50 protein-coding genes and 2 tRNA genes (1 of these 52 running past the window's edge) are annotated in these 57,671 nt (G+C 52.4%); 17 read left to right on the top strand and 35 right to left on the bottom strand.

The genetic code is table 11. The annotated features are described in order from the left end of the window. The 5 genes from ACP7IZ_RS11640 to ubiA form a co-directional block, all read right to left on the bottom strand. On the bottom strand, positions 1 to 1,057 hold the 5' portion of the coding sequence (locus tag ACP7IZ_RS11640) for an AsmA family protein (protein WP_426849332.1). Its footprint begins 1,097 nt before the window's first position; only the first 1,057 of its 2,154 coding nucleotides appear in the window; the start codon lies at positions 1,055 to 1,057; its stop codon lies off the left edge, out of view. Positions 1,058 to 1,089: 32 nt separating this feature from the next. After that, positions 1,090 to 2,076 (bottom strand): RluA family pseudouridine synthase, encoded by a 987-nt coding sequence (locus tag ACP7IZ_RS11635; RefSeq protein WP_426849331.1) that lies wholly within the window; start codon positions 2,074 to 2,076, stop codon positions 1,090 to 1,092. 16 nt (positions 2,077 to 2,092) lie between these two features. Next, entirely contained in the window at positions 2,093 to 3,454 is a 1,362-nt protein-coding gene (locus tag ACP7IZ_RS11630; RefSeq protein ID WP_426849330.1) for a replication-associated recombination protein A, read from the bottom strand. Between the two features lie 104 nt (positions 3,455 to 3,558). Then, positions 3,559 to 4,254: a LolA family protein gene (locus ACP7IZ_RS11625; RefSeq protein WP_063354287.1), complete on the bottom strand. Its 696-nt coding sequence runs from the start codon at positions 4,252 to 4,254 to the stop codon at positions 3,559 to 3,561. Positions 4,255 to 4,260: 6 nt separating this feature from the next. Beyond that, positions 4,261 to 5,178 carry a 4-hydroxybenzoate octaprenyltransferase gene (gene ubiA / locus ACP7IZ_RS11620; protein WP_426849328.1) on the bottom strand — a complete coding sequence of 306 codons (918 nt, stop codon included), beginning with the start codon at positions 5,176 to 5,178 and terminating at the stop codon, positions 4,261 to 4,263. A gap of 54 nt (positions 5,179 to 5,232) precedes the next feature. Between ubiA and ACP7IZ_RS11615 the strand changes: the two genes are divergently transcribed. Beyond that, complete coding sequence (locus ACP7IZ_RS11615) at positions 5,233 to 6,060, top strand: 16S rRNA (uracil(1498)-N(3))-methyltransferase (protein ID WP_426849327.1); 828 nt, start codon at positions 5,233 to 5,235, stop codon at positions 6,058 to 6,060. Between the two features lie 69 nt (positions 6,061 to 6,129). Continuing rightward, the gene (locus tag ACP7IZ_RS11610) at positions 6,130 to 7,539 is read left to right on the top strand and encodes a glutamate--cysteine ligase (protein WP_426849325.1); all 1,410 of its coding nucleotides are present in this window, start codon (positions 6,130 to 6,132) and stop codon (positions 7,537 to 7,539) included. A gap of 35 nt (positions 7,540 to 7,574) precedes the next feature. Here ACP7IZ_RS11610 and ACP7IZ_RS11605 read toward each other — a convergent pair whose 3' ends face one another. The 5 genes from ACP7IZ_RS11605 to ACP7IZ_RS11585 all read right to left on the bottom strand — a co-directional run bounded on the left by ACP7IZ_RS11605 (position 7,575) and on the right by ACP7IZ_RS11585 (position 13,140). Continuing rightward, complete coding sequence (locus tag ACP7IZ_RS11605; protein ID WP_426849323.1) at positions 7,575 to 8,966, bottom strand: MFS transporter; 1,392 nt, start codon at positions 8,964 to 8,966, stop codon at positions 7,575 to 7,577. A 92-nt stretch (positions 8,967 to 9,058) separates the two neighbouring features. After that, on the bottom strand, positions 9,059 to 10,477 hold the full coding sequence (gene der / locus ACP7IZ_RS11600) for a ribosome biogenesis GTPase Der (RefSeq protein WP_426849358.1): 1,419 nt from the start codon (positions 10,475 to 10,477) through the stop codon (positions 9,059 to 9,061). Positions 10,478 to 10,490: 13 nt separating this feature from the next. Beyond that, positions 10,491 to 11,888, bottom strand: coding sequence for a PQQ-binding-like beta-propeller repeat protein (locus tag ACP7IZ_RS11595; RefSeq protein WP_150177923.1), 1,398 nt, complete (start codon positions 11,886 to 11,888; stop codon positions 10,491 to 10,493). Positions 11,889 to 11,892: 4 nt separating this feature from the next. Continuing rightward, positions 11,893 to 12,588: a tetratricopeptide repeat protein gene (locus ACP7IZ_RS11590; protein ID WP_426849322.1), complete on the bottom strand. Its 696-nt coding sequence runs from the start codon at positions 12,586 to 12,588 to the stop codon at positions 11,893 to 11,895. Between the two features lie 156 nt (positions 12,589 to 12,744). Then, on the bottom strand, positions 12,745 to 13,140 hold the full coding sequence (locus tag ACP7IZ_RS11585) for a hypothetical protein (RefSeq protein ID WP_426849321.1): 396 nt from the start codon (positions 13,138 to 13,140) through the stop codon (positions 12,745 to 12,747). Between the two features lie 149 nt (positions 13,141 to 13,289). On the opposite strand from ACP7IZ_RS11585, the gene ACP7IZ_RS11580 reads away from it, so the two are divergent. From ACP7IZ_RS11580 to hisI, 5 genes are all read left to right on the top strand, one after another. Beyond that, a complete protein-coding gene (locus ACP7IZ_RS11580) occupies positions 13,290 to 14,195 on the top strand; it encodes a glycosyltransferase family 9 protein (RefSeq protein ID WP_426849356.1) in 906 nt (301 codons plus the stop codon). Then, positions 14,192 to 15,253, top strand: a complete 1,062-nt coding sequence (locus ACP7IZ_RS11575) for a glycosyltransferase (RefSeq protein WP_426849319.1) — start codon at positions 14,192 to 14,194, stop codon at positions 15,251 to 15,253. Before ACP7IZ_RS11580 ends, ACP7IZ_RS11575 begins: the two co-directional genes overlap by 4 nt. Further along, a complete protein-coding gene (asnB, locus tag ACP7IZ_RS11570; protein ID WP_426849317.1) occupies positions 15,254 to 17,014 on the top strand; it encodes an asparagine synthase (glutamine-hydrolyzing) in 1,761 nt (586 codons plus the stop codon). It abuts the gene before it with no gap. A gap of 82 nt (positions 17,015 to 17,096) precedes the next feature. After that, positions 17,097 to 17,972: a YgfZ/GcvT domain-containing protein gene (locus ACP7IZ_RS11565; RefSeq protein WP_426849315.1), complete on the top strand. Its 876-nt coding sequence runs from the start codon at positions 17,097 to 17,099 to the stop codon at positions 17,970 to 17,972. Then, positions 17,969 to 18,388: a phosphoribosyl-AMP cyclohydrolase gene (hisI, locus tag ACP7IZ_RS11560; RefSeq protein WP_426849313.1), complete on the top strand. Its 420-nt coding sequence runs from the start codon at positions 17,969 to 17,971 to the stop codon at positions 18,386 to 18,388. The genes ACP7IZ_RS11565 and hisI overlap by 4 nt, the downstream gene beginning before the upstream one ends. Before the next feature lie 6 nt (positions 18,389 to 18,394). Here hisI and lpxB read toward each other — a convergent pair whose 3' ends face one another. Beyond that, complete coding sequence (lpxB, locus tag ACP7IZ_RS11555) at positions 18,395 to 19,582, bottom strand: lipid-A-disaccharide synthase (RefSeq protein ID WP_426849311.1); 1,188 nt, start codon at positions 19,580 to 19,582, stop codon at positions 18,395 to 18,397. 184 nt (positions 19,583 to 19,766) lie between these two features. Here lpxB and ACP7IZ_RS11550 point away from each other — a divergent pair, with 184 nt between their 5' ends. Continuing rightward, positions 19,767 to 21,224 (top strand): SulP family inorganic anion transporter, encoded by a 1,458-nt coding sequence (locus tag ACP7IZ_RS11550; RefSeq protein ID WP_426849309.1) that lies wholly within the window; start codon positions 19,767 to 19,769, stop codon positions 21,222 to 21,224. A 64-nt stretch (positions 21,225 to 21,288) separates the two neighbouring features. On the opposite strand, the gene ACP7IZ_RS11545 is transcribed toward ACP7IZ_RS11550, so the two are convergent. Continuing rightward, entirely contained in the window at positions 21,289 to 21,909 is a 621-nt protein-coding gene (locus ACP7IZ_RS11545; protein ID WP_426849307.1) for a sulfite oxidase heme-binding subunit YedZ, read from the bottom strand. 224 nt (positions 21,910 to 22,133) lie between these two features. Here ACP7IZ_RS11545 and ACP7IZ_RS11540 point away from each other — a divergent pair, with 224 nt between their 5' ends. Further along, a complete protein-coding gene (locus ACP7IZ_RS11540) occupies positions 22,134 to 23,009 on the top strand; it encodes an NAD(P)-dependent oxidoreductase (RefSeq protein WP_426849305.1) in 876 nt (291 codons plus the stop codon). Here ACP7IZ_RS11540 and ACP7IZ_RS11535 read toward each other — a convergent pair. Further along, on the bottom strand, positions 22,958 to 23,812 hold the full coding sequence (locus tag ACP7IZ_RS11535) for a squalene/phytoene synthase family protein (protein ID WP_426849304.1): 855 nt from the start codon (positions 23,810 to 23,812) through the stop codon (positions 22,958 to 22,960). The genes ACP7IZ_RS11540 and ACP7IZ_RS11535 overlap by 52 nt on opposite strands. Positions 23,813 to 24,006: 194 nt before the next feature. Between ACP7IZ_RS11535 and ACP7IZ_RS11530 the strand changes: the two genes are divergently transcribed. The 3 genes from ACP7IZ_RS11530 to ACP7IZ_RS11520 all read left to right on the top strand — a co-directional run bounded on the left by ACP7IZ_RS11530 (position 24,007) and on the right by ACP7IZ_RS11520 (position 28,206). Continuing rightward, positions 24,007 to 24,615 (top strand): superoxide dismutase, encoded by a 609-nt coding sequence (locus ACP7IZ_RS11530; protein ID WP_035350597.1) that lies wholly within the window; start codon positions 24,007 to 24,009, stop codon positions 24,613 to 24,615. A 254-nt stretch (positions 24,616 to 24,869) separates the two neighbouring features. Further along, a complete protein-coding gene (gene clpB, locus ACP7IZ_RS11525) occupies positions 24,870 to 27,485 on the top strand; it encodes an ATP-dependent chaperone ClpB (RefSeq protein ID WP_426849303.1) in 2,616 nt (871 codons plus the stop codon). Positions 27,486 to 27,573: 88 nt separating this feature from the next. Continuing rightward, positions 27,574 to 28,206, top strand: coding sequence for an NUDIX hydrolase (locus ACP7IZ_RS11520; RefSeq protein WP_426849301.1), 633 nt, complete (start codon positions 27,574 to 27,576; stop codon positions 28,204 to 28,206). 56 nt (positions 28,207 to 28,262) lie between these two features. On the opposite strand, the gene hflX is transcribed toward ACP7IZ_RS11520, so the two are convergent. From hflX to ACP7IZ_RS11475, 9 genes are all read right to left on the bottom strand, one after another. Further along, entirely contained in the window at positions 28,263 to 29,609 is a 1,347-nt protein-coding gene (gene hflX / locus ACP7IZ_RS11515; RefSeq protein WP_426849300.1) for a GTPase HflX, read from the bottom strand. Beyond that, a complete protein-coding gene (gene hfq, locus ACP7IZ_RS11510) occupies positions 29,563 to 29,847 on the bottom strand; it encodes an RNA chaperone Hfq (RefSeq protein ID WP_003624011.1) in 285 nt (94 codons plus the stop codon). Before hfq ends, hflX begins: the two co-directional genes overlap by 47 nt. Positions 29,848 to 29,924: 77 nt before the next feature. Continuing rightward, positions 29,925 to 31,316, bottom strand: coding sequence for a sigma-54-dependent transcriptional regulator (locus ACP7IZ_RS11505; protein WP_087636059.1), 1,392 nt, complete (start codon positions 31,314 to 31,316; stop codon positions 29,925 to 29,927). Beyond that, the gene (locus ACP7IZ_RS11500; RefSeq protein ID WP_426849297.1) at positions 31,306 to 33,570 is read right to left on the bottom strand and encodes an ATP-binding protein; all 2,265 of its coding nucleotides are present in this window, start codon (positions 33,568 to 33,570) and stop codon (positions 31,306 to 31,308) included. Before ACP7IZ_RS11500 ends, ACP7IZ_RS11505 begins: the two co-directional genes overlap by 11 nt. 9 nt (positions 33,571 to 33,579) lie before the next feature. Next, positions 33,580 to 35,022, bottom strand: a complete 1,443-nt coding sequence (gene ntrC / locus ACP7IZ_RS11495) for a nitrogen regulation protein NR(I) (RefSeq protein WP_006116463.1) — start codon at positions 35,020 to 35,022, stop codon at positions 33,580 to 33,582. Between the two features lie 56 nt (positions 35,023 to 35,078). Continuing rightward, positions 35,079 to 36,188 carry a two-component system sensor histidine kinase NtrB gene (locus tag ACP7IZ_RS11490; protein WP_426849295.1) on the bottom strand — a complete coding sequence of 370 codons (1,110 nt, stop codon included), beginning with the start codon at positions 36,186 to 36,188 and terminating at the stop codon, positions 35,079 to 35,081. Continuing rightward, the gene (gene dusB / locus ACP7IZ_RS11485) at positions 36,185 to 37,255 is read right to left on the bottom strand and encodes a tRNA dihydrouridine synthase DusB (RefSeq protein ID WP_006116461.1); all 1,071 of its coding nucleotides are present in this window, start codon (positions 37,253 to 37,255) and stop codon (positions 36,185 to 36,187) included. Before dusB ends, ACP7IZ_RS11490 begins: the two co-directional genes overlap by 4 nt. Positions 37,256 to 37,339: 84 nt before the next feature. Continuing rightward, positions 37,340 to 38,494 (bottom strand): 2-C-methyl-D-erythritol 2,4-cyclodiphosphate synthase, encoded by a 1,155-nt coding sequence (ispF, locus tag ACP7IZ_RS11480; protein ID WP_426849354.1) that lies wholly within the window; start codon positions 38,492 to 38,494, stop codon positions 37,340 to 37,342. Positions 38,495 to 38,555: 61 nt separating this feature from the next. Continuing rightward, on the bottom strand, positions 38,556 to 39,530 hold the full coding sequence (locus ACP7IZ_RS11475; protein WP_426849293.1) for a glycosyltransferase family 2 protein: 975 nt from the start codon (positions 39,528 to 39,530) through the stop codon (positions 38,556 to 38,558). Positions 39,531 to 39,783: 253 nt separating this feature from the next. Here ACP7IZ_RS11475 and ACP7IZ_RS11470 point away from each other — a divergent pair, with 253 nt between their 5' ends. Beyond that, a complete protein-coding gene (locus ACP7IZ_RS11470; protein WP_426849292.1) occupies positions 39,784 to 41,610 on the top strand; it encodes a glycosyltransferase family 2 protein in 1,827 nt (608 codons plus the stop codon). A gap of 74 nt (positions 41,611 to 41,684) precedes the next feature. On the opposite strand, the gene ACP7IZ_RS11465 is transcribed toward ACP7IZ_RS11470, so the two are convergent. From ACP7IZ_RS11465 to ACP7IZ_RS11425, 9 genes are all read right to left on the bottom strand, one after another. Continuing rightward, complete coding sequence (locus ACP7IZ_RS11465; RefSeq protein WP_426849290.1) at positions 41,685 to 43,859, bottom strand: hypothetical protein; 2,175 nt, start codon at positions 43,857 to 43,859, stop codon at positions 41,685 to 41,687. Between the two features lie 154 nt (positions 43,860 to 44,013). Continuing rightward, positions 44,014 to 45,165 carry a UDP-galactopyranose mutase gene (gene glf, locus ACP7IZ_RS11460; RefSeq protein WP_426849288.1) on the bottom strand — a complete coding sequence of 384 codons (1,152 nt, stop codon included), beginning with the start codon at positions 45,163 to 45,165 and terminating at the stop codon, positions 44,014 to 44,016. A 227-nt stretch (positions 45,166 to 45,392) separates the two neighbouring features. Next, entirely contained in the window at positions 45,393 to 46,139 is a 747-nt protein-coding gene (locus tag ACP7IZ_RS11455) for a DUF4422 domain-containing protein (protein WP_426849287.1), read from the bottom strand. Positions 46,140 to 46,327: 188 nt separating this feature from the next. Then, positions 46,328 to 48,076, bottom strand: a complete 1,749-nt coding sequence (locus tag ACP7IZ_RS11450; protein WP_426849352.1) for a glycosyltransferase family 2 protein — start codon at positions 48,074 to 48,076, stop codon at positions 46,328 to 46,330. An 87-nt stretch (positions 48,077 to 48,163) separates the two neighbouring features. Next, positions 48,164 to 48,240 (bottom strand) — tRNA-Arg (locus ACP7IZ_RS11445). Positions 48,241 to 48,276: 36 nt separating this feature from the next. After that, complete coding sequence (locus tag ACP7IZ_RS11440; RefSeq protein ID WP_035350573.1) at positions 48,277 to 48,582, bottom strand: ETC complex I subunit; 306 nt, start codon at positions 48,580 to 48,582, stop codon at positions 48,277 to 48,279. A 23-nt stretch (positions 48,583 to 48,605) separates the two neighbouring features. Then, positions 48,606 to 48,682 (bottom strand) — tRNA-Pro (locus tag ACP7IZ_RS11435). 58 nt (positions 48,683 to 48,740) lie between these two features. After that, positions 48,741 to 49,226, bottom strand: coding sequence for a xanthine phosphoribosyltransferase (gpt, locus tag ACP7IZ_RS11430; protein ID WP_426849285.1), 486 nt, complete (start codon positions 49,224 to 49,226; stop codon positions 48,741 to 48,743). A 59-nt stretch (positions 49,227 to 49,285) separates the two neighbouring features. Then, a complete protein-coding gene (locus ACP7IZ_RS11425) occupies positions 49,286 to 50,671 on the bottom strand; it encodes a glycosyltransferase family 4 protein (RefSeq protein WP_426849284.1) in 1,386 nt (461 codons plus the stop codon). Between the two features lie 83 nt (positions 50,672 to 50,754). On the opposite strand from ACP7IZ_RS11425, the gene upp reads away from it, so the two are divergent. Then, entirely contained in the window at positions 50,755 to 51,423 is a 669-nt protein-coding gene (gene upp / locus ACP7IZ_RS11420) for a uracil phosphoribosyltransferase (RefSeq protein WP_426849283.1), read from the top strand. Between the two features lie 39 nt (positions 51,424 to 51,462). Then, complete coding sequence (locus tag ACP7IZ_RS11415) at positions 51,463 to 51,714, top strand: hypothetical protein (RefSeq protein WP_426849281.1); 252 nt, start codon at positions 51,463 to 51,465, stop codon at positions 51,712 to 51,714. A 91-nt stretch (positions 51,715 to 51,805) separates the two neighbouring features. On the opposite strand, the gene ACP7IZ_RS11410 is transcribed toward ACP7IZ_RS11415, so the two are convergent. Both ACP7IZ_RS11410 and ACP7IZ_RS11405 read right to left on the bottom strand, forming a co-directional pair. After that, positions 51,806 to 52,051, bottom strand: coding sequence for a hypothetical protein (locus ACP7IZ_RS11410; protein WP_426849280.1), 246 nt, complete (start codon positions 52,049 to 52,051; stop codon positions 51,806 to 51,808). A 137-nt stretch (positions 52,052 to 52,188) separates the two neighbouring features. Next, entirely contained in the window at positions 52,189 to 53,529 is a 1,341-nt protein-coding gene (locus ACP7IZ_RS11405; protein WP_426849279.1) for a UDP-glucose dehydrogenase family protein, read from the bottom strand. A 278-nt stretch (positions 53,530 to 53,807) separates the two neighbouring features. Here ACP7IZ_RS11405 and ACP7IZ_RS11400 point away from each other — a divergent pair, with 278 nt between their 5' ends. Next, complete coding sequence (locus ACP7IZ_RS11400) at positions 53,808 to 54,146, top strand: P-II family nitrogen regulator (protein WP_003625731.1); 339 nt, start codon at positions 53,808 to 53,810, stop codon at positions 54,144 to 54,146. A gap of 84 nt (positions 54,147 to 54,230) precedes the next feature. Here ACP7IZ_RS11400 and cysE read toward each other — a convergent pair whose 3' ends face one another. Beyond that, complete coding sequence (gene cysE, locus ACP7IZ_RS11395) at positions 54,231 to 55,100, bottom strand: serine O-acetyltransferase (RefSeq protein ID WP_003625733.1); 870 nt, start codon at positions 55,098 to 55,100, stop codon at positions 54,231 to 54,233. A gap of 2 nt (positions 55,101 to 55,102) precedes the next feature. Beyond that, positions 55,103 to 56,353: a UbiH/UbiF/VisC/COQ6 family ubiquinone biosynthesis hydroxylase gene (locus ACP7IZ_RS11390; protein WP_426849277.1), complete on the bottom strand. Its 1,251-nt coding sequence runs from the start codon at positions 56,351 to 56,353 to the stop codon at positions 55,103 to 55,105. Positions 56,354 to 56,722: 369 nt separating this feature from the next. Between ACP7IZ_RS11390 and ACP7IZ_RS11385 the strand changes: the two genes are divergently transcribed. Then, positions 56,723 to 57,286 (top strand): DedA family protein, encoded by a 564-nt coding sequence (locus ACP7IZ_RS11385; protein WP_426849276.1) that lies wholly within the window; start codon positions 56,723 to 56,725, stop codon positions 57,284 to 57,286. The last annotated feature ends 385 nt before the right edge of the window (positions 57,287 to 57,671 follow it).

The raw sequence follows: 57,671 nt of genomic DNA, 5'->3' as shown, positions 1-57,671 counted from the left end.
TTGTACCAACCGTGCCACGCAGGCTTAATACCTGCGCCCCAACCTGACCATCAATCTGAGCCGTCACCGGGTCTGTTGGCCGGGCTGTGTCTATCACCACACGTGTTAACGCAGCCTGTGGCAACCATGCGCCCACATCCACATTTTCTGCCCGCACATGCAGGCTTTGTGGCGCAGGCTGCGCCCCCTGCCCACCAACAGCCATATCTATAGATACGTTACGGCCATCTGGCAGATTTGCATGTGGGAAAAAGACATTCAGATCACGCAGTTGCGCAACAGAGCCACCAATCTGCAACGCATAGGCCTTTTGGCCCTGTGGATCTGTGATGGACCCATCTATATGGGCCAACCCAGCAGGATGACCATTAACGGTAAGGGAAATTCTGAGCTGCATTGGCAACTGGGCAGACATTGGCAACAAAGGCCCAGTTTGCCCGGTAAGCGCTAACTGACCAGCTCCTTTACGCAGCTTCACGTCAAAATCAGGCGCGTTACCTGAAAGCCCCTTAACCTTGCCTTCGGCAACCTGAAACGCACCGGAACGATGATGCACTGCATCAAGCCAAGCAACCTGCGCCTGCGTGAGTGAAAGATCTGAGACCGTTAGATTCCAGTGCATCTTACCGGAACTGGAAGAAGCCCCTCCGCCGCTGCTCTGGCGCTCCTCCGGTGTGAAGTGCCAGTCTGCCCGCCCATCCGCCAAACGCCGCAACTGCACTTGTGGGCTGATCAGGCTGACATCCTCAAACGCAATGCGGTGCGAAAACAGCGGCAACAATGCCAGCCGGGCACGGACTTGCCCGATATCCAGCATATTGACGCCATCTTCCGCCACGCTGGAAAGTTTGACGTCCTTTGCTTCCACCCATGGAAAAGGCAGAATCCACACATGCAACTGGCCGATTGTGAGGTGGCGGCCTGTGCTGCTTTCCACTGCATCGGCCAACCGTGTTTTAAGCCAGTCTGCATCCTGTGTGGCAGATACAATCGTGGCACCGCCCAGCGCCAGAACAGCGGCCCCCGCCAGCAGGCCGATTTTCCATTTCAGACGCATGTGCGTTTCTCCTGTTTCAACTTAAACCGTCCTTATGCTTGGCCACCACGGCGTGACGGTGGTGGTGTGGTGCCCGGCACAAACCCAAGGGTTCGGAAGGTTTCACGCATATGCGGCGGCAATTCGGCACTTACGGTTAAGCGCCCACCAGCCGGATGCGGCATATCCAGCATACGGGCATGCAGATGCAGCCTATCTGTAAAACCGGAAGGATGCGCAGCCGCCCCACCATATTTGGGATCACCCAAAATAGGCGTGCCTAAAGACTCGCAATGCACACGCAACTGATGCGTACGCCCGGTAAGCGGTGAAAGCTCCAGCCAAGAAAACTTGCGCGCAGCCGAATCCAGCACTTCGTAAACAGAACGTGCAAATTGCGCATCGGCATCCTTGCGGTCTGCCGCCACGGTTATGGAACCAGGGCCTGCACCCAAACGCGCCAATGGCTGGTCTATTTCACCCGAAAGTGGATCAGGCCGCCCAACCACAACAGCCCAGTAGATTTTTTTCACATCCCGGCCACGGAAGGATGCGGCCAGCTTGGCAGCCACACCGGGTGTGCGGGCTAACAGCAGCAAGCCGGAAGTATCTTTATCAATCCGGTGTACCAGCCGTGGGCGCGGGTCATCTTCTTCCCGCAGGCCATCCAGCATCATATCAATATGTTTGGTAATGCCGGGGCCACCCTGCACGGCAAGCCCTGCGGGTTTGTTGAGAACAATAACGTGCTTGTCCTGATACACCACCATCTTGCGGATTTCGCGCGCCAGTTTTTCATCCAGCGGGCGCGACACATCTCGCGCGGGTTTAGCGGCCATGGGTATGGGGGGCACACGCACCGTTTGCCCCGGTTCCAGCCGGGTAGAAGCTTCTACCCTTTTGCCCTCAACACGAATCTGGCCTGTGCGGCACAGTTTTTGAAGCGCCCCCTGCGTAAGATGCGGGTAATGGCGGCGAAAATAGCGATCCAGACGAATACCAGCTTCGTCTTCGCTTACGGTACGATTGACAACACTCATGCGCCGATATTCACGACTAACGCCGATCCCGCAAGCGGGACCATGTTTCTAGCCTGTGACGAACCTCCCGTTCATAGCCTCTGCCCGTTGGATTATAGAAGTTCTGCCGCCTCATACCGTCAGGGAAATAATTCTGGCCAGAAAAGCCTTCTTCCGCATCATGATCATACTGATAGCCCTTACCGTAGCCGATATCCTGCATCAGCTTTGTGGGGGCGTTTAGAATATGTGCAGGCGGCATCAGGCTGCCTGTGGCCTTGGCGGCACGGCGCGCGGCACCATAAGCCTTATAAACTGCATTGGATTTGGGGGCCGTGGCCAGATGCACCACAAGCTGTGCCAAAGCCAGCTCCCCCTCTGGTGAGCCTAGGCGCTCATATGTTTCCCAAGCAGCCACAGCCAATGGCAGGGCGTGTGGGTCTGCCATGCCGATATCTTCTGCTGCAAAGCGTGTCATGCGGCGGGCCAGATAACGTGGGTCTTCCCCCCCTTCCAGCATGCGGGCAAACCAGTAAAGGGCAGCATCCGGGTCTGATCCGCGCATGGATTTATGCAGCGCGGAAATAAGGTTGTAATGCTCTTCCCTATCCCGATCATACAAAATGGCGCGTTTTGCCAACAGGCGGGAAAGCGCCTGCGCATCCAGCGGCTTTTCTGTTTTCAGGCTTAAAAGCTGCTCCACCATGTTCAGCAGATAACGGCCATCACCGTCCGCCATGGCGCGGAGGGTTACGCGCCCATCTTCCGTAAGCGGCAAGGGCCGGCCTGTTTCTTCCTCCGCCCTTACCAGAAGGGCTTCACAAGCAGGGTCATCCAGCCGATTCAGCACCATGACCTGACAGCGCGAAAGCAAAGCCGAGTTGAGCGCGAAAGAAGGATTCTCGGTTGTAGCGCCTACCAACACAACGGTGCCGTCTTCCACAACAGGCAAAAAGCCATCCTGCTGTGCGCGATTGAAGCGATGAATTTCATCTACAAACAGCAGTGTGCCACCACCAGCTTCTGCTTGCCTGCGTGCGTTCTCGAACGCTTTCTTCAGATCCGCCACACCAGAAAAAACGGCGGAAAGCTGCACAAATTTCAGCCCCGCAGCTTGGGCCAACAGGCGCGCGATAGTAGTTTTACCCACACCCGGCCCACCCCACAGAATCAGACTGGCAAGAGAACCACGTTCGAGCATACGTGTTAGCGCACCATCTGGCCCCAACAGGTGAGCTTGCCCTACCACATCTTCCAGCCGCTGCGGGCGCAAACGGTCGGCCAATGGCTGTGTGGGCGCTGGCTTTTTACGTGCGTCCGCACTTCCTCCCTGCGATGGCTCAGGGGAAAGCCCAAAAAGATCATCACCCATTATCGGGGGTTCACGCTCTGCGGCCATGGCCTGCGTGCCTCACTTTAATCTGTCTCAATCTGTATGAATATATCGGCCTGCACGGCAGCTTTTTCCAGAAGAGAGGCGGAAAAAGCTGCTTTCAACACAGTTTAATCGTTCTCTGCGGGCAGTACGAAGGTGCTGGCTGGAATATCTGCGCCTGCATGCACATCAAACAAGGTTACGCGGGTTTCCCGCCCCTGCGCATCCAGCACACTCCATGATCGCAGAGCAACAGGTGTTTCATAAAAAACCAGCGTCAGGCTGCCATCACCTGGAGAAGACGTGCGCACAAGCGTTACCTGCACCAACCCGTTATCATGCTGAAAGCCCGTAACTGTTACATCATCTGTCAGGCTCACATGGGGGCGCAGCAAAAGGCCCAATGGTGTGCGCTCAATGGGAATAACCGTGGTTTGGTCCAGTTGGTTATCCCGGAACACAACCTTACCGCCATTTGCCACCAGAAGCAGTGGGGATGGTGGATCATACGCCAAACGCATCTGGCCAGGACGCTTCATCCATACGGTGCCGGTGGTGCGCTTTCCCTCTGCATCCAGTTGCTGAATGCGGGCCTGAAAGGTTTTGGATTGGTTGAGCGCCTGCTCAATCCTCTTCAGCCATGCTTTATCTGATGCAGAAAGCGCCACAGCAGCCGGTGCGGAAGAAGATGCCACGGGAATAGCCGTTTCACCGGTATCATCCTGTGCATAAGCCTGGCTGCCAGCCAGAACCAACCCCATAGCCGCTGGCAGAACAGCCCGGAAAATGGATTTCATGAACGTGGTTTCTTTCATATGAAACATGCCGGCTTATACAGCTATCAACCCAGCAACGAGCGCCAGCGCTACGGCCAAGCCAATTTCTCGATTAGCCCGAAACTGAGCCAAGCACAAAGCGGGGCTTGTGGGGTCTACCTTAAGGGCCTGTTGCCACAACAATATGGCAGGCACCACCAAAGCCACCCAAAACAACGGGCCAACCCCCGCCAAAACAGCCGCCACAGCCAACAAAACAAGCATCAGCCCGTAACAGGTGCCAATAAACCCACGTGCCCGCCCCACCATAAGGCGAGAGGTGGATTTTACACCAATACGGGCATCATCTTCCATATCCTGAAAGCCGTAGATGGTATCAAACCCCAGTTGCCAAACAATGGTTGCCGCATACAAAGCCGCCTGCGCCCAAGATAAATGCCCTGCGGCTGCCGCATACCCCATGGGTGCGCCAAACCCAAAGGTAAAGCCCATGACAAGCTGTGGCCACCACGTAAACCGCTTGGCCAATGGGTAAAGCGCTACCAACAGCAGGGATGAGACACCCAACACCCACGAAAGGCTGTTCAACTGCACCAGAACAGCCAAGCCTGCCAGCAAAAGCAGCACCAAAAACAGTGTCGCCTGCTTCATGCTCAACGCGCCAGATGCCAGTGGCCGCCCCGCTGTGCGCGCCACCTGCCGGTCTATGTCCCTATCCCACATATCGTTTACAACGCAGCCTGCGGCCCGCATAACAAGGCTGCCAATGCCAAACAGCACAATCAGCCGGATACGCTCGAAAGTAGCAACGCCCTGAGGCAGCAGAATGCCCCACATGCCCGGCAGCCATAAAAGCCACGTGCCTATGGGCCTATCCAGCCGTGCAAGCAAAGCATAGGCCTGCAATGCCGGTGGTAGATGGGCAATCCACCCTGTAATGCGGATATCTGTATGGCTGGAAGAAACTGACACGGCTGCTCACGTATCCTGTTCAGAAAGGCATATGGTGTTAAGGGCTGGTGTTCTATGCCACAAAGCGGGAATCACTTACACCTTTCAGCTCAGACAGACCCGGTAACCATGGTTGTAACAGATGCCACAGCGCACCTTCCGCGCCTTTACAATGCTCCAGAAACACTGGGAGACGCCCAAACGGGCCTAACTCTGCCCATTGCGCCAGATCAGGCCCGCTATCTGGGCACCGTGCTGCGCAAAAAAGCCGGAGACCATGTGCGCATCTTCAACGCAAAAAGTGGGGAATGGCTGGCACGCATTACGGAAATCCGGAAGGACAAAGGCTTTTTTGCGCTGGAACGCCAATTACGCTCCCCCACGCCACAACCTGCTTTGGTTCTGGCTTTTGCCCTATTAAAGCGTGATGCCACAGACTTGGCCTTGCGCATGGGCACGGAACTGGGTGTCACGCACTTTGTGCCCCTTATAACCGAACGCACCAATACTCACCGCATCAACCCAGACCGCCTGCACGCCATCGCCACCGAAGCCACGGAGCAATGTGAACGCTTTGATGTGCCACACATAGAGTCCCCACAGTCATTCACAGATTTTCTGGCAAGCTGGCCACAGGAACACCGCCTGTTTGCAGCGGTAGAACGTGGAGAGGACCGGGCAATACATACCCCCGCGCTGCTACCCGATGCACATGCGGGTGATGGTTTTTTGGTTGGCCCTGAAGGTGGCCTAAGTGATAGGGAATGTCAGATGATGCTGAAATATTCCTGCATCACCCCAATATCCCTAGGCCCGTTGGTGTTGCGGGCTGATACAGCCGTGGCTGCTGGGCTTGCTCTTATAGGCTGTGGCTTGCGTTCGGCTGCGGTTTTGTCACAATAACGCTTCCATATCTTCGCTTTGCTGGCGCAGAGTGCGATTTCTCTGTTTTTCAAGGATCTGTGATACCCCATGTCCAACCCCGGCGCATCAGATGAAACCCCTGCCCGCACCGTTGCACAGCTGGCCGAAGTGCTTGCGCAGGGATGCAAGCCGCGTGACGCATGGCGGATTGGCACGGAACACGAAAAATTCGGCTTTCTGCGTCCAGAAGCCGTAAAAGAAGGGCAGAAAGCTTATTCTGCCCCGCCTTATGCCCCCAATGGTATTGAAGCCCTGCTCAAAGGTCTGCAAAAGTTTGAGCCGGATGATTGGACATCTGTTCTCGACAACAACAACATCATCGGCCTGAAAGGGCGTGGTGAAGCCGCAGGCGCTGCTATCTCCCTTGAACCTGCTGGGCAGTTTGAACTTTCTGGCGCGCCTTTACGCACGTTGCACGAAACAGCAGAAGAACTGACAGCCCATTTTGATGCTGTGCGCCCTATTGCGCGTGAACTTGGGCTGGGGTTTGCCCCTTTGGGCTTCCACCCCACTGCCACACGGGCAGAACTACCGTGGATGCCAAAATCCCGCTACGCTATTATGCGTGAATACATGCCCAAAGTTGGCTCAATGGGTTTGGACATGATGCAGCGCACCTGCACCGTGCAGGTTAATCTGGATTTTGGGTCTGAGCAGGATATGGTGCGCAAAATGCGTGTTTCCATGGCGCTGCAACCTGTAGCTACAGCCCTGTTTGCCAATTCTCCTTTTGTAGAAGGCAAGCCCAACAACATTCTTTCCAACCGCGCGCAGGTCTGGACAGATACGGATAACGCCCGCTCCGGCATGCCGGCATGTGTGTTTGAAGATGACTTCAGTTTTGAACGCTATGTGGAATGGGTGCTGGATGTGCCCATGTATTTCATTATGCGTGATGGCAAGATGCGCAATGTGGCAGGCCGCTCCTTCCGCGCATGGATGAATGGTGAACGGCAGGATGGTCTGGAAGATGTCACCCCCACCATTGGGGATTTTGAAGACCACATTACAACAGCCTTCCCCGATGTACGGCTCAAGCAGTTTTTGGAAATGCGTGGGGCAGATGCTGGCTCACCTGAAATGATGCTGGCTCTTTCCACTTTGTGGACGGGCCTGCTGTATGATGATGCAGCCCTAGAATCCGCTTGGGAACTCGTTAAGTCTCACCCGTGGGAAGACTACGTGAAACTGCGGGATATTGTGCCACTTATGGGGCTGGATACGCCTTGGGGTGAAGGCACAGTGCGCGACCTGGCCGCACAAATGATTGCCATTGCCATGGACGGCCTACAGGGACGAGACATGACGGATGAAAGCGGGCAAACGGAATGGGTTTACCTGGCCCCCCTCACCTCTTTGGTGGCTGGTGCCCCCACACAAGCCGAGCGTTGGCTGGAGCGTTATTACGGCGCATGGATGGGTGATGTAAACCGCATCTTCCTAGAAGCTGAAGTTTGAACAGCCGCACATAATACGATCAATAAAAAGCAGCCTCAGGCTGCTTTTTTTGTATTCAGGAACAAACGGCTTGCACTTAACGTGGCGGCAAACAACGCCACACATCCGGCCATAAGCAGGCATTTTTGCGTGGCCCCATGCACAAACCACGTAAAAAAGGCCGCAACCCCCATAGCCCCCAAGGTCTGCCCCGCTTGGCGCGCAACCTGCACCATACCACTGGCTCCGCCTGCGCGGTTATGAGGTGCAGCCACCATCATGGCCCGATTATTGGGGGGCTGAAAAAAACCAAACCCCCAGCCTGCTACACCGGTACGCCATGCAATATCCCACACAGAAGGATGAGCAGGCAGCAGCCATAACAAAAAGAACCCCAATGCCGTTGTGCTAAGCCCGATGGAAGACAACACACCAGCAGAAACCTTATCCGCCACCCGCCGGATAAGCGGAGCTGCGCACATAATGCCTAACGGCCAAGGGGTAATCAGCAACCCCGTGGCAGCCGAACTGAGGCCAAGAGTGTTGTGCAACGTAAACGGCATGGAAACGATGTAGAAATTAGAGGCCACAAAACCACAGAACCCGGTGATAAAAGCCACTGCGAATTCTGGATTTTCAAGCAGATCAACCGGTAAAATTGGTTGCGGAGCTTCTGCCTCACGCCGCACCAGCAGCACTCCGGCGGCAAGCCCAGCCATAAGCAATGCACAGGAAATGGCTGTGTTTTGGGAATGCGCCAGCCCATCTCCCCCCATTACGGAGGCACCAAAAGCCAGCATACACAATATGCTGCCTGTAATATCCAACCTGCCAGAAGTGCGCGGTACTTTAGGCAGTGCATAAAAAGCCATACCCAAGGCCAAAGCCCCTAACGGCAAATTAATCCAGAACAGCCATGGCCAAGACCCAATAGTGAGAATAGCCGCAGCAGCCGTAGGGCCTAATGCCACACCAAGCGCTACCACAACGCCATTAAGGGCAATGCCGCGCCCTATTTCTGCGTGCGGGTAAATAAAACGCACCAGCGCGATATTCACACTCATAATGCAGGCGCCGCCAATGCCCTGCAACACGCGCGCACCCGCCAAAATAGGCAAGCTGGTGGCCGTGGCACAGAACAGGGATGACACCATGAAAATGATAATCCCAACCTGACAAAGCCGGGCAAACCCCACTCTGCTCCCCAACGCTGCCAACGGCAGAAGAGAAACCAGACTGGCCATCTGATAGGCGTTTACAACCCAGATGGATGAAGATGAGGACGCGTTTAAATCTCGCGCAATATCGGGCAGCGCAACATTGGCAATGGCGTAATCCAGCAATGCCAGAAAAACAGAAAGCGCCACAGCCAGCATGGCCATATTGCGAGCAGCTCCATGCAGCCCATCCACCACGGGTGCTGACTGAGAAGTGGGGAGCTGTGTCATGGAGCCTATGCTTTCATCCTAATATTGTCAGAACAGTATGATAGTGGCTGCCAATACTGCTCTGACGAGAAGGCGAGACGACACCTATCAGATCAGGAATCTGCGTAAGGGTTTTTGGTGCCGCGCGTTTGCAGGCGGATAGGCACACCCGGCAGGTCAAACGTTTCACGCAGGCCATTTACGAGATAGCGCTTATAATCATCCGGCAGTTGCTCAGCCCGCGTACCGAATATGACAAACGTTGGCGGACGAGATTTAACCTGCGTAATATACCGCAGCTTCAACCGACGCCCCTGCACCAATGGTGGCTGATGGCGTTCCAGCATTTCCTCAAACCAGCGGTTAAGGGCACCTGTTGGCACACGTGCGTTCCATACTGTCCATGCATCACGCACTGCGGGCAGCAGCTTGTGAATGGAAGCCCCGGTGAGTGCAGAAAAAGTAACAACTGGCACGCCCCGCATCTGCGCCAGAGAAATGCTCAGGCGGTCCAGAATAGCATTGCGCGTGGCGATCCGATCCTGCACGGCATCCCATTTATTCAGGGCCAATACGCAGGCACGGCCTTCGCGCTCAATTAAGCGGGCAATCTGCAAATCCTGCTCATGCACACCCAATGTGGCATCCAGCACCAGCACGGCAACTTCTGCCATTTTCAGCGCCTCGATAGCAGCTGAAACGGACATTTTTTCCAGAGATTCATCAATGCGCGCTTTTTTGCGCAAACCCGCCGTATCTACAATTTCAAACGTATCATCGCCATCTCGCAGCGTTACGGCAATGGAATCTCGGGTTAGCCCTGCTTCCGGGCCGGTAATCATACGCTCTTCACCCAAAAGGGCGTTCATGAGGGTAGATTTGCCTGCATTGGGCCGCCCTACAATGGCCACGCGCAGCGGGCCTGTGGGGCGCGGAGGTTCTTCCCCTTCTTCTACAGCAAAATCATCTTCTGCTTCGATCTCAGGTTCTGCCTCATGCTCCGGCTCTGCGGGCAGCCTATCGGCAATTTCCCACATCAAATCGGTCACACCTTCACCGTGTTCGGCAGAAAGCGCCAAAGGCTCACCCAAGCCCAGCGCATAGGCTTCCATTGCAGAAGCCGTGCCAAGCCGCCCTTCGGTTTTATTGGCAACCAACAACACAGGCCGGTTCTGGCGCCGTATCCACTGCGCAAAATGCTCATCTGCTGGCGTAATACCGGCGCGCGCATCTACACAAAACAGCACCAAATCTGCTTCACGCACAGCGCTTTCAGAAGAAAAGCGCATCCGCCCAAACAGGCTTTCGGGGGCAGCTTCTTCCAACCCGGCTGTATCAATCAACCGCACATAGCGCCCACGAATAAGGGCTACACCTTCCTTACGGTCTCGGGTTACGCCGGGCGTATCCGCCACAAGCGCCTGCCTACGTCCGACAAGACGGTTAAACAGCGTGGATTTACCAACATTTGGCCGACCTGCAATAACAACAACAGGCATATCCCCCGTAGGAAGCGGCGGAGGTGGGCGCATGGATTTGCGGCGATCAGCCATAAGAGCAAAGGTTCCCGTCGTTTGTCACGATCAGCATCTGGTTATCTACGATAATTGGCGGCACGAAAGAAACGGCATCCATGCTGTCTACTGATATAATTGCACCTGTTGCCGGGTTAATCCGCACCATACCATTTTCTGGCAAGGAGCTGAGACAAACCAGTTCGCCGCCCACCAGCATGGGGCCAAACCAGGTTACGATATCTTTGTGCACATCCACGCGCCGGAAGCGCCGCAGTTGCGTAATCCAGCGCACATGGCCGGAAAGACGGTCAATACATGCAATCTGCTGATCTAGCGAGACCACAAAAAGCCAATCCCCCACGCAAAGCAGGCTGTTCTGGCTGGCAACCGAGCGTTCCCACACACGGCGGCCTGTGCGGATATCAATAGCAGCCAACACCTGCGCCATACTAACGGCATACACAATGCTATCAACAATAACAGGCAAGCCACGCACGCAGGAAAGATCCAACGTACTGGCCTGACTGTTGACGTTGCCCATCATGTCACTCCAGACAACCTCACCACTTTCCACTCGGAAAGCAACAAGATCACCCCCACCAAATCCGGCCACCACAATGCCGTTATCTACAGCAGGAGCAGGCTGGCCAAACACGGTGGTTTCCACAGATGTAGCAGTATATGCCCACAACTGGCGGCCTGTGGCGGAATCCAGCGCAAAAAACCGCTCATCAATCGTGCCAAAGAAAACCCGCCCGCCAGCAACTGTTGGGGCAGAGCGCCCCGGTGCGCCGTTGGTGGTTTTCCACTTCACTTTGCCGGTTGCCGCATCCACCGCCATGGTTTGGGAAATGCCATCTACAATGTAAACAACACCGCCATCTACAGCCAAACCGCCGCCCATATTGGCAGAGTAAGACTTTTTGGGCCGTGGATTATACGTCCAAATATGGCGCATACCGGGCCAAGAAAAAGCCCGCACAACGCCTTGGGCATCCATAACAAACAGGCGACCATCCTGCACAACGGGTGGCGCAGGGATAAGCCCGCGGCCCAAAGTACCAAGTGCAGCCCATGCCATGAAATCTGGCTGAGAGATACCGGCCCCGATATCCTTGCTCCACCTTTTATGCAGGCCACCCCACGCATAATTGCTGCCGGTATGGGCTGAAACACGCCCACAAATAGGCCATTCTGAAACACTCATAGGGGCAGGTATTGTAATGGGCGTATGATCGTCCGGATCAACCATCAGCCCAGAGCCGGAAGATAGAATATCCGTACGGTGCCCAGCCAGAATGGGCTTTCTATCACTCTCAAACATGGTGCACCCAGCTAGTGCGGGGGCCAAAGCGGCTCCGCCTAACAGGGCACGGCGTGAAAGTCCGGAACGTCTGGTTGCGCTGGATTTCTTGTTGCTGCTCATTCTACTAGCCTGCTGTCGGATCAAGGGCCTGCATCATATCCTGCGCCCGGTTGCGTACGCCCTGAGGAACATCCTGCGCAGCCTGTAGCGCTGCAAATTTCTGCCGAGCCTCTGCCACATGCCCTTCGCGCACATCCAGAACAGCCAAGGCCTCCATGGCCAAACCATTCCACGCCTTACCTTTGCCAGTAAGCAGCGCAAGGCGAGAGCGCAGCGTAGCAGGCTCTCCCGAATCCAGCTGTTTTTGGCACCACAGCAAGGTTGCCAGATCACGCAGTGCAGAATCCGCATTAGGGTCCTTCTGCACGGCATCCCACGCGGCCAGCGCACCTTTTACATCACCCCGCGCAGCCTGCACGCCTCCTTCCTGCAAACGGGCCAGAACAGCCACACCTTTTGCATCGGAAGAGGCTAATTTCTGCAACGAAGCCAAACCCGCCTGCGCGGTAGTGGTAAGATCTACCGTGCCTGATGAAGGAGTTGAGGGCAGATGGTCTGTCTGCCGCAAGGCTGTAAGATACGTTCCTGTGGCTTCCAACGCCTGAGATTTCTGGCTGGAAACATGCCAAGACCACGCACCAATGCCTGCAAGCACGGCCACAACCAGCCCAAGGCCAGCACCGGCATAGCGCTTTGCTGCCATACGCAGGCGCTCGGCCTGCATTTCCTCATCAACTTCCTTGAAAAGATCCTCTGCCACGGTCTGGCCTGTTCCTGTCTGCTGGCGTTCTGCCTGACGGCTTTGTGTTACCGTCTATCTGCCTCAGCCGGGGGTATCATACAAGTCATACAGGCAATCAGCCTGATGGCGGCTCTTTTACTGCTGTACCAGAAAACAGCCGCCCTGCCGAAAACTTTAGTGCTCTGCCTTCTGTAATTTGCTGCCACCGGCCTTAAGAGCCGTGGTTAACTTGGTGAAATTACCAGCAATACGTTTTTGCACGGTGCTGCTGCCCTCATGAATATGGGCAATTTTTTCACGCGCTTCGTTGCTAATAGCTGTTTCTTCCTTAACGGCTGCCTTGGCTACACAGCTGTTATAGGTGCGTGCTGCTTTTTCGTAAGCACTTACCTTATCAACACTGGCGTTATATTTATCAACGGAAGACACTTCTACAGAAGGTGCAACAGGTTCTGCGCCACAGGCGCTGGCTGTCCACATTTTGTCTGCTGCCTGAGCAGGCAGGACAACTATGCCGCACAACTGAGCCGCTGTAAGCCCGGCGATAAGATAAAAACCTTTCCTAATCATTCCTGTATCCCCGATTCAGAGCAGAGATATTTTTTCTGCCCAGTTTATAACTCTATCATCAGCAAACGCTTCTTGCACAGGCAGCGCAAATGTCCACACCTGCGCGCACTGGGTTGGAAAAAAAACCGGAAGACAGTATAGGCGCGATAATGCGCATTCTTTTCATCACGGCCACACGTCTGGGCGATGCCGTGCTTTCTACAGGCCTGCTGGCATATCTGCACCAACGCTGGCCAGATGCGCGGTTCACCATAGCATGTGGGCCTGTTGCTGCCGGGCTGTTTAGTGCGTTTCCCGGACTCGAACGCACCATTGTAATGGAAAAGCGTCCCTATGATCTGCACTGGTTTGATCTGTGGAAAGCCTGCGCACCTTTAAAATGGGACATCACGGTGGATCTGCGCGGTTCTGCCGTTACTTTTCTTTTACGCTCTGGCCGACGGTTTATTATGCGCGGAGGCCGCCGTGCAGGCGCACGCATTACACATTTGGGAAGTGCCCTAAACCTTTCCCCCCCTCCGCTCCCTACTGTTTGGGTCAGCCCGGCTGATCGCGCAAAAGCACAGCACATTATTCCTGATACCTCGCCCATTATTGCCTTAGGCCCTACGGCAAACTGGACAGGAAAAATCTGGCCAACAGAGCGCTACCTGCCCTTGTGGCAACGCCTTTGCGCTGCATACCCACAGATTCGGCCTGCCATTTTCTATGGCCCGGGTGAGCAGGAAGCTGCGCTGGCGCGCCCTGTTCTGGAGGCTTTGCCCCATGCCATTGATGCTGGAGGCCATTTTTCCCTTACGGAAGTTGCTGCCATGCTGGCTCGCTGCCGCCTGTATATTGGCAATGATTCGGGCCTGATGCACCTGGCTGCCGCAGCGGGCACACCCACTTTGGGGCTTTTTGGACCATCTCGTGCATCGGAATACGCACCTTCTGGCAAAAGTGCGCGCTGGATTGCCGCCCCCGGCCCAGAGGGTGAAGCCCCCATAGCCGGGTTGGATGTTGCAGATGTGGCCACAGCAGCGCTCTCCCTTCTTAAGGAAACCGGCATATGATGAATGATACTGCCAACAGGCTGAACACGCAGCCCTTGAAAGTTGCGCATATTATGGCCGGTGCTCCCACAGGCGGGGCAGAGCTGTTTTTTGAGCGCCTATGTATTGCACAGGCTGCCGCCGGGCTTTCTGTTCTGCCTGTTATCCGCACCAATCCGGAACGTAGCCAACGTTTACGTGCAGGCAACCTTACGCCGGTGGAACTGCCTTTTGGCAACATGCTGGATATACGCACCCGCATGGGCCTGCGCTCTGCCCTTAAAGAGTTTTCCCCTCGCGTTGCCGTTGCCTGGATGAACCGTGCCGCACGTTTTGCCCCTCAAGGCAATTGGGTGCTGGCTGGGCGGTTGGGAGGATTTTATGATCTTTCCTATTATCGCCGTTGTTCTCATCTTATCGGCAATACGCATGGGCTGGTACGCTGGATGCGTGAGCAAGGCTGGCCCACCAACGCCGTGCATTACCTACCCAATTTTGCCACGGACCTTGCTGCCACACCGCCTGTATGGCCCACATTTTTGCCGCAGGGTACGCCCTTCCTATTGGCATTAGGGCGGCTACATAAGAACAAGGCTTTTGACGTTCTGATCCGTGCCATGAAGCATGTGCCTCACATTCCACTTGTTATTGCCGGAGAAGGGCCAGAGCGCGCAGCGCTGGAAGCACTTGCCCAGCAGGAAGGCGTGGCTGAACGCGTATTTATGCCCGGTTGGGCCAACCAACCCGGAGGCCTGTTACGCGCCTGCTCTGCCATGATCTGCCCTTCCCGGCACGAGCCATTGGGCAATGTTGTGATTGAAGGATTTTCAGCCTGCAAACCCGTTATTGCTGCTGCCTCTCAAGGGCCAAGCGAACTCATCCGTAATGGTGAAAACGGCCTACTGGCTCCGGTAGAAGATGCAAATGCTCTGGCAGCACAGATATGCACTGCGCTGGAAACACCAGACCTAGCAACCCGTATGGCGCAGGCCGGCCGCAGGGATTATGAAACAACCTATGCTGTCACACCCGTTTTGGATGCGTGGCATAAGTTCTTGTCCACGGTGGAGGCTGGGTAAATGTGTGGCATTGGGGGGCTGATTTATACGCCCGGCACGCAGCCATGTTCCGAATCGGTTCTGGAACGTATGGCGCAGGCCTTAGGCCATCGTGGCCCCAATGGGATACATATTGCCCGGTTGGGCCGTGCAGATATGGTGCATACACGCTTAGCCATTATTGATCTGGAAGGTGGAGACCAACCCTTAACCAGCGGTGATGGTACGCTTGTTGCCAATGGTGAAATCTATAACGACCCACAAATTCGCCAGCAGATCGGGCCAGAGCATTTTCAAACCGGGAGTGATTGCGAATCTCCCCTGCTTTTATGGGAGCGTAACGGATGCACCTATACGCGCGGGCTGCGTGGCATGTATGCCATTGGGCTGTACGATAAAGCCCAGCAGGAGCTTCTGCTCTCGCGCGATCCATTTGGTATCAAACCACTTTATTTTACCGAATTTTCAGGCGGCATTGCCTTTGCATCCGAGCCTGCTCCTTTAATCGCCTCTGGCCTTGCCCCGCGCGCCATTGCACCTGCTGTGCGAGATGAACTGCTGCAACTTCAGTTCACCACAGGGTGGGAAACAATCTTTCCCGGTATTCAGCGCGTTATGCCCGGAGAAACCCTGCGCATTAACCAAGGGCGCATTCTAGACAGGCAACGGCAATCACCCATTCCGGCCCACGCGCCTTTATTTACCTCTGAGGCCGAGGCCCTGAACCATCTTGATACAACCTTGATGGACAGCGTGTATGCGCATGAGCGTGCAGATGTGCCATTTGGGCTGTTTCTTTCTGGCGGAATAGATAGCGCCTGTCTGTTAACGGCCATGAGCCGCCTTCCCCGCACCATGCCTTTGCGCACATGGACAGCTATTTTTGATGCACCGGGGGCAGCAGATGAAGCGGATGCCGCCAGCGCATTGGCCAAGCACGCCCGCGCAGAGCATGAAACCTTGCGCATTACAGCAGATATGGTGTGGCAGCACCTACCTGCCATTGTAGCCTGCATGGATGATCCGGTTGCGGATTACGCCATTATTCCCACATGGTTTTTAGCTCAAAAAGCCGCACAGGACGTTACCGTTATCCTTTCGGGTGAAGGGGGGGATGAACTGTTCTGTGGCTATGGGCGTTATCGCTCTGCCAACCGCCCGTGGTGGAAAGGCAAGCGGCGCATGTGGCGGCGTGGTATTTTTGATAACATGAATATTCTGCGCCACCACCCGGCCCATTGGCGTGATGGCATAGCCGCTGCAGAAATGGCCGCCGCAGATGCCTCAACACCGCTTTCCCGCCTGCAAGCTGTGGATATTGCAGAATGGCTGCCAAATGATCTGCTTATCAAGCTGGACCGGTGCCTTATGGCGCATGGGTTAGAGGGCCGCACACCGTTGCTAGACCCCGTTGTGGCCCAAACGGCATGGCGCCTGCCCGATTCCATGCGCCTACGTGATGGCAAAGGGAAATGGCTTTTGCGCAAATGGTTACAACGACACAATTCTGCTGCACGCCCCTTTGCCCCCAAGCAAGGTTTTACTGTGCCGATTGGCACATGGATCCGGCAAAAAGGTACGCACCTCGGAGATCTGGTGGCGCGGCAGGAATGTATTGCAGAAATTGCCCGACCAGACCGTGTAAAAGCCCTATTTCGCGCAGCAGATAACCGCAGAACGGGAGCAGCCGCATGGACACTTTTGTTCTACGCTTTGTGGCATCGGACACATATTCGCAATCTTCCGCCAGAAGGCGATGTGTTTTCTGCTCTAAGTCAGTAAGGTTTGAACAGTTTCTGTTCCTTATCTCAAAAGCCCCTTCTCTTCCTTCGGGAAGCCTTTGTTCTTTTATGGGAGAATGTAAATGCCTTCCCCAACACATATAACCCGGCTTGAAAACCGCACTGTTCTCAAGCTTTCTGGTGCTGACCGCGTGCGTTTTCTGCAAGGTCTGGTTACGGCGGATATTGCTGCGCTGGAACCGGGTGATGCCACATGGAGCGCTTGCCTGACCCCTCAAGGCCGCTGGCAAGCAGACTTCTTTGCAGTTTCAGACCCTGATGATACCTGCCTGCTGTTAGATTGCGCCACAGAACAGGCCGAAAACCTGAAGACCACTCTCCAGCGCTTTCGCCTGCGTTCAGATGTTCAGCTAGAACTCACCGCCCTGCCCGTGCATGTGGCGTGGGGAAACCCACCGCCAGACAGTGTGTTGGAAAATGCCATTAGCTTTCGGGATCCTCGGTTAGAAGGCGCTGGATGGCGGCTCATTGATGCCGCGCCGGATACTCCCATAACTGCTACAGAACAGGACTATAATCTGCACCGCATCATATTGGGGCTGCCAGATGGTGTGCAGGATTGCGAAGTAGGCCGCACTTTGGCAGCCGAAGCCAATCTGGACCTTCTGGGCGGCGTATCGTGGAAAAAAGGCTGTTATATGGGGCAGGAAGTTACGGCCCGCATGCATTACCGCACTCTGGTAAAGCGCCGCCTAATGCCTGTTGCAGCCACATCCCCCCTGCCCGCACCCGGAACGCCCGTGCTGTGCAACGGTGTGGAGGTAGGCACATTGCGCTCATCCCAAGATCATGTTGGGCTGGCATTACTAAAAACAGAAGCCGCCAATAACCAACTCACCTGTGCCGAACATCCGCTTGTAGTCCGCCTACCTGCGTGGCTGGAAACAGCACTTAAACCTCAAACACCTTCTGATTCTAATCCTACGGAAAAACCATGACTTATATTGCCCCACCAGCAGCAGAACTGGATGCCATGCTGGATGTTGTAAAATTTGATACCTCTGGTCTGGTAGCCGCCATTGCCCAGCAGCACGACAGCGGCGAAGTGCTGATGATTGCATGGATGACGCGTGAAGCCCTGCGCGAAACATTGGAAAATGGGCGTGTCTGCTATTATTCCCGTAGCCGCCAGAAACTCTGGCGCAAGGGTGAAACATCTGGCCAAATCCAGCACCTTATTGAAGCCCGGCTGGATTGTGATGCAGATGCCGTGTTGCTGCTTGTGAACCAGATTGGCGTAGCATGCCACACCGGCCGCCGGAGCTGCTTTTACCGGGCGTTTACACCAGACGGCCTAAAAGAGCTGACAAAGCCGGAAATTGACCCCAACCAGCTTTATCACAAACACAATTAAACACGTTTAACCGAGCGTCTTAGCCGTATTTTTACGGTTAAGAACCTCCAAAACAGCTTCTGCTGCGGCATCGGCTGGCAGTTGGCCCTGTGGCCCTTCCAGCCCGTGCAGAAGCGTAGCAAAAGCCTGTTTCTGAGCGTGTGCCACATCTGTATTTTCAAACAGAATTTGCACTTCACGCGCCAACACATCTGCGCGGCACTGCTCCTGCAAAAGTTCGGGCACCACAGCACGGCCTGCTAACAAATTCACCATGGCTACAAATGGCACTTTAATAAGCCGACGGGCAAAAAAGGCTGTTATGGGGTTAACCCGATACGTCACAGCCATTGGCACACCGGCCAGAGCCAGTTCCAAGGTAGATGTGCCAGATTTGGTTAACGCGGCCCCGGCTGCGGCAAAGGCATCGTGCTTGTCATGAATATCCGTGACGATAATCGGCTTTACGGGCCAATCCTGCGTGGCCCGTTCCACTACATTTGCCACAACCGGAGAAACCGGCACTACAGGCACCACGTCTGGCATGGATGTTTTAAGCAGACGCAACATCTGGCCAAAAACTGGCAGCAAGCGCGGTGCTTCTGAACGGCGGCTACCGGGCATGAGCACCAGTATTTTGGCACTTTGTGGCAATCCATGCTGGATACGAAACTGCGCCGCATCTCCATCCTTTGCGCCGGATTGTAAAACCGGATGGCCTACAAAGCGGGTTTTCAGACCATGCTTGCTAAAAAACTTTTCCTCAAACGGTAAAAGGCACAACAACTCTTCCCATAGACCGGGAAATTCCTTCACCCTTTTTTGCCGCCATGCCCAAACCTGCGGTGCAACATAATGCACGCGCGCAATGCCTAAACCGCTTATTTTTTTAAGAAGCCTAAGGGCAAAGCCGGGGCTATCTATGGTAATCACTAAATCCGGTTTTTGGGCTGCAATATCCTGCGCAGCTTCATCCAGCCGAGCGGAAAGCTGACGCACGCGGGGCAAAACTTCCACCAGCCCCATAACCGCCAGATCCCGCATGGGAAACAAGCTTGCCAGCCCTTCCTCTTGCATACGCACGCCCCCTACGCCTGCAAAGCGCATCTTGGGCATACGGGCGCGCAAAGCATGCATAAGGCGTGCGCCCAATACATCGCCACTGGCCTCACCAGCCAGAATCCAGACAAGAGGAGAGGAAGAAGGAGAAACCATGCATCACGCATAAAACGCCGTAACACAGAGCACAATCATCTTATCTGTGCAGTGCGGTAGGATATCTCTAACAAGGCATGTATATCTTGCAAATAATGCCTCAAAAGTCTTTCCTGCCCCGAAACACTTTTGGTGCCCGATGAATGCGCCTCTCCACACTCAACCAAGGGACAACCAGTTTCTCGTGACAGTTAAAACCTATATTCATGAATGGACAGACCAGCCCGTCCGCAATGTTCTGGCCGGCATGGTTGGCACTTTTGCACTTATTCCAGAAGTTATTGCTTTTTCTTATGTGGCTGGGGTTGCGCCCTCTGTGGGGCTATTTGCCTCGTTCGTTATCAGTATTGCCATTGCCATTACGGGTGGCAGGCCGGGCATGATTTCCGGGGCTGCGGGGTCTGTTGCCCTTGTTGCAGCCGAGCTCGTGCATAGCCACGGCCTGCAATATCTGCTTTTGGCCACACTGCTGGCGGGCGCGTTCCAGATTATTTTCGGTTTGCTGCGTTTGCAAAGCATGATGCGCTTTGTCTCGCGCGAGGTGGAAACCGGATTTGTAAACGCGCTGGGTATTCTTATCTTTTCCGCGCAGGTGCCGCAGATGCTGCACGTTACGTGGCATACTTATGCACTTATCGCACTTGGGCTGGCTATTGTTTACCTTTTGCCGCGCATTACCACGGCTGTACCTTCCCCTTTAATCTGTATTCTTGTGCTAACAGGCATTACTTTTGCGGTACCTATGCCTGTGCATGTGGTGTCTGATCTGGGAGAACTCCCCTCCGGCCTGCCGCATCTCACTTTGCCAAATGTGCCTTTTTCGGCAGAAACTTTTAAAATTGTGCTGCCTTATGCGTTTGCCATGGCCATGGTGGGCCTTTTGGAATCCCTCATGACAGCCACTGTGGTGGATGAATTAACAGACACGCACAGCAACAAACGCATGGAATGCACCGGGCTTGGTTTTTCCAATATCATGGTGGGCCTATTCGGCGGCATGGCTGGTTGCGGTATGATTGGGCAAACAGTTGGTAACTTGCGGTATGGCGGGCGTGGCCGACTTTCCACCTTTACGGCTGGGGCATTTTTGCTGCTATTGCTGGTTGTGTTGCACCGCTTTGTAGCCCAAGTACCTGTTGCTGCACTGGTGGCCATTATGATTATGGTGTCTGTCAGCACATTTTCATGGTCTTCCCTACAAGATCTGGTAAAGCATCCGCGCCTTTCTTCTACCGTCATGCTGGCCACTGTTTTGGTGGTGGTGTTAACGCATGATCTGGCGGCAGGCGTAGCCTGCGGTGTGTTATTGAACGGGCTGTTCTTCTCTTTTCAGGTTATGAAACTTGTTCAGGTAAGCAGTACATTTTCAGAAAGCAACAACACGCGTACCTACTACGTGCATGGGCAAATGTTCTTTGCCTCAGCCAGCGTTCTTGCCGATGCTGTGGATTTTCAGGACACAGCTTCAACCATCGTAATTGATCTTGAAGATGCCCATATCTGGGATATCAGCGCAGCAGATGCCTTGGAAAAAATTGCATCTCGCCTAAAAACACGCGGGAAAACAGTTTCCATTATCCATGCTGATCAACGGGCAGAAAAACTTCTAGCCTCTTTGGGCCATGATACCTTGCTGGCCTAGGCCATTTATACAACAGAACAACCTTTAAAAAGGAGGCACGAATTTTTCATGCCTCCTTTTTATTTCAGGATTTTTTAAGCCCGGGTTTTGGCACAAGCCGTAAACCCAACACACATGCCGCTACAGCTGCATATATAAAAGGTTCAATATACCACTGCTTAAATGCAATGGCGTAATGGATACATGCCAAAACCATGGCGACATATACCAGACGATGCAAACGCGCCCATTTTTTACCCAACCGTATAATGGATTTGCGTGTAGATGTTGCTGCCAACACAATCAAAATAGAAAATGCAAGTAGCCCGAATGTCAGGAATGGCCGTGTTAAAAAGTCTTTCCATATCCGCTGGACATCAAACCCGCGTGCCCACCAGAAATAAAGCGTAACGTGCAAAGCTGCGTAACTGAAAGCCAACAGCCCAAGCGGACGGCGATAAACCATTAAATCAATTTTCAAAAACCGCTTGAGCGGCGAAATCATGAGAGAAACAAGCAAGAACCGAAACGCATAACGCCCGAATTCATGCAAACAGGTCTTAAATGGATTTGGCCCCAGATCCCCCGAAAAAGCACCAGCCAGATAAGAGACGGCTGGCAGCATGAACAGCACATACAGCAATACCTGCCGCGTAAGGGGAGAAAGGCGAAACCGCCGGCTTCGGTCTGGGGTGGGCGATGGCATGGGGTTTTCTGTTCTCCACTGTTTGAGGCACCGCAGCCACTTACGCTGAGTGCATGATTACCCTTACAAAATCAGCCTTATTGCGCAAGAATACTGTGCAATCGTAACAAATTACATCACGCCCAGACACGTAAACGCGAACAGTGTTTCCCAAACCTATCCAAGACATATCTTGCTATTCAGGTTTATAATTCTGCTCATACAAACAAAAAGGTTCATTCAGCATGACAACTCAGCAGACAATCGGTTTTATTGGGTTTGGCGCCATGGCCAGCCGTATGGCTGCTCATCTAGAAAAAGCCGGATATGCAACCCTTGCCTATACTCCCTCTGGCAAGGGAGGTGATGGCGTAACCCGTTTTCTACCCACTCCGGCAGAAGTGGCCAGCAAGGCAGATATTGTTCTGGCCTGCGTGCCGGATGATGAGGCCCTTGCCGCCAGCATGTACGGGCCACAAGGCGTTCTGGCAGACATAAAGGCAGATGGTTTACTGCTGAATACCAGTTCCGTTTCTCCAGAAGCCGCAGATGCCCTGCAAAAGGCCGGACAGGAAAAAAAGATCTGCGTTATAGATTGTCCGGTATCTGGCAGCACACCAGAAGCAGAATCTGCCAACCTGGTTATTCTGGCCGGTGGAGATGATGCCGCCATTGCGCGTGCTCAGCCCATTTTTGATAAAATTGGCCGCATTACCATTCATGCTGGGCCATCTGGCAGCGGTGCGCGCCTTAAACTGGTGATCAATGGCATTATGGGCGCCGGACTGGCCGCTGTGGCAGAAGGTATTGCCTACGGGCTGGCCGCTGGGCTGGATCGTTCCATGCTGTTTGATGCGCTGGATGAAATGGCTGTTATTTCTCCGCACCACAAGCGCAAGATCAAAATGGCTAAGGCAGGAGATTTCTCCCCCCAGTTCCCCGCTCGCCTGATGCAAAAAGACATGCGCCTGCTTATGGATGCAGCAGCCCGGCTGGCTGTTCCTGCACCTACGTTGGCAGCCGTTACGCAGCAACTTTCCCTTGCCCGCCGCGCGGCAGAAAATGCTGATTATTCGGTTCTGATTGGCGTGATGGAAAAAATTGTCGCCAACGACGCCTGAATACCAGCGCGGCATACAGCAAGCCTGTCCCCTATTCCGCGGGGCAGGCCTGCCTGCTCGCTCCCACGCGCCAGATCACGCTTTGCCAACACCGCAGGCAAAGCGGCTTTACGGCATTGCGGCTCCAAAGCCTCAAAATCACATTCTTGCAAAAATGTCTTTCCTGCCTGCCTTAGCTGTTCCTGCGTGCCGGGAAACAAAAAACGGCCACTCCCTGCAAGCAACGGCCAATGCCTTAACATGGAGCCAGCCCCGTAGGCCGCCCCTCCGGCTGCCAAGCGTTGTAGCGTACCAGAATCCTGCACACCCAGAAGTTCGCCTACCGCCTGTTGGAAAGCGCCAGCGCCATCGCGCATCATAAGCGCCCAGCGCTCTACATCTTGCGTGGTCTCCAGTTCCATTTCCCGCGCAGCAATCATTCTCAGGCACGTTTCACGTTGCACTTGTCCGGATTCCACAAGCATCATAAGTGCGGGGGCCAAAATATGTTCTGGCTTACGTTGCTGCTCCAGCACCTCTCGCCACCATTGCAGGCGAATATACCCAGCCATTGGCCCTGCCACAGATGCAGAACGTGCGGGAGCCAAAGCGCGAATCAGCTCATTATGGAAAGCCAGAAGAACATAAGCGGCATCACGCACAGAAGCCGGCAGAAACCATAAACACAGCGCCCGGTCCGGGTCTGCCTGCACAGCTTTTTGCACCTCCATTGCAAGAGGCTGATGTTCCTGCTGCGCCATAGGCCCCGATATCTCCCTTACCCAAACGTAGCTTGATGTGCGGGAAACCTGTGCATGGCCCATGCGTTTGAATTATCCCGCTTTCCTAACGGAAGGCCCTTATTGTACGCCCTACTGGCAAGGCAAGTTTCCGTGAGTATGGCTGCGCAAGGCACATGTCATGCGCCTTTCCCTTGACGCATCTGCCCTGCGCCCATAGCTCTGGAACTCAGGTGTGTTCCCTCACACGCCCCGCCTTTAGAATACGGAGTATTAAAATGGCTTTTGAACTGCCTGCCCTCCCCTTTGCTCCCACCGCACTTGGCCCACGTGGCATGTGCCCAGAAACGCTTGAATACCATCATGGCAAGCATCATCTGGCCTACGTCAACACCCTGAACAAGCTGCTGGAAGACAAGCCCGAATTTCAGGGTAAGTCTTTGGAAGAAATCATTCTGGCTGCCCACGGCAAAGCAGACCTTACCGGCCTGTTCAACAATGCTGGCCAGCATTGGAACCATTCCTTCTTCTGGAACTGCCTCTCCCCCAACGGCGGTGTGATGCCAGAAAAGCTGGCTGCAAAAATTGCCGCCGATTTTGGCAGCATTGACACCTTCAAAGAAGAATTCCGCAAGGCTGCTGTTTCTCAGTTCGGTTCTGGCTGGGCATGGCTGGTTCTGGGTAAGGATGGCAAGCTGGCCATCACCAAAACCCCTAACGGCACCAACCCGCTGGCCGAAGGCCAGGGCAAGGCCCTGCTGACAGTGGACGTGTGGGAACATTCCTACTACCTGGACTTCCGCAACCGTCGTCCGGACTACGTCACCAACTTCCTGGACAAGCTGGCGAATTATGAATTCGCTGAAGCCCAGCTGAACGCGGCGTAAGTTTTCCTTACCGGGAAAACACTAAAGGCAGCACCTTACCGGGTGCTGCCTTTTTTATTGGAAACTCTGCTTCTTCAAGGTGTTCTGCCCGCACCATCTACCACCCATGCACGAAAACGCATCACGCCCCCTTGATTGTCTCTCTCAACATTCCAATCTCAATTTATGAAGAATGAGACCACGCTGACATTGCCTGCATGGGGTGCCAGCAGGGCCTTCAGTCGCCTGATGTAAAAGGGACAAGAGGGATTATAATGGATATTGCAAAATTTACAGATCGTTCACGCGGCTTTTTGCAGGCTGCGCAAACAATAGCTTTACGTGATTTTAACCAGCAGCTTACACCAGAGCATCTGCTCAAGGCCATGCTGGATGATAATGAAGGGGCTGCTTCCTCACTTATTCGCAGTGCTGGCGGCAACCCGGAAGCTGTAAAAGCCGCAACCGAACAGGCTTTGGCAAAACTGCCAAAAGTTCAGGGCAGCGGTGCAGGCCAGCCAGCAGCAACACCGGAACTGGTGCGTATTCTGGATAATGCAGAACAAACTGCCCAAAAAGCTGGTGATAGCTTTGTTGCGCAGGATAGGCTGCTTGTAGCCATTGCCGCATCTGATACGCCAGCAGGCCGTGCATTAAAAGAAAACGGTGCCTCTGCTGATACACTTGAAAAAGCTATTACGACTATTCGCAAAGGACGCACAGTGACCAGCGAAAACGCTGAAGCCAATTTTGATGCACTTAAAAAATATGCCCGTGATGTCACGGAAGTTGCTCTTAAAGGCAAGCTAGACCCCGTTATTGGGCGTGATGAAGAAATCCGCCGTGCTATTCAGGTTTTGGCCCGCCGTAGCAAAAACAATCCGGTTCTGATTGGTGAACCCGGTGTGGGTAAAACCGCTATTGTGGAAGGCTTGGCCCAGCGTATTGTTAATGGCGATGTGCCCGAAGCGCTGAAAAACAAAAAACTGCTTTCTCTGGATATGGGCGCACTGGTTGCTGGCGCCAAATATCGCGGTGAATTTGAAGAACGCCTGAAAGCTGTTCTGAAAGAAATTGAATCCGCCGAAGGCCAGATCATCCTGTTTATTGATGAAATGCACACGCTGGTTGGCGCAGGCCGCACCGATGGTGCGATGGATGCCTCCAACCTCATCAAGCCGGAACTAGCCCGCGGCACACTGCACTGCATTGGCGCCACCACGCTGGATGAATACCGCAAGTATATTGAAAAAGATGCAGCCCTTGCCCGCCGCTTCCAGCCGGTATTTGTGGGTGAGCCTTCTGTTGCGGATACAATCTCTATTCTGCGCGGTATTAAGGAAAAATACGAACTCCATCATGGTGTGCGTATTACCGATGGCGCGTTGGTGGCCGCGGCTACACTTTCCAACCGCTACATCACAGACCGCTTTCTGCCCGATAAAGCGATTGATCTGATTGATGAAGCCGCAAGCCGCCTGCGTATGCAGATTGACAGCAAGCCCGAAGAACTGGACGAGCTGGACCGCCGCATCATTCAGCTAAAAATCGAACGTGAAGCCCTGAAGAAGGAAGATGATACGGCCAGCAAGGATCGCCTGGAAGCCGTAGAAGCTGAACTGGCTGATCTGGAAGAAAAGTCCAACACGCTTAGTGCCGCATGGCATGCAGAAAAGAACCGCGTAAACACCATTCAGAAACTACAGGAACAGCTTGATCAAGCACGTTCCGATGTAGAAGTGGCACAGCGTAAAGGTGACTTGGGGCGCGCATCTGAACTGATGTATGGCGTTATCCCCAACTTGCAGGGCCAGATTGCAGAAGCTCAGAAAACAGAAGAAGAAACCGCCAAAAAAGATGATCTGGTTTCCGAAGCTGTTACGGATCAGGGCGTGGCTTCTGTTGTGTCTCGCTGGACTGGCGTGCCGGTTGACCGGATGCTGGAAGGTGAACGCGCCAAGCTGCTACGTATGGAAGACGAACTGCGTAAATCCGTGGTTGGTCAGGAACAAGCTCTTAAAGCTGTTTCCAACGCGGTGCGTCGTGCCCGTGCTGGCTTGCAGGACCCCAACCGCCCGATTGGTTCCTTCCTGTTCCTCGGCCCAACAGGTGTTGGTAAAACAGAGCTGACCAAAGCGCTGGCCCGCTTCCTGTTTGATGATGATAAAGCCCTGCTGCGTATCGACATGAGTGAGTTCATGGAAAAGCACGCAGTGGCCCGCCTGATTGGTGCCCCTCCGGGTTATGTGGGGTATGAAGAAGGTGGCGTGCTGACAGAAGCTGTGCGCCGTCGCCCCTATCAGGTCATCCTGTTTGATGAAGTGGAAAAAGCACATGAAGATGTGTTCAACATTCTGCTTCAGGTGCTGGATGATGGCCGCCTAACGGATGGGCAGGGCCGCACGGTAGATTTCCGCAACACCCTTATCATTCTCACCAGTAATCTGGGTTCTGAATATCTGGCCAACCTACCGGATGGGGAATCTCCTGACATGGTGCAGGCACAGGTGATGAAGGTTGTGCGTGAGCACTTCCGCCCTGAGTTCCTGAACCGTCTGGATGAAATCATCCTGTTCTCGCGGTTGCAGAAAGCGGATATGACCAAGATTGTGGATATCCAGATTGCACGCCTGCAGCAGTTGCTGGATGATCGCAAAATCAGCCTGCACTTGGATAAACTGGCTGAAGCATGGCTGGCGAATGAAGGGTATGACCCCATTTACGGTGCCCGCCCGCTTAAAAGGGTTATTCAGCGCACGCTGCAAAACCCGCTGGCAGAACAGCTTCTGGAAGGTAATATCCTTGATGGAGAAACGGTTAATATCTCCGCCAATGGTGATGGCCTGCTGATTAACGGTAAAACCGCGGCACAAACAGAAGCAGCTATGTAATTTCTGCCTTGGCAGAGTGTGTTACACAAAACGGGAAGGCTTAGGCCTTCCCGTTTTTTATGAAACTTGCTGATCAAAGGAATGTAGAATGTCGGAACCTGTCTGGCTGGTATGGGCCAGAGAAATTCAGGCCATTGCCCAGACAGGGCTTACCTATGTGCAAGACCCGTTTGATAAAGAACGCTATGAAATGCTGCGCAATCTGGCCGCGCAAATGATGGCCGAAGGCAGCCATGTAGATGTGCAAAAAATAGAAAACCTGTTTAGCCAGCAATCAGGTTACGCCACGCCCAAGCTGGAAGTGCGCGTTGGTGTGTTTGATGCCCAGAACCGCTTGCTGATGGTGCGCGAAGTGTTGGACAGCAACCGCTGGACCGTGCCCGGTGGCTGGACAGATGTGAACCTGACAGCATCTGAATGTGCGGCCAAAGAGGTGTGGGAAGAAACTGGTTATACAGTGCGGATTACCAAACTAGCCATGGCGCTGGATCGGGCCCGCCAAGGGCATATGCCGCCAGAACCTTTTTCTGTCACCAAGCTATTCTTTCTGGGCGAAATAACCGGGGGTGAAGCTACCACCAGTATTGAAACAAGCGAAGTTGGCTTTTTTGCACAGGACAATATCCCGCAGGATATTTCAACCGGGCGCATTACACCGCACGAAATTACCCGGCTTTTTGCACATCAAGCAGACCCAGAGTTGCCTACAGATTTTGACTGAATAAAAAATCTGACATCAGGATTTTAAAAGTATTTATCCTGATGTCAGAGCTTTTTTTAAGCGATCATCGGTTGGATGTGGGAAAACTGGCGCTCAAACCGGGCGCGATCTTCTGTTGAAAGACGAACAGTAATATCTGTCTGTTCATCCTTATCTTCCCGCGCAACAACTTCACCGTGCTGATAAAGCCAAGCCGAGGCTGCTCCATCTGCCAGCGGCAAACGGTAACGCACCGTTTCCATGCCTTGTGTAATACGCGCATCAATACGTGCCAGAAGTGTTTCCAAGCCATCCCCTGTAATAGCGGAAATAGCAATGGTATCTTCTGTTTGCGGAATAGCTTCTGGGCCACCCAGCAGATCAACCTTGTTCAGCACTTCAATTATGCGTTCCGGCCAATCCTGCTCCAGCATGTCATCCTTCGCCATGCCTTCCAGAACACCCAGCACATCTTTTTTCTGGGCTGCGCTATCTGGATGCGCCACATCGCGCACATGCAGGATAATGTCTGCCTCTGCCACTTCTTCCAACGTGGCCCGGAAAGCCGCAATCAGCTCCGTTGGCAGATCACTGATAAATCCTACCGTGTCAGACAGAATAACCCTACGGCCAGAAGGCAGATCAATCGCGCGCATGGTAGGGTCTAGCGTCGCAAAAAGCTGATCCTGCGCATACACAGTGGCACCCGTAAGCGCATTGAACAGCGTGGATTTACCTGCGTTGGTATAACCCACCAAAGCCACCACCGGAAAAGGTACGCGCTTACGTGCCTGCCTATGCAACCCGCGTGTGCGCCGCACCTGTTCCAGATCTTTTTTAAGCCGCACAATACGATCACCGATCATACGCCGGTCAGCTTCAATCTGGGTTTCACCGGGGCCGCCAAGAAAGCCAAAACCACCGCGCTGGCGTTCAAGATGGGTCCACAAGCGCACAAGGCGGGAACGCTGATATTCCAGATGCGCAAGTTCAACCTGCAAGGTGCCTTCCTTTGTGGCGGCACGGGCACCAAAAATATCCAGAATAAGGCCGGTACGATCTATAACCTTACAACCGCATTCTGTTTCCAGATTACGCTGTTGGGCGGGGCTAAGCTTTGCATCCACCACCACCACATCAACCTGATCTGCCTTAACGGCAATACGCAGGGAATCTACCTGCCCCTTACCTAAAAGGGTAGCGGAACGCCTGCTGCGCAGAAGCAATACATCCTTGCGCACAATAACCAGCCCAATAGAGGCTGTTAGTCCCACGGCTTCTTCCAACCGTGCCTCTGCGGCCCGCACATCCTGCCCGTGGGCAGAACGCTCCCACGGCAGAATAACTGCCGCGCGGGTTGCTACTTTCTTTTTCTTTTCAGAGAAACTCGTCGCCAAGAGAAAGGTCCCTGTCTGCCTGCGCATCGGCAGTGTTGGAATCGGAAATATTGACAGGAATGCTGGGCATTACCGTGCTGATGGCATGCTTGTAGATAAGCTGGGTTTGTTCATCACGCCGTAAAAGAACAACCTCATCATCAAACCATGTAATAAATCCCTGTAACTTAACGCCGTTAACCAGAAACACCGTAACAGCCGCGCGTGAGCGCCGGATCTGGTTCAGGAACGCATCCTGCACGTTATATGCACTCTCTTTTTCCACAGTGTGAGGCCCTATTCCGTTCTCATTATTATATTTTAGCCGGACTGCCTGCCTAAAGCCTGCAACCTTGAAACATGTCAGCCCGCGCCTCGTTCCTCAGATGTTACACCAAGCTGCTTAAGTTTGCGATGCAAAGCGCTGCGCTCCATGCCCACAAACAGCGCTGTACGGCTGATATTTCCGCCAAAGCGCAAAAGCTGGGCTTGCAGATACTGGGTTTCAAACAGATCACGCGCTTCTCTTAGGGGTAGCGCCATAACATCTGTTGAGGCATCAAACTTCAGCAATGCGGGCGCACTTTCCCCCACAGTAGAGGGCAGCATATCTGCCCGAATGGGCTCTTGGCTGCTGCCGGGCTGCATAATCAGCACGCGTTCCATCAGGTTGCGCAGTTCTCGCACATTACCCGGCCAATCATAAGCCTGAAGGGCGGCAACGGCATCGGGCGAGAGTTCACGCGTAGGCAAACCAGCCATTTCTGCTGCGCGGCGCAAAAACATGGCCGCAAGCCCGGGAATATCATCCCGCCTTTCTCGCAGCGCGGGCATGCGCAGCGGCACAACTGCCAACCGGTAATACAGGTCTTCCCGGAAACGCCCGGCCATAATTTCAGCCTGCAAATCACGGTTGGTGGTAGCCAGCACGCGCACATCCACTTTAACGCGGGCATCACCCCCCAGACGTTCGAATGTCTGATCCTGCAAGGCTCTTACAATCTTGCCCTGTGTTTCCAGCGGCATATCTGCCACTTCATCCAGCAAAAGCGTGCCACCATGCGCGCGTTCCAGCACACCGGTACGGCGGCCTACGCCTTCTGTGCCGCCTTCAAGCCCGAACAGTTCTTCCTCAAACCGTCCTGGTGCCAGCGTGGCGCAGTTGAGCGCAACAAAAGGGCCATCCTCCCGCTTGGAGCGGGCATGGATCATACGGGCGGCCACTTCCTTGCCAGACCCCGGCCCACCGCTGATAAGTACGCGTGAACCTGTGGGGGCCACTTTTTCTATCTGGTTTCTAACGGCTGCAATCTGGGCGCTGTTACCGAACAGTTCCGTATCCTGCCCGGCTTTTATGCGCAGTTCTTCGTTCTCACGCGCCAGCCGCGAGGCCTCCAGCGCACGCCGCACAATAACCAGCAGTCTATCTGCCTGAAATGGCTTTTCTATAAAATCGTAAGCACCATGCTGAAGCGCCGCCACGGCTGTTTCAATTGTGCCATGGCCAGAAATCATGACAACAGGAACCGAAGATTCCTCGGCTTTCATGGCCTGAAGAATGGCCAGACCATCCATGTCTGACCCTTGTAGCCAAACATCCAGAATAACAAGTGATGGCCTACGAGCCCGAAAAGCGGCCAATGCGGTATCTGCACTGGCGGCTACGCGCGTTTCATAACCTTCATCACTCAGAATGCCCTCAATCAGCATTCTGATATCGGGTTCATCATCAACAATCAGGATTTCATGCGCCATGGTTGTCTTTCACCGACAAAATCAGAGTAGCCACAGTTCCTCTTTCTCCCGCTTTGTCTTCCAGACGCACTGTTCCACCATGATCTTCCATGATCTTTTTCACAATAGCCAAACCTAAACCAGTACCCTTGGCTTTGTGCGTCACATAAGGTTCCGTCAGACGATTTCTATCATCCGATGGAAGCCCAACTCCGTTATCTGCCACTTCTATGGCGATATCTTCTGCCCCTTCTATAATCCGAACCGACACTTCACCCTTTGTAGCGGGTGCTTGATCTGTAGCTTCGCCTTGTCTGGCTGTCATGGCAATGGCATCCGCTGCATTCTGCAAAAGATTAATAAGTGCCTGACTTATCAATCTTCTATCACATCGTGCTTTGGGGCCTCTGTCTGGAATATCCAGATGATAGGCAATTTCTGGGTGTGCGTTTCTTTGCAGAACCAGCACCTCACGCACAATACGCGAAATATCCTCATCTTTCATGACAGGCTGCGGCATACGCGCAAAGGCCGAAAACTCATCCACCATGCGCCCGATATCCCCCACCTGCCGCACAATTGTATCTGCACACTGCGAAAATGTATCGGGATCGGAAGTAATTTCTTTTAAAAAACGCCGCTTTAACCGTTCAGCCGCCAGTTGGATGGGTGTAAGCGGATTCTTGATTTCATGCGCAATACGCCGTGCCACATCGGCCCATGCAGCTTTACGCTGCGCCTGTTGCAGGGCCGTAATGTCATCAAATGTCATCACGTACCCTTCGGTAATCGTGCCCCGTAGCTCGGCCCCCAAACGCACCAACAAGGTGCGCTGGCTGGCTTGCTGACCTATCTGAATTTCCCGCGTGAGCACAGCATCTGGGGTTGTACGTGCTTCTTGCAAAAACTCGGAAAATTCCGGCACGCGTTGGGCCAAGGGCTCACCAATGGCATCCATTAAATCTGTTTGCAGCAAGACACAGGCAGCACGATTTGGCAGTTCGATATTCTGCTTAACGTCCAGCCCAATCACACCGGCTGAAACGCCAGAAAGCACGGCCTCTGTAAACCGCCGACGCTCATTGATCTGCCCATATGCAGCCATCAACTCCGAACGCTGGCTGGCCAGTTCTTCTGTCATGCGGTTAAAGGCGCGGGAAAGACTGGCAACTTCATCATCCCTGTCATTTTCAGGCACATGAACACCCAAATCCCCCTCACTTACCCGGCGCGCAGCTACGCTTAACAAACCCAGCGGACGCGCAATCTGGTTTGCCAGCGCCAGCCCGATCAAGGCCGCAGCAGCAAGCACCAGCAACGCCACCAACGCAAAGATCATGACAAATGTCAGCTGGATCTTGGCGCGGTTGTTGCTCAGCCGCTTGTAATCCGCCACCACCTTTTCCGTGCGATGCATGTGCTCCAGAATAGTTGGATCAACCAGCCGGGTAATGACCAGCATAAGCGCTGGCGTTTGAGAAAGTTCCACCACAGCCCGCACTGTGCGTTCATCTGGAGAATCCAGAATAGCCACATCGTTTGAGCGCGCCATAACCGTAGCCGCAGGAGGGGGCAGTTCCTGCAAATACCCCGTGCGGCTCATCAACCCGCCCGCAGCCACAACCTTGTTGGTAATGGGGTCATACACCAAGGCTTCTGTCAGCCCGCGCATGGTGGCCTGACTATCCAGCATTTGCGCCAAGGCATCGTGATCCTGAAACAGATCCATGCCACTGGCCGCCAGTTCGTTCTGGGCGCTCATGATGTAATTGGCCATCGAGAACGCATCTGTGCGGATATTAGCGTTATGTTCCACCAGATACCCGCGAGAAGCCTGCAAAGCTTCATTCAACGCTGTGTTAACCCGGTCTGAAAACCAGATCTGAATGCCGTAATGGAAAAACAGCGTTGCAAACGCGCCCACAACCAGCGTGGGGGCCACAGCCACAATGCCAAACAGCGTAACCAGCCGCACATGCAGCCGCGCCCCAGCCAAACCCTTCCGATGCTCGCGCACCATTGGGCCAATACGGATAGCCAAGGCCACCACAAGCAGCGCCAGCACCATACCATTCAGGAACAGCAGCAAGGGTTCAATCAGGGAATAATGCCCAAAGGACATCCCCCCTGAAAGCACTACAAACGTGGCAAACCCCAAACACAACGCCAACGCAGCAAGCGTAATGGCAACCGTTTTACGCTCCAGAGAACGCAAAAGCCAATGCAGGCGTGTGCGGGAAAGAAGGTGCCTTAGGGAGAACAGAAGCTGCTTCATACCTAAAGGTCAGACTACGCCACGAACGACAGGAATCTCAAGGTCTCGAATTTTTTTCCGCAATGTATTTCGGTTCAGGCCTAACATGGCCGCAGCTTTGATCTGGTTGCCGCGTGTTTCGGCCAGTGTCATCTGGATAAGCGGACGTTCAACTTCTGCAATAATCCGGGCATGCAGATCATGCAGCGGCACGCCATCCCGCCCGGCTTCCAGATAACGGGCGATATGGCGAGAAACAGATTCCGACAAGGGTTCCGCCGCCATAACGCTGTTGGGAATCGGATCATACGCCAGAGGTTCGGCCAGTTCTGCATCAATCACATCGCCAGTGATGGTTTCCTGAGAATACAGGGCCACGATACGGCGGATAAGGTTTTCCAATTCTCGCACATTACCTGGCCAGCGCCAGGCCTGAAGCCTTGTAATGGCACTTTCATCCAGGATTCTGTACGTTCCGCCATCATCCCGGCACTGAGAGAGAAAATGCCGCGCCAGTAGCGGAATATCTTCCAGCCTTTCCCGCAGTGGTGGCAGGCGCAACGGCACCACATTCAGGCGGTAATACAGATCCTCACGGAACGTACCTGCCTGAATAGCCTGCCGCAGATCTCTATGCGTAGCAGCTATAATGCGCACATCTGCACGCAAGGGCGTTGTGCCCCCTACTGTGGTAAATTCACCTTCCTGCAAAACACGTAGTAAACGGGTTTGTGCCTCCTGCGGCATGTCTCCAATTTCATCCAGAAATAGTGTGCCGCCTGTGGCCTGCTCAAACCGTCCGGGCATGCGGCCTAACGTGCCGCCACGTTCATACCCAAACAATTCGCTTTCAATCTGCTTGCGCGGAATAGCCGCCATATTAACGGCCACAAAAGGCCCACTTCTGCGCCGGCCGTATTCGTGCAATGCGTGAGCTACCAGTTCCTTACCCGTACCGCTTTCCCCTGAAATCATGACTGTGAGATCAGAAGTGGTCAGGCGGGCAATGCTGCGATAGATCCCCTGCATCACAACGGACTGCCCAATTAAAGGCAGGCGTTCTTCTGGCGGTTGATCGGCTGCTGGTTTTTCGGCTTCTTGCACTGGGGTTGTGAGCGCTCTTGCCACAACTGCCAGCAGCTCCTTTAAATCAAACGGCTTGGCCAGATATTCAAACGCGCCACGTTGCGTGGCTTTTACCGCTGTTGTGAGAGTTGATTGCGCGCTCATGACAATGACGCGCAGATCAGGCCGAAATTGGCGAATGCGCGTAACCAGATCCAGCCCACTGCCATCTGGCATGATCACATCCGTAATCACCAGATCCCCCTCACCTTCCTGCACCCATTGCCAGAGTGTGTTCACGGATGGTGTGGTTTGCACCTGATAGCCTGCCCGACCCAATGCCTGCCCCAGCACAGTGCGAATAGAACGATCATCATCAGCAACAAGAATAGTGGGCAGCGGTGTCATAACGTCTCAAACCAGATAAAAAGCTGAAAAACAGAACTGTTGCACAAAGGGGCATCTCACCCCGAATGCCCCATATGGTCGACAATCGGCAGAAACAAGCTGATTTCCGTACAGCCGCGGCGGCTTTCTACCTCAATAACGCCACCGTGGTCGTCCATCACCTTACCGACCAAAGCAAGCCCCAGCCCGCTTCCGTTTACCTTGGTGGATACAAAAGGCTCGAACAGATGCGGGCGCACTGTTTCGGAAATACCCGGCCCTGTATCCCGCACAGTGACAACCAGCGGAAGGTGCCGCCATTGGGCGGTGCCCGGCACAGCCACCCGAATACCGGGGCGATAGCTGGTAAGCAGCGTGATCTCGCCGCCTTTATCGGTATTGCGTATGGCTTCGGCTGCGTTTTTCACTAAGTTAAGCAAAACCTGCACCAACCGGTCCCGATCCCCCCATACATGCGGGAGGGAGGGATCATAACGCTCTACAATTTTGATACCCTTGGCAAAACCGTTGCTGGCCAGCAGGCGCACATGTTCCAATATTCTGTGAATATTGAGTGCCCGGAAATCCAGATTGGCTTCACCAAACATACCCATGCGGTCAACCAACGCATCAATCCGGTCAACCTCATCACAAATCAGGGTGGCCAGATCACGGTCTGCATCTGTTACGGCCTGTTCCAGCAACTGCGCGGCCCCTTTAATGCCAGATAGCGGGTTGCGCACCTCATGCGCCAGCATGGCGGCCAGCCCGGAAACGCTGCGGGCCGCAGAACGGTAGGCAAGTTGCTGATCCAGCATGCGGGCTGCGGAGGGCTCATGAAATGTCAGCAAAATGATGTCCGGGTAATCAGGCACATCAGCAGCCTGCACACTGACACCTTCATGATGAAAGCGTGGGGAACTGAACAGCAGTTCATGCTCTGTTACACTTCCACCACGGGTGCGCACATGCTGAAGCAGCAGGTAAACCGGATGGTCCTGCGGAACAACTTCTGCCAAACCACCGTGCCGTAACTGATGGCGAGACATGCCAAAAAACTCTTCTGCCGCCATATTGGCAGCAAGAATTGTATTTTGTGGCCCTATTTCCAAAACCGGAACGGGCAGACTGTCCAGAACAAGCGCCGCATCGGGCTGAGCAACCCCATGCGCTGCTTTTGCCTTCACGCCGCCTGAACCTGATCTTGCTGCTGCGCCATGGCATGGCGGGAAACGCGCGGCTCTCGCACCGCACCAGCCGCAATTTGCTGATCGTAAAAATCAGCAATCATGGCAATGGCTTCTTCTGGCGTTTCCACCCGATTAAACGCCGCGCGAAATGATGCCGAACCATGCAGCCCTGCCGAATACCAGGAGACATGCTTACGGGCCAAACGCAGGCCGGGGCGCTGGCCAAAGTGCTCCAGCATCATATTATAATGTTCTAGCACAATGGCTTTTTCTTCCGGCAATGCGGGATCGGGAATTTCCTGCCCCGTACGCAAAGCGTGTGCCACCTGCGCCAAAAACCACGGACGCCCATAACAGCCACGCCCGATCATCACCCCATCTGCGCCAGATTGCGCCAAGGCCTCCCGCGCATCTCCAACCGTAAGAATGTCACCATTCACGATAACGGGTAGATCTACCGCGTCCTTTACATTTTTCACAAAGGCCCAGTTGGCCGTGCCATTATAAAACTGCTGGCGCGTGCGGCCATGCACCGTAATCATGCGGATACCCACATCCTGCGCAATACGCGCCAGCACAGGGGCATTTAGGTGTTCATGATCCCAACCCATGCGCATTTTAAGGGTAACGGGTACCGGCACGGCTTTAACCACAGCAGCCAGCAAACGCTCGGCAGCCCCTTCATCCCGCATAAGGGCAGAACCGGCCATCTGGCCAACGGCCACTTTTTTAACCGGGCAACCAAAATTGATATCAATAAGATCTGCCCCGCGGCCTACGGCAATGCGCGCGGCCTCTGCCATGGCATCCGGGTCGCACCCTGCAAGCTGCACGGCATTTGGGCCACCCGCATCCGCCACCTCCGCCATACGCAGGGTGGTATCGTTTTCACGCACCATCGCCCAAGAGGCGATCATTTCAGAAACAACAAGACCAGCCCCCAACTTGCGTGCCAGACGCCGAAACGGCAGATCTGTCACGCCAGACATGGGAGCCAGAATGACAGGCGTATCCAAAACGATACTGCCCAGAGTAATGGGACGCAGGGTGGGTTGCGTATGCACTGTTATTTCCGTTTGCCTATGATTTAGGCAGAAATACAGCCACCCCGCGCCTTACGCAACATAAGAAACCGTAATGGCGCCAGCTTAGGGCACCAGAACAGAAACTGTAGCCGTGCAGGCAATGCCTTCTTCACGCCCGGTAAAGCCCAGACGTTCGGATGTGGTGGCCTTAACGGAAATCCGATCCACATCCACTTCCAGCAAATCTGCCAGACGTTTGCGCATGGCTTCTGAATGCGGGCCAATTTTGGGGCGTTCGCAAATTAGTGTCAGATCCGCATTTACCAGCATGCCGCCGCGTTCACGGATACGCTGGCCTGCGTGCACCAGAAAGCGGGCGCTATCTGCGTTTTTCCACTCATTCTGGCTGGGTGGAAAATGGCGGCCAATGTCACCTTCCGCCAACGCACCATAAATGGCATCACACAACGCATGAATACCCACATCAGCATCTGAATGCCCGGCCAAGCCTTTGGTATGAGGCACCGTAATACCGCACAGGATGAGCGGACGCCCTTCCTCAAACGCATGCACATCGTAACCCAGCCCTACGCGCGGCAGAAGCGTGGGGCCGATCAGTCGTTCCAGACGCACCAGATCACCCTCATATGTCAGCTTGATATTGTCTTCATCACCCGCCACCAGCGCCACGCTGAACCCGGCATCTTCCAGCAGTTTGGCATCATCCGTTGCACTCACGGATGCAGCGCCACGATGGAGATCTAAAAACAGGCCAAAGCGGAAGCCCTGTGGCGTTTGGGCACGATAAAGATGATCCCGCGGGACGGTGCCATCAATCACACCATCTTTTTCCCGCTTGAGCGTATCCGCCACTGGCACAGCCGGAATGGCCCCAGGATGCTGCCCTAATGCAGAAACAACATTGCCGATCACCTGCGCGGTCACATACGGGCGGGCACCATCATGCACCAGCACGATATCCGGCTTTTCGGCTTCTGGCAGTTTATCCAATGCCTCCAGCCCGGCCCGCACACTGGCTTGCCGGGTTTCACCCCCAGCTACTGGCGGCAGAATCTTCAATCCTTCCAGCGCCTCGTTCAAGGAGGCAGGATCTCCGACTGGCTGAATAGAGGTGACATGAGGCAATAAAGCTTGCGCTGCATGACGGATTACGGGTTGTCCAGCCAGCAGCACGTACTGCTTGGGAATGGAAGAACCCGTAGTGGCGGCATAACGACTGCCCGTACCGGCAGCCAAAAGAATGGCGGCTACTCGCATGTACGAAGCAATGGGGCGGCCTGCCTTGTCCGTCAAGCCTCAAAATAGGCAGAGCACGGCTTTAGGGTTGGGACGTATGCTCTTTTTCCTGCGCTGGACGATAGGCTTCTACCAGATAAAGCGGGCGTTTTTTGGTTTCGTTAAAAATACGGCCCACATATTCGCCTATCAAGCCAACTGTCATAAGCTGGATACCGCCTAAAAACAGGATAACCGCCATAAGGCTGGGGTAACCCGCCACCCTGTTACCAAATAACAGGGTGCACCCAACAATCCAGATACCGTAGCACACAGCCAGTATGGAAATACCAAGCCCCATATATGTGCTTAACTGAAGCGGCAGCACAGAAAACGAGGTGATTCCCTCCAGCGCGAAGTTCCACAAAGACCAGTAATTGAAACTGCTCTTACCCGCAGAACGTGGGGCGCGATCATACAGAACGGCGCGGGATGGAAAGCCAACCCAGGCAAACAGCCCTTTCATAAACCTATGGCGTTCACGCAGTAGCAACAGGCTATCCACCAGCCTGCGGCTCATCAGCCGGAAATCCCCTGTATCTGGCGGAATAACCACTTTGTTGCCTAGCCGCTTCATGACACGGTAGAACATCCATGCTGTCAGCCGTTTGGGAATAGTCTCCCCTTCCCGCGTGTTGCGGCGGGCGTAAACGGTATCCACATCATCTGTCCATGCGGCAACCAGATCGGCAATAACTTCTGGTGGGTCCTGTAAATCGGCATCAATCACAATAATGCCGCGCGTACCCCGTGCATGATCCAACCCTGCTGTTAGAGCAATTTCCTTACCGAAATTGCGGGAAAGGTTCACAACACTTACGCGCCCATCCTGCTCTGCCAAAGCATACATGCCAGCCAACGTTTGATCCCGCGAGCCATCGTTTACGTAAACAACCTCCCACGGCGCACCAATCCCTTCCATAACGGCAGATAGCCGCTGGTGAAAAATTGGCAGAACTTCCTGTTCATTATAACAGGGTACAACCACGCTAAACGCTGGCGAAAAACCAGATGGCAAAATTTTTTCCTCTCAATCAAGCAAGCCATCAGATGTTGGAGCTTGCTCCATGCTGCCAGTTTATACAGATACCAAAGCACAAAAAGCTTAAATATAAGTGCTACAGATTTTGCCTAAAGGCTGTTGTCAAATCCGCAACAGGGTGCGGCAAATTCCCTCCAACACGGCATTCTCGGGCTTGCATCCCGCCTGTGGCAAACTAAAAGGGCCCCATATGGCGCTTTATATCTTCTTTCAGGGATAATATTACCTCATGGCCACGCAAGAAATATTAAAAGAAAATGTAAAGGATGCGCCTATGGTGCTCCAGAACATTATTTTTCCGGCTCTTCAGTCCGTTATCCCGGAAGATCTGTATTTTCGGGCTCTGAATGAAAAGGTTGAGCTTTTTCGTGCTGCGCCAGAAACACTTTCATTTCATGCGGGCGGACGCGCTGCCTTTGATACATACTTTAACGGCATTACCGTTGAACGGTGGCGTGAACTCTGTGCCATTGAGAACCTGAACCTGACACTGGAAGGCAAAGGCAAGTTTATTGTCCGCTTTGGGCTACATCAGCTTGGCCTGCCCCACCGGTGGTTGTTTGAACACACAGTGGAACTGGAAGAAGGCGCTCCTGTCTCTCTGGATCTGCCATTCTGGGCCGGTCTGGAACGCGGCCTGCTTTATATGTGGGTGGAAGCGCTGGAAGATGGTTACCTGCGCGGCGGCAATGTTTCCACCACACAGCAGCCAGTGCGAGATGCCCGCATGGCTATTGTTATCACACACTTTAACCGTAAACCGCACCTGCTCCCTGCCCTGCAAAAGCTTGAAGCTGGCCTGAAGAATGCACCACAGTGGAAAGACCGGGTGCAGGTTATTGTGGTCGATAACTCTCAAAACGTCACACCTGATGAAGCCGGAAGCGCGCTGGTTATACCTAACCGGAATCTGGGTGGCGCTGGCGGCTTTACCCGCGGGTTGCTGTACGCAAAGGACCACGGCTTTACGCACTGCCTGTTCATGGATGATGATGCCAGCTGTGACTTTGAGGCCGTTTGCCGTGCCTACATGCTGCTGAGCTACAGCACAGAAGACCGCGCCGCCATTGTAGGCAGCCAGCTGCGTGAAACTGTGCCTTGGCAGTTGCACGAAGCCGGAGCGCGTTTTGTAAAAGGCCGGTGGATTGCCCGTAAGCACATGCTGGACATGCGCAATATCCACCACCTTTTGCTTTCCGAAATGGATGATTCCGCTGCCAACTATGGCGGCTGGTGGTTCTTTGCCTTCCCCATTTCTGCCGTGCGCCACTTCCCCTACCCCTTCTTTGTGCGCGGGGATGACGCGGAATTCTCGCTCCAGAACAAATTCCCGCTGGTAACGATGAATGGCATCTGCTCCATGGCAGAAGACTTCAGCGTCAAGGAAAGCCCGATGACGCGGTATCTGGGCCTGCGCGCGACCATGGTACTGATGATGCTGAATGGAGAAGAAAAATCCAAACCGTATCTGGATGTTTTTCTGGTCTGGTTCCGTGGCGTTCTGTTCTCCTACAATTACGCCAGCGCCAAAGCATTAATCATGGCCATGAAGCACGTGATGGAAGGGCCAGAATTCTTTGTGCGCAACATGGACATGGCTAACGTACGTGCCCAGATTGGCGCCCTGACACCCAGTGAAAAAATGGTGCCTTATGATCTGAAAGATATTGAGGTTCTGCACCATCATCATCACGATGGACGTATCCGCCGCCTGGCACGGCTTGTCACTCTCAACGGCACACTTTTGCCAGCCGTATTGATGCGGGATGATGTGCGCTTCCAGTTCAAAGACTTTAACGCGGCTTTCCGTGATATCTTCCGTTTTAAACATGTGCTTTATTATCACGAAGCCACGCGCACGGGTTATGTCGCCACTCAGAACAGAAAACTGTTTTTTGAGCTCTGGAAAGAAGGTCTGGCAGTGTGTGCAAAATTTGCGCGCGCCATGCCTGCCCTGCAGCAAGCCTATGTCAAAGCGCTACCTAATATGACAACGGAAGATTTCTGGCGCCATGTTTACAAAAATGAACTGACAACAGAAGAAAAAAAGAGCTGAGTTTATTAACGCCTTTTTCTTAATCTGACGTATCAGAAAAAAGCCCGGCAATATTTTGCCGGGCTTTTTTAGTATCAGCGCATTTGCAGAATAAGCTGCAATTTTCGCTCTCGGCTGAGTTGCCACAGAAAGGCTACCAACCCCAACACCCCCATCAGCAGGCACACCAAAGCCAGCGGCCATGTGTGCGGGAAATAGGAGACTGTCAGCTTACCAGAACATCCTGCTGGCACATCAACCTGCACCAAAACATCCTGAAAACCACTTACGTTTACTTTACAATTCAAACCTTGCGCGGTGTAACCCGGCCACCACTGACGGGACAAAACCATCTGCACAGGCGCTGTATGCGCTGGCACAGAAAATGTCATGCTATTTGCTGTCTCACGCTCCACTGTCACGCCTGCTTGCGTGGAATACGCCAGATTGGATGGATACGTTTTGGGCGTAGAAAGATACAGCATTCCAGACGGCGCTGTAGCAACCTTATGGTATCCGCAGGCCAGCAAATCATGATGATATTTCTGGTAGGTATCGGAAGACACCACCATGCTGCTAACGGCAAACAGATCAAACAAACAGGGATTACCGGGCAGCATAACGGCAGATGCCAGTTTGGGAATAATATCGTCCGGTTTGAAAATGGTATGAGACGTATCATGCGTTAAAATGGCATCGGTATAATCCTGCCCATTGGGAGAATAGCCATTGAGCGCACGGATATTGTAATACCCAAACAAGCTTGATTGCAGATCTGCCGCTTCCTTTGGATGCTCCCTACCCCAAGGCGCAAACGAAAGCAGATTACCCTGCATGTTCACTGAGGCAGGAACAGAAACATGAGAAGGCAGCACATTCACCGGCAAGTAAATCCTCCCCAGAGAAGGCATGCTGGCGAGCATCAGCAACAAGGAAAATACTGGAATAGCCGCTGGAATAATAAGCCCAATATCTTTGCCGGTTATTTTCTTGCTTCTGGCATACAAAAACCACACCGCCACCAACGCAATGCTTGTTAAAAGCTCCAAAGCAACAACTTTGGGACGCTCAAATACATTTTTGGAAGCCGAAACAACAAACAGCAACGCGGTAATTCCAAAAAATACATTCCGTCTCACAGAACTTTCAACAATGTCCTTTTTTGAAAAAACATAGAATGTCGTAATTGCTGCAAATACAGAAACATACGGCACAAAACGCAAAGGCCAACGTAAAATACCCATTTGCGAGGGCATAAGAGCCAAAGCCGTTGTTATACCCAAAATAATCAAACAGGCTGCCAGCACACGATCCCGCACAGAAGTACGGAAGAAAATTGCAACCGGCAACGCAAACAGTGTGGAAAACCCAACAGGTATAAAAACAGACTTATACCCACCAAAATAATTCATGAATTCATAATAAGTTGGAGAAAACGTTACCAGTAACTGAGAAAGGCTGGGCACCATAAAATTATCTGCATTCTCCCACCCTGTTGCACGGTTAAGCAGCGGATGCAGAAACACGTATTCTGAATACACAGGAATGGCGGCTATGCCTGCCAATAACAAAGGCACACAACGCCGGAACAGAACCTTTATGGGATCTCCATATGCCAGATCCACACAACTAAAGCCTGCCACAACAGCCAGATAACCAATAAACCCATGCGGCCAGCCAGAGGCCAGAAGCACAAGTGTTGCAGCAAAATTAGCTATAACGGCCCCTGTGGTAATACGCTGGCGCAATTGGCAATACGTTGCAATGGCCAGCAAAGACCACGCATGCCCATTAGCAGCGTTCCACCATGGCCCGGCATATTGATATAAAAACACTGGGTTGATTGCGATTGAAAACCCAAGCAACAAAGAAATATCGCGCGATATTTCCAAGCTGCGACCTATAATATAACCGGAAATGCAGCAGATAAAAACGTTACATAAAGCATAAAACCACCCCGTAATAAGCGGATTGGTTGTAAGGCACGTTACCAAGGATGCCAGAATATTCTGCGGCGCAAAAATACCACGCTGCAATTCCACCATTGCGTTATCACCAATAAAAATATTCTTGGTGATGAACGGAATTTCTCCAGATAACCATGTCTGCCCATACTGGCGCAGAAAACCCAGATACTCGTTCTGGGAATCATCTATGGTGAAAAAGGACGGAAAGCGAACTTCGCATATCCCCACCACAAAGCACGACACCAGCAAAGCGTAAAAAACAGCTAAAAAACCGTTTTTTACGAAACTATTGTTTCTTGACATATCAGACCAAAAAAAATGGAATACCTTTCTCTTTTTCAACAGAAAGCGCCAAAATTATCAATAAAAACTAAATAAATTTTACGAAACTGCACAAAAAAACACCCATACAAATATATTGCATGGGTGTTTCATAAAATATTACAGAAAATTACTATCAGGTAGGATCAACAAAAAACGCAGGGAGTGAAAGTTCCGAGGCCTTCAATGCCGTGTCGATCACATCGCACGCAGCCAGCGCTTCCTTGATGGTAACATCCATATCCAGATAACGGTACGTGCCCAAACGCCCCATAAAGGACACGCCTTTTTCTGCACGTGCCAGCTCGATATAGCTTTCGAGCATCTTCTTTTCGTTTACCAGCCGGATGGGGTAGTAAGGAATATCGTTTTCGCCTGCCAGACGGCTGTATTCACGGAAACAAACCGTTTTGGAGAACTTGTCCTGTTCCCACGGGGCAAAGTGTTTGTGTTCAGAAATACGCGTATATGGCACTTCTTCATTACAGTAGTTGATAACCGCAGTGCCCTGATGGTCACCATCATCTACAAAGCGTTCAAAATCCAGCGTTCTGTAACCTAAACGGCCCAGACGGAAACCAAAATACCGATCAATCGGCCCCGTATAGAATACGTGCTGGAAATCTTCTTTCAGGCTTTCAAAAGAACTGCCCAACCGGACATCAATGCCTTCAACGTTCAGGATATTCTGCACAATGGCAGTATAACCTTCTTCTGGCATACCCTGATACGGGTGGTTGAAGTAGTTATCATCATAATTGAAGCGCAAAGGCAGACGCTTGAGAATGGAAGCCGGAAGCTGCGTAGGCTCTAGCCCCCACTGCTTGCGCGTGTATCCATAAAAGAATGCCCGATACAGGTCCGGGCCAATCATGCTCAGCGCCTGTTCTTCAAAGGACTGAGGGTTAGTAATGCTTTTATCCGCCTTGCTTTCAATAAAAGCACGCGCTTCCTTCGGCCCCATTGTAGTACCGAAGAACTGGTTAATGGTCAGCAGGTTAACAGGCAGCGTGTAAACGTGCTCGTTAGAAATGGCTTTCACACGGTTTACATAAGGCTTGAACGTGCCAAATTTCTGCACGTAGGCCCATGTGCGCTCATCTGCGGTGTGGAAAATATGAGGCCCATATTTGTGCACCATAACACCGGTTTCAGCATCACGCTCCGTGTAACAATTCCCACCAATATGGGAGCGTTCATCCACGACCACCACTTTATGACCGCGCTCTGCCAGATGACGGGCAATAACGGCACCACTAAACCCAGCGCCCACAACACAAAATGTCATACGTTTTTCAACCCTTCAGCCCTAACTTTAACAACAAACAATACCGGTTTAATCTTTAAAGAATGTATATCCCTTTACCACACTTTGGCCAACAACTTGCCTAAGCTCATCAGGCATTAAGGTTTTTCGTACATGAAGCCTATAATATAGCCAAGGCAAGTGGCACGGCATAGGAAAGGAGGCCCCATAAATATGGAGCCTCATCTTTCCCACAGAACTACATAAACTTAAAGAAATTCAACAACAGGACGTTCCTCAATTAAGAGCTTGTCCCTATTATGCAGCAACCAGACACCCATAATTCTTTCAGAAATAAAGCCAAAAATTCTTTTCTGGTAATCAGTATAATTATTGAAAAACTTCAAATCAGCCAAAGGAAGAAGTATTGAAAAAAGCCATTCACAGTATCTATCAACAACAGCCTTCTTACCAACAAACATGTTGTATCGGTAAATAGCACACTCTTCTCTCATGAAAAATCTATACGCATCCATATATTCTGGGTGCAATCTTTGTATCATTCTTTCAACAAGAAACATGTCATCAATATTATGGTACAATCTATAATTGTGTAAAACGTTCCCTACATCCTGCTTCAAAGAAACCACAAGATCGACATCACCCGTAAGGTAATCAAAATCATTCCCTGCGGCTATTTCTTCTCTTTCAATCTTTTCATCTGGATTAGACGGCGTCTTATAAAACAGATTATTTCCATACGTTTTTTTTGCAAAAAAACGTCGATAATGACTCAACCCAACAATGTCGGATGTTTTGTCATTTTTCCACATCCAATATAAGGCTGTTAATTCACAGAAGCAGTAATTGAGATCAGATATATTTTGCCCTGTATCATCACCCATAAAATTTGTTACTATATTCTTATTCTTTTTCCCACATAACATTGGAGTATAAATATTATCAAAAGGATTTTGAAAGTTATCGTGGCACGCGGTGTATATTGTTACTTTCATAATTACCTCGAGGAGCAAAATTTTATCTTATAATAGAAAAATGCAAATATTAAAAGACTCAATCCATCAACAGTAAAATACATTGATTTCCAAAAATATCCCCCTCAAAAACCTTTTCGAAAAACCCCCGCAAAATAAAAAATAATACATTAATGTGTAAACAACATTAAATACAAATATTAATGATTTTATTTATATACAGATATCCAAAAATTTCGACTGCATAATGTAGATAATTTATTCCTATACGACTTTCTCAAAAACAGTGCCTTCAAAATAAATACAATACTTGTTTTGAAAAAAGCCCATGTAAGAGCCACCAATCGGAACCTGTTAAGTTCCACCTCAAAAATATCTGAACTTTCATATTTACGATAAACAATGCGCTGATGCCTGAATGTCAGCCCCAGTAAACCGCTTGTGTATTCCCCTACATATGCCGGTTTTTTACATAAAGCCCATCCTGGCAGAAGGTGCCCGTTTAAGCTCACAAGCCTCACACATCTCCTCAATGTTGTTTCTAATTGCCCTTCGTAATGAAACGGATGTGATTGAAAATATGCTGGTTCTTTACATTGCACAGCTTCTTTTTGGATACGCTTGGCAAGGGGCATAAAATCCAGATTTTGCCGCCAGAAATCCGCCCCTTGGCTTACATCTTGAAATGCCAGCAAAATAGCCTGCGCACTTTGATACCTGCATGACAACGCACACCATAAAAAAGCGAGCCCCATCATTTTTACAGCCGGTAATGCGCGCCCTTGCCCCACCATAAGGTAGATAGCCAAGGATGCCCGCATACCCAAGTAACGGGTAAAAGCACTTTCCTTGCTCAAAAAGTGTTCAGAAAAACAGGCAATGCCATTTACCGTAACAATATTAAAACGGTTCATCAGGCCAAAAAGCGCATCATCCCCCCTCACAAAAAAAGGAAATGGATAGGCTGATACGGCATCTAGCCTGAACGCAAAAAACCACCATCCACCATAAACGGGCTTGCCTGTATCCTGCTCCAGCTTCAGCAGATTTTCTATAGACCTCACGTCCTCGTCTTTATGTAAAGGACGAAACACCCCCGCTGAAAATTCAGCCCCCTTTTCCTGCACACTCCATGGCTTTTGATCGTCCAGCAATGTACCTGCCAAGCCGATGTGCTTATCTACACTGTAAGCCAACATAGCGTAGCAACGCCGTATAGCTTCAACCTCGCAGGAAATATCATCATCCATGAACAGACAGTGGGTGAAGGTGCCTTGCTCATGCAGATATAAAAGGCCGCGCGCAAAACCACCGCTGCCGCCATAATTATGATTTTTGATAACCTTGGCCCCCGGCACCTCCGCCGGATCAAGGTTGGCTGAATTATCTATAACAATAAAATGGATCACATCCTGATAGGCAGTGTCTTGCAAAAGCGCCTTTTGCACCCGCTGGATGGAATTACGCACATATTGCTGCCGGTTAAAATGCGTGATGACAACACCCAACTGCGGCACCTGCACCATGGGCGAGGATGTTGCAAAATATACGTCCTCTACCGTGCACTCTGACTGAGCCGTTACACTAAAATACAGCAGACCTTCAGATAATGTAGGCCACGCTGATATTTCCTCCGTGCAGCGTATTTCACCCTCAATTTCTTTACTCCAAAGAGGTGTGACAACATCTGTCTTGGAACGATGAAAAAGCGTTACCTCACCTTGCCCGCGTATATGCAAGCTCAATAGCAGGCGACTTACACCACCGGCCTGTTTCCATTTTTTTACGGAAAACGCATTGTAAAATGTATCAAAAGTAAATGCCTGCCCCAGCTTTAGCCGAAAGGCTGAGGAAGATGTATCAGCCACACGCTCTGGCAGCGCAGGACGTGCGTACATTGCATCGCATTGCTCCAGCCCTTCAGTTGGCAAGATAAGACGATGCAAAACCGTAAGCATGGCAGCACTTTCAAACGGAGCGTGAAAAGACACATCCGGCTTTAGCGCACACAAACGCCTACTGCACCCTGTATTTTAGGAAAAAATTGGCGCGCCCTGCTGGATTCGAACCAGCGACCCACAGCTTAGAAGGCTGTTGCTCTATCCAACTGAGCTAAGGGCGCTTTACGCCCTACGCATAATAGGGAAAAGCAAGAAAATCAATGCGTCCAGTTTTGGATGCGATCATAACGGAAGTTATCTGCATATACTTTGGGGCGACGCATACGCGGCGCTGTTTCTTCCACCACATACGCAATGTGTTCGCGTTGCGCATAAGCTTCCGCAGCTTCACGACTATCAAAATACAAATGTATTTGAGATTGTGGATCTGCGCTACCGGTCCACCCCATAAGGGCGCTCTGCTTACGTGGAGCAGATTGACCGTATTCAAAAACCCACTCTCTGGTGCCAGCTAAACCTGACTGACCAGCTGGCTTTGACTGCCTATAAATACGCGCCGGCATGATGTTGCCTCCCGCTTTATTTATGGTCGGGGCGCCCGGACTCGAACCGGGGGCCTCGTGTACCCAAAACACGCGCGCTACCAGGCTGCGCCACGCCCCGAACTGAGCGCTTGTTTAAGCGTCTATTCGGAGTATGGCAACCCTCTGATGATAAAAAATTAGTCAGCCATGCTTTTTTTGCTTTTTGCCAGCGGCGGCACAAACAAAGGCGCCGTATCCCACGGGAACAAAACCCAGGTATCCTGCGGCACTTCTGTAATAAACAGATCTGTCAGTTCCTTGCCGGCAGGTTTGGCATACAAGCATGCAAAATAGGCTTTGGGCAGTTTTTCACGCACCACACGGGCCGTCACACCAGAATCAACCAGATCATCAATAATCAGGAAACCTTCTCCATCACCGGCGGCAACGGGTTCCTTAATAATCTGGGGCTTGCCCATATTTTCTTCATCATACGTCACGACAGAAATGGTTTCTATCAGACGGCACCCCAGTTCACGCGCGGCAATAGCTGCGGGAATCAACCCTCCGCGTGTTACCGCCACAATGCCTTTAATGGGCATTTTAGGCATCAGCGCCTCTGCTAACGCACGTGCATCACGATGCAACTGATCCCATGTTACCGTGGCATAATTCACAGCCATTCAAGCGTTCCCTTTTCCATCCATTCTGCAAACAATGCTTCTGTCGTGCCGTCGGGCCATTACATGACTGTTTGCCACAAAGTCTCGGCGGCTCGGCTCCAACCTATGGGCCGAAAACGTGTCTTTATCTGTTGCTCCATAGCTGCCAGGCGCTGCGGCTGATCCAGAACGTTACGTACAAGCTCCAATGCCTGCGATGCGTTATCAGGGTCAAACATTTCTGTCAGCCCCATCCCTGCTTCTGGCAGGGAAGACGCAGCAGAGGTCAGGCAGGGCTTTCCCCAATGTAGGCTTTCTGTCACCGGTAGGCCCCAGCCTTCATAAAATGAAGGAAAAATCGTAAACTGCGCCTGCTTATAAAGCTGCGCCATACAGCTATCCGATGGCCTATCTACCCACACAACGTGCCCATTCAGCCACGCGCTATTTTCAAGCTGCTGCAACAGATCGTCCACCAGCCACCCCTGCCCGCCAGCAATCACCAGCTTCGGCACGGTATTGGCTGGCCGTTCCTGCAACAACCGCCGCCATACTCTTACTAAAAGCGCATGATTTTTACGCACTTCCAGCGTGCCAGCACATAAAACATAAGACCCCAACTGCTTTATGTGCTCTTGAACAGAAGGAGGTGCGCTTGCTGGATCTGCCTTAGAAAACCCGCACCCCATAGGCACTACAATAACGGGAACAGAAAGCGGCTTGCCGCTGCGTTGTGCATAAGACAACACATCTTTCTGGGTAGATTCGGAATTCGCAAAAATAACATCGCATTCCGGCACAACCTGCTCATACCAACGCCGAAATACAGCAGGCAAACCGGGCTGGCACCATTCTGGCCACAAAAGCGGCACCAGATCATGCACCAAAACCCCAATACGCATGCCGTATTGCTGCCGACACTGCAGCAACAGTTTTTGATACATGGCATGGGACCATGATGCCCCCAGCGAAAGCAGGATATCCCCCTTTTGAGGAGAAAAAGCCTGTTCCTGTGCACTAAAATCATCTTTTTTGTGCAAATTATGAGAAGCCAGCTCCCATAAGCCGCGCACAAGCATTCCTCCTGCCTGCATCGCACTCTGGGTATTTCTGATCAGCTTACCAGCAGGAACGCGTACAGAAACAGGCACATGCTGCCCACATTTTTGAAGCAAACTTTGGTTTGTAAGGTGTGAGGTAGAAAGGCTGCGTATCTGCATGCTTTCTGGTTGCTCAGCCCCCTGCCCACTCAGGGCTTGCCAAACCGCCTGCACCTGCGCCCAAGACACCACCACAAAGCCTGTGCCCTGAATAGTGTGCCGCACAAAACCAATGTGGCCAGCCATACGCGGATCAACCATAAAAGCTGCACAGATTTCCAGCACAACGCGTTGAATACCCGTAAGCCGTGCACCTGCTTGTGCAAAGGCAAACAGATCTTCCACATCCATCCAGATACGCTTCATGATGGCCTTCCTTTTTTCTATCCGCACGATCTGGATAAAACATATTCTGCATCTGCAAGAAAACGTGGCAGACGCGCTTTTCCATGATTATAGAGGGTTGCATGACAAGTCATGCTGTTACTCCCCTCCCTCCCCTTGTGCTGGATCATCCGCTTATCAAGCACAAATTGACCCATTTGCGGCGCGCAGAAACCTCTACTGCCGGTTTTCGTCGGCTAGTGCGCGAACTAAGCTTGCTGATGTGCTACGAAGCCACCCGCGAGTTGCCATTAGAGCCAGTAGAAATCCAAACACCTCTGGAACCCATGGTGGGTGAACAACTGGCTGGGCCAGATGTTTGCTTTATTTCCATCCTGCGTGCTGGCAATGGGCTTTTGGATGGCATGCTGGACTTGGTGCCATTTGCGCCGGTGGGCCATATTGGTTTGTACCGTGACCCCGAAACACTGGAAGCTGTAGAATATTATCTTAAGCTTCCCTCTCAGGTTTCTTCCCGCCGCTGTATTGTTGTTGATCCCATGTTGGCTACAGGGCACAGCGCGGCAGCCGCCATTACGCGGTTGAAGGAAAAAGGGGCACGCAAGCTACTGTTTACCTGCCTGCTTTCTACCCCAGAAGGCATTGCCTGCTTGCAAAAAGCGCATCCAGACGTGCAGATTATGACATGTTCTATTGATCGCGGTTTGGATGAACACAGTTACATCGTTCCCGGTTTGGGTGATGCTGGTGATCGCCTTTTTGGCACACGTTAAGCGCTTGCCCCTTGGCATGCATTTTTGTGGATCCGTGATATGAAATTGAAATCCGCTACCGTTCTTGCTGGCCTTCTGCTTGCTCTTACTGCCTGCCATGAACAGCCAGCATCAGACAGCACCCCCTTGTTCCATGATAAGGCGCACCAGAAGGCCCCTCCGCCCATTATTGAAGATGAGGATGAAAACCCTCATGGCGGCCCTGCCTTAGATGAAAACGATGGCTACCGCCCAGACTCATCTAAAGCAAGCGGACCTTACCTGGGAACGGGAGCTGGCGGCTCACCGTAATATCTCAACCGTTACCATTACACTTTTCATAAAGCCCTATTCCTGCAACTTCTGTGGCTTACTGGAATAGGGCTTTCATTTAGCGCCAAACTTACTCATCCATTTCTGGAACACTGCCAATACGTTCCAAAAATTCTGGTTCTCCATAATCACCGGCTTCTTCATCCACCTGCATACGCACCACCAGTGCTCCGGCCACAGAAAGAACGCCTGCCCGCACCTTTTCTATCCGGCGATGCGCATCTTCCAGATTACGGCACAGAATGGCAGATCCACCTTCTAACTTCGTACCCCGCCAGACAAATGGCTGAAAAACGATATGTTCAGACAAAGACATGAGACCCTCCTCAGCTTTTTATGTTCTACATTTGTTCACATAAAAATTGCAAGCTCAATTAAAATAGGTTCCATAAAAAAAAGCCGTGGCCCTTACGCTAGGCTACGGCTTTCTAAGCATTGCGCTGCTGTGTAGCGTTACGGACGCCCAACAGACAAATACGAAAAACCAGATTCACGCATAACGGCTGGATCAAAAATATTGCGCAAATCTACAATAATCTTATTTCGCATACGCTGCGCCAAAGCATCTGGTGAAATGGATCGAAACTGCTCCCACTCCGTTAAAACCACCAAAACGTCAGCATCCTGTGCGGTCGCCAACGCATTTTCACAATATGTCGTTTCTGGTGGCAAAAGCGATTTGGCAGCCTCCATGCCAACCGGATCATAAGCCTGCAAGCGTGCCCCGCCCTCAGCCAAACGGTGCAAAATGGGAATGGAAGCTGATTCCCGCATATCATCTGTTTCAGGCTTGAAGGTCAGGCCCAGTACCGCCACGGTCTTATTGTTTACCGAACCACCACACGCCGCAATAATGCGGCCCGCCATGGCCGCTTTACGGGCCTCATTCACCTGCACTGTGGTTTCTACTAAACGACACCCGCTTTGGGCTTCCTGCGCGATGCGGGAAAGAGCCAGCGTATCTTTGGGGAAGCAGGAACCACCATAACCGGGGCCAGCATTTAAAAAGCGGCTGCCAATACGATCATCCAGCCCCATTCCGTAAGCCAACTCCTGCACATTGGCCCCTAATTTTTCACACAGATCGGCCATTTCATTAATGAAGGAAATCTTCATGGCCAAAAAGGAGTTGGACGCATATTTGGTCAGCTCTGCCGTTTCCAGACCGGTAAAAACCAATGGTGCATCAATTTTCTTCAGCGGCTCATAAACCCGCTGCATAACAGCTTCGGCACGGCGTGCGCGTTCTGGCTGTTTTTGATCCAACCCGATGATAACCCGATCTGGGCGCATACAATCATCAATAGCGCTGCCCTCACGCAGGAACTCAGGATTGGAGGCTACATCAAAATCCAGATCCGGGCGGGTGGCGCGAATAATTTCGGCTATTCTGCGGCTGCTGCCCACTGGCACTGTGGATTTGGTGACAATAACAGCATAACCTGTAAGAGCTTGTGCAATCTGCCGGGCCGCTGCGTGTACATATTGCAGATCCGCTGCACCATCCCCATTCCGTGGCGGCGTGCCCACGGCAATAAAAACAGCCTCTGCGCCAGCAACAGCCTGTGCAATATCATCCCCAAAAGTCAGGCGTCCGGCACGTGCATTGGTTTCAACCAACACATCCAGGCCCGGTTCATAAATAGGGATACGACCTTCGCGCAAAGCAGAAAGGCGGTCTGGATTTGTTTCCACCACGGCAACATGCAGCCCAAATTCAGCAAAACATGCGCCGGAAACCAGTCCAACATATCCGCCACCAATCATGGCTATACGCACGAGCAACTCTCCCATCCTGCCATAAGGTCACACCCTGCTTTATGTACAAATATCAGGGGAACTCAACAGCGGCATCAATGCCCTGTGCAGCCAACATACGCAATGTGAAAAGGTAAATATTGGTTTTTGCCTGTTACTTTACCCCGTTTACACCCCGAAAAATGAAAGGCACGCGCCTATACGCCAAGTGGAGCCTTCACATTTACGCTCACCAAATATTCGCCTAGCGCAAGTCAATTTAATATGTCACTATCGAAACGGAATAGACGGACATTTAATGGAGTAAAGAGCGCATGAAACTGGTTACTGCGATTATCAAGCCTTTCAAACTTGATGACGTGCGCGAAGCTCTGGCCCCTTTAGGTATTCAGGGGTTAACAGTTTCTGAAGTGAAAGGCTTTGGCCGGCAACGCGGCCAGACCGAGATTTATCGTGGTGCAGAATATCGCATCAGTTTTCTGCCCAAGATCAAGGTTGAAATTGTTATCAAAGATGACATGGAAGACATGGTTGTGGAGGCCATTGCCACAGCAGCGCATACTGGCAAAATTGGTGATGGCAAAATTTTTGTAAGTGATATTTCACGCGCTGTGCGTATTCGCACAAAAGAATCTGGCGAAAGTGCTCTGTAACCAAGTTTTCGCGCGCTACGTTACTTTAAAAATACATTACTGAAGGAAAATATATTTCCTTCAGTAATTTCCTTTTGCTTCCAATCAAATAATATAATCAATTGGCGGCAGTGTCTGATCCATATTCAGGGCAGGCATACGCCCGGTATGGCGCACACCAACCTTACGGGCTGGGTTACCTACAACCGTTGTAAAGGGCGGCACGGGTTCCAGCACAATGGAACCAGCGCCAATTTTGGCACCCTCACCAATTTCAATATTTCCCAAAACCTTGGCACCGGCACCAATCAACACGCCACGCCGCACCTTAGGATGCCTGTCTCCAGAATGCTTGCCTGTACCACCCAGTGTGACGTTTTGCAGAATGGAAACATCATCTTCGATAATGCAGGTTTCCCCTACAACAATGCCCGTACCGTGATCGAATAAAATACGCCGACCAAGGCGCGCTGATGGATGAATATCGACAGCAAACAACTCCGATGCACGGCTTTGCAGATGCAACGCCAGATGCCGCCGTCCCTCTGCCCACAACCAATGCGCCACCCGATAGGTTTGAACTGCCTGATAGCCTTTAAAGAACAGAAACGGCGTTACAAAATCCGGGCATGCGGGATCTCTTTCTCGAATCGCCAGTAGATCAGCCGCCGCGGCACATACAATATCCGGCTCTGCATCAAAGCCTTCTTTAACAAGCTCTGCCAAAGCATCGGATGCCACAGACCGATCCCCCAGCTTGCGCCCGATCAACGCCGCCAGCGCAGAAGAAAAATCTGAATGACTGCGCACGCCTGTCGCCAGCAACCCCTTCACCAACGGATCATGGCAAACACAGGCCTGCTGTGTCATCTGTTGCCACAGAACATTTAGCTGAGGCGCGCAGATTGAACTGTCTTCATCAAAATGGCTGGCTTTGACGGCAGCCTGAGCACCGTCATGCGTTGCTGCATCCATTTTTACAATCCCATAGCGTGCTTTACAAAGGCTTTACGCAGGGCGGGCAAACGGTTCACCCCCGCAATACCCACATCACGCGCAAACCTTAAAACTGGATTATTGTTACTGAACAGCCTGTCCAGCACATCGGTTGCTGCAAGCATAAGCATGTTGGCTGGGCGGCATTCTGCCTGATAACGCGCCAGCAACTCAGGCGCTCCCAAATCTTTGCCGCGATGATGTGCTGCAATCAAAATCTTGCTTAGCGCAATAATATCGCGAAAACCCAAATTAAGCCCCTGCCCAGCTATGGGATGGATACCATGCGCGGCATCTCCCACCAGAACCATGCGGGTATCCGTATAACGTTGGGCGTACTGGGCAGACAGAGGATACGTCCACCGCCGCCCCACAGGCTTGACCTGCCCTAAACGATTATTGCCCATCCGGCGCTGAAGCTGCATGGCAAACACATCGTCCGGCAATGCTGCAAAACGCTCTGCCAAGCCATCATGATCGCTCCAGACAATAGCGGACATGTAAGGGTGTTCTTCATTCCCCGGCAAAGGGAGTTGCGCAAATGGCCCTGCGGGCAGGAAGTGTTCAAGCGCGCTGTTATCATGCGGGAATTCATGCGCAATGGCGCAAACAATAGCCGTTTGCCCATAAGACAAGCGCGTAAGCGGAATACCAGCCTGAGAACGCAAACGGCTTTTACGCCCATCAGCCGCCACAATCAGCTTTGCCTTAAAACTGCGCCCATCATGCAGGGTTACGGTTGCCCCTTCCTTATGCCGCACAATGCTGGCTTCAGCCGGGGCCAGCAGTGTAATTTCTGGCGTAGTGTGCAGGCTGGCGTTTAACGCTACACGCAAAGAGCGTGCCTCAATCATCCATCCAAATGGCTGATTGGCATCTTCCCGCGTGAACTCCAGAAATAGCGGTGATGCGGGCTCACCCGGCCGCCCATCCGTTACAAGAATATCCTCAATCGGGCAAGATGGCAGAGGCAGAGCCTCCCACACACCAGCTTCTTCCAGATACGCTTTGGGGCCAGCAGCAATAGCATAGGCCCGGCCATCAAAATCTGGGTCTTCCATAGGCGGCAGATCCGCCTTGTCCACCACAGCCACTTTGATACCCGCCTGCGCCAAGTGGCACGCCAAGGTTCCCCCAACAGGCCCAGCACCAATAATGCAGACATCTACATCTGAAATGGGCATCTGCGCGTGTGCTGCCGCTGCGGGCTCAGCATGGGCTGTCTGATGCATAGGTTCGTTCCTTAGCTCATAAGCGCCACACGTTTCGGGCGCATCTTCTCCAATTCAGGAACAGTCTATACACCAGCCCCCTGCTCTTGTAATGAATTTGTATCAAACAACCAAAAAAATCATGACATTACAGGAAGTTAGGTTATTCTGAAAAACTGCATAACACCCAGAAAATCCATAATGGCTGAAGGTGCAATCTTGCCATGCGCGAAAGTCACTAGCCCGTTTTTTTGGATTCCATCATGGTTTGCCAGCTTCTTCACGCTTCATTGAACACTCTAAGGATTATTTCCCCTGCTTGAGCATCTCGACTATCTGCTGCAGCATTATGGATATGGAATTATCACCATCATTGTCATGATGGAGAGCATGGGCCTGCCCTTACCAGCGGAAACCTGCATTATCACGGCTGCGCTTTACAGCCTTAAAACCCACCATCTGGGTATTGAGGGCATTACTGCGGCTGCGGTTCTGGGGGCCATTATCGGAGATAATTTCGGTTATCTGATCGGGCGCCATGTCGGGCTACCGCTTTTACAGAAACATGGCGCAAAAATTGGCCTAACAGCAGATCGCCTCCTGTTAGGGGAATATCTGTTTCACCATCATGGCGATGCCATTGTTTTCTTTGGGCGCTTTATCTCTGTTGCACGCGTGTTTGTGGCATTGCTGGCAGGAGCGTGCCAATTGCGGTGGCCGCGCTTTATGCTGTTTAACGCCCTTGGCGGCACTTGCTGGGCTGGTGGCTATGCTATTGGCACGTACATTCTGGGCAATCAGATTACCAAATTGTCCGGAACAGTCGGAACATGCGTGGGTGTTATTGGGGTTATCTGCATTATCGGGAGCGCCATCTTCCTCAAAAAGAATGAGAAGAAGCTCATGCAGCGCGCCCTTGCTGAAGCCAAGACAGGCCAGTTCCCCCCGGCCTGAAAGATGTATGCTGATACTACCCTAGAAAATTATAAATTTTTACCCTAAATGCCTTTACCTCTGCACGCTTTCCAAATTCCATTGGCAAACACGTAAGGTAAAGAAAGCACACAATATGAGATGGTTTCGATCCCGCCTGATATGTCGCCTTCTTGGCCATAAATGGTCACCTTGGCAGCGTGAAAATTCATGGGGCAACAATACGGAATTTTTGCACCGTCACTGCCTGCGACATGGATGTTTGGCTACTGAGAAAAAGAATCAGGCACGATAGAGGCTGGGCCTTCTGCTCTGGCGGCATGGCCTGCCAAGGCGGCGTGCATGGTAGCAGTAAAGGCCACCATGCAGGAAAAAAGAAGGTTACGCGCCATAACCCTGCGGGTGG

The sequence above is a fragment of the Acetobacter sp. AAB5 genome, from assembly GCF_050106715.1.
In the GTDB taxonomy this organism is placed as follows: Bacteria; Pseudomonadota; Alphaproteobacteria; order Acetobacterales; family Acetobacteraceae; genus Acetobacter; species Acetobacter oryzifermentans.
The sequence above is the reverse complement of the archived record's forward strand: the minus strand, read 5'-3'. Positions and strand labels throughout refer to the sequence as shown.

Bases quoted from the DNA above. Each gene is read 5' to 3' on its own strand.
- ACP7IZ_RS11635 (WP_426849331.1), bottom strand. From the start codon at position 2,076: ATGAGTGTTGTCAATCGTACCGTAAGCGAAGACGAAGCTGGTATTCGT.
- ACP7IZ_RS11630 (WP_426849330.1), bottom strand. From the start codon at position 3,454: ATGGCCGCAGAGCGTGAACCCCCGATAATGGGTGATGATCTTTTTGGG.
- ACP7IZ_RS11625 (WP_063354287.1), bottom strand. From the start codon at position 4,254: ATGTTTCATATGAAAGAAACCACGTTCATGAAATCCATTTTCCGGGCT.
- ACP7IZ_RS11615 (WP_426849327.1), top strand. From the start codon at position 5,233: ATGCCACAAAGCGGGAATCACTTACACCTTTCAGCTCAGACAGACCCG.
- ACP7IZ_RS11610 (WP_426849325.1), top strand. From the start codon at position 6,130: ATGTCCAACCCCGGCGCATCAGATGAAACCCCTGCCCGCACCGTTGCA.
- ACP7IZ_RS11605 (WP_426849323.1), bottom strand. From the start codon at position 8,966: ATGACACAGCTCCCCACTTCTCAGTCAGCACCCGTGGTGGATGGGCTG.
- der (WP_426849358.1), bottom strand. From the start codon at position 10,477: ATGCGCCCACCTCCGCCGCTTCCTACGGGGGATATGCCTGTTGTTGTT.
- ACP7IZ_RS11595 (WP_150177923.1), bottom strand. From the start codon at position 11,888: ATGAGCAGCAACAAGAAATCCAGCGCAACCAGACGTTCCGGACTTTCA.
- ACP7IZ_RS11585 (WP_426849321.1), bottom strand. From the start codon at position 13,140: ATGATTAGGAAAGGTTTTTATCTTATCGCCGGGCTTACAGCGGCTCAG.
- ACP7IZ_RS11580 (WP_426849356.1), top strand. From the start codon at position 13,290: ATGCGCATTCTTTTCATCACGGCCACACGTCTGGGCGATGCCGTGCTT.
- ACP7IZ_RS11575 (WP_426849319.1), top strand. From the start codon at position 14,192: ATGATGAATGATACTGCCAACAGGCTGAACACGCAGCCCTTGAAAGTT.
- asnB (WP_426849317.1), top strand. From the start codon at position 15,254: ATGTGTGGCATTGGGGGGCTGATTTATACGCCCGGCACGCAGCCATGT.
- ACP7IZ_RS11565 (WP_426849315.1), top strand. From the start codon at position 17,097: ATGCCTTCCCCAACACATATAACCCGGCTTGAAAACCGCACTGTTCTC.
- hisI (WP_426849313.1), top strand. From the start codon at position 17,969: ATGACTTATATTGCCCCACCAGCAGCAGAACTGGATGCCATGCTGGAT.
- lpxB (WP_426849311.1), bottom strand. From the start codon at position 19,582: ATGGTTTCTCCTTCTTCCTCTCCTCTTGTCTGGATTCTGGCTGGTGAG.
- ACP7IZ_RS11545 (WP_426849307.1), bottom strand. From the start codon at position 21,909: ATGCCATCGCCCACCCCAGACCGAAGCCGGCGGTTTCGCCTTTCTCCC.
- ACP7IZ_RS11540 (WP_426849305.1), top strand. From the start codon at position 22,134: ATGACAACTCAGCAGACAATCGGTTTTATTGGGTTTGGCGCCATGGCC.
- ACP7IZ_RS11535 (WP_426849304.1), bottom strand. From the start codon at position 23,812: ATGGGCCATGCACAGGTTTCCCGCACATCAAGCTACGTTTGGGTAAGG.
- ACP7IZ_RS11530 (WP_035350597.1), top strand. From the start codon at position 24,007: ATGGCTTTTGAACTGCCTGCCCTCCCCTTTGCTCCCACCGCACTTGGC.
- clpB (WP_426849303.1), top strand. From the start codon at position 24,870: ATGGATATTGCAAAATTTACAGATCGTTCACGCGGCTTTTTGCAGGCT.
- ACP7IZ_RS11520 (WP_426849301.1), top strand. From the start codon at position 27,574: ATGTCGGAACCTGTCTGGCTGGTATGGGCCAGAGAAATTCAGGCCATT.
- hflX (WP_426849300.1), bottom strand. From the start codon at position 29,609: ATGCGCAGGCAGACAGGGACCTTTCTCTTGGCGACGAGTTTCTCTGAA.
- ACP7IZ_RS11505 (WP_087636059.1), bottom strand. From the start codon at position 31,316: ATGGCGCATGAAATCCTGATTGTTGATGATGAACCCGATATCAGAATG.
- ACP7IZ_RS11500 (WP_426849297.1), bottom strand. From the start codon at position 33,570: ATGAAGCAGCTTCTGTTCTCCCTAAGGCACCTTCTTTCCCGCACACGC.
- ntrC (WP_006116463.1), bottom strand. From the start codon at position 35,022: ATGACACCGCTGCCCACTATTCTTGTTGCTGATGATGATCGTTCTATT.
- ispF (WP_426849354.1), bottom strand. From the start codon at position 38,494: ATGCGAGTAGCCGCCATTCTTTTGGCTGCCGGTACGGGCAGTCGTTAT.
- ACP7IZ_RS11470 (WP_426849292.1), top strand. From the start codon at position 39,784: ATGGCCACGCAAGAAATATTAAAAGAAAATGTAAAGGATGCGCCTATG.
- ACP7IZ_RS11465 (WP_426849290.1), bottom strand. From the start codon at position 43,859: ATGTCAAGAAACAATAGTTTCGTAAAAAACGGTTTTTTAGCTGTTTTT.
- glf (WP_426849288.1), bottom strand. From the start codon at position 45,165: ATGACATTTTGTGTTGTGGGCGCTGGGTTTAGTGGTGCCGTTATTGCC.
- ACP7IZ_RS11455 (WP_426849287.1), bottom strand. From the start codon at position 46,139: ATGAAAGTAACAATATACACCGCGTGCCACGATAACTTTCAAAATCCT.
- ACP7IZ_RS11450 (WP_426849352.1), bottom strand. From the start codon at position 48,076: ATGCTTACGGTTTTGCATCGTCTTATCTTGCCAACTGAAGGGCTGGAG.
- ACP7IZ_RS11440 (WP_035350573.1), bottom strand. From the start codon at position 48,582: ATGCCGGCGCGTATTTATAGGCAGTCAAAGCCAGCTGGTCAGTCAGGT.
- gpt (WP_426849285.1), bottom strand. From the start codon at position 49,226: ATGGCTGTGAATTATGCCACGGTAACATGGGATCAGTTGCATCGTGAT.
- ACP7IZ_RS11425 (WP_426849284.1), bottom strand. From the start codon at position 50,671: ATGAAGCGTATCTGGATGGATGTGGAAGATCTGTTTGCCTTTGCACAA.
- upp (WP_426849283.1), top strand. From the start codon at position 50,755: ATGATTATAGAGGGTTGCATGACAAGTCATGCTGTTACTCCCCTCCCT.
- ACP7IZ_RS11415 (WP_426849281.1), top strand. From the start codon at position 51,463: ATGAAATTGAAATCCGCTACCGTTCTTGCTGGCCTTCTGCTTGCTCTT.
- ACP7IZ_RS11410 (WP_426849280.1), bottom strand. From the start codon at position 52,051: ATGTCTTTGTCTGAACATATCGTTTTTCAGCCATTTGTCTGGCGGGGT.
- ACP7IZ_RS11405 (WP_426849279.1), bottom strand. From the start codon at position 53,529: ATGGGAGAGTTGCTCGTGCGTATAGCCATGATTGGTGGCGGATATGTT.
- ACP7IZ_RS11400 (WP_003625731.1), top strand. From the start codon at position 53,808: ATGAAACTGGTTACTGCGATTATCAAGCCTTTCAAACTTGATGACGTG.
- cysE (WP_003625733.1), bottom strand. From the start codon at position 55,100: ATGGATGCAGCAACGCATGACGGTGCTCAGGCTGCCGTCAAAGCCAGC.
- ACP7IZ_RS11390 (WP_426849277.1), bottom strand. From the start codon at position 56,353: ATGCATCAGACAGCCCATGCTGAGCCCGCAGCGGCAGCACACGCGCAG.
- ACP7IZ_RS11385 (WP_426849276.1), top strand. From the start codon at position 56,723: ATGGGCCTGCCCTTACCAGCGGAAACCTGCATTATCACGGCTGCGCTT.